The organism is Arthrobacter sp. YA7-1 (assembly GCF_025960325.1).
GTDB lineage: Bacteria > Actinomycetota > Actinomycetes > Actinomycetales > Micrococcaceae > Arthrobacter > Arthrobacter bambusae_A.
The window spans coordinates 1-57,187 of sequence record NZ_CP110116.1 but is presented as its reverse complement, the minus strand read 5'-3'; the positions used below and the strand labels follow the sequence as shown (position 1 = coordinate 57,187).

The window sequence follows — 57,187 nt, the reverse complement described above, 5'->3', positions numbered from 1 at the left end:
CTTTTCCCGTGCCGCCGTCCACGCGCAGCGCGGCCTCGATCCGGCCCAGGCTCAGGGTCGGGCGGGCGTCGTTGAGGCTGTTGTACCGCCAGGCCAGGTTCAGGTCCTGGCCGATCCCGCGGATGTTCAGGAGCCGGCCCGTGAGGCTGGCGTTGCCGGTGGTAGGGTTCCACGCGAGCTTTGAGGCGTCTGTGAGCTGATGGGTGACCATCGAGGCGGCCCCGCGGCTGCCGGACGCGGCGCCGTTGGTTCCGGTCGCCGGTGGCAGCAGGTGGGCGTTGGTGAACCAGCCCTGGGCATCGATCACCACGTCCACGGGATACGTCCCCATGTTTTTGACGTTGATTTTGCCGTCGACGGTGCCGGGTCTGACCACGATGACGTTGGAGACGATGTCCGGGCCCACGGTGTAGTTGACCATGCTTTGCGCCGGTTCGGGCTCGTCCGACGGCCAGACCCGCAGGTACCCGGAGGGTGGGTTGTAGTTGATCGGGGTGACGTTCATGACCACCCCGGCCAGATCCGAAGACGGCGCGGGCAGCCCGTTGACTCCGGCCACGGCAACCGGCAAGGTTCCGCCGGCCGGGATCCTGGCGGTGGTGCGCGTGTCCAGCAGGCGGGTGGCCAGGGAGTGGTAGGTACTGTCGCCGACCTGCCCGTCAAAATAGCCTTCAACGTCAATGACGACATCGACCGGATAGGTGTTCCACGCGACCCGGAAGCTGACCTGCCCGGCGGCGTTCAGGTCAAGGGTCGCCCCGACCCCGGTGGTCTGCTTGCCCCGGTAGTGCAGCGGGGTCCCCGGGTCGGTGCCTCCCGCCGGGTACGGGTACAGGGTGGGGGTGCCGGTTTCCGGGTCGGTGCTGATCAGGATGACATTGGCAAACACGGCCCCCGCTGTGTCTGGGATCCCCGCGACGTTCTTCAACGTCACGGTCTTCACGTCCCCGGTGGACCAGGTGCCTGCGGCGATGCCTGTGCCATTGCGGGTATCCACGACCCTGGATGTGGTGATCGGCACGTAGCCGCCCGGCGCGGGGGTTGAGCCCGAGGTGAAATAGCCTTGTACATCGATCACGTACTGCTGGGAGACAGAGGAACGCAAAGCGATCATCCCGTCCGTCCCGACCGGCACGATCGAAGTGTTCGAGAGCGTATCACCGGCACCGGCGAACAGGTTCGTGGTCTGCGTGTCCGGACGCGCGGTGTTCGAGGCCAACTGGGACCAGCTATCCGCCGGGGCCGAAACGACCGTCAGGGACACCACCACCGAACCCACCCCCGTGTTGGGAAGACCCACCCTGCCCGTGACCTGGATCGCGGTCCAGGTGTTCACCGGCAAGGGACCGGTCACCCCGCCCGTACCGTCCCGGGTATCCACCAGTCGCCCCTGCACCGGAACGAAAACCCCGGACTGGGCCGGACCCGGATCGGTCATCGGCACCGATGCCGGCGCCGCCGCAACGGCCTTGGCAGGTACGGCGGCCGCAGCGGCTGAGGAGGGTGCGGCGAATGCAGGGGCACTGAGCCCGTACACGGAAACAGCGGCCGCGACAATTATCCCGATAAGGATCCTGAAGGCTAGGAAAACGGCGGAAACAGGCTGGAAAAAGGCAGGCTCGCGCCGGCTCCGAACAATAGTCATCCCCACAAGACTTTCTACGAAACAGACGCAAGGCGTTTCATCAACGAAAGCCCGGAGCCACTAGACCAATGATGGGACCAGGCTAGGATCCCTATAGATAAGAAGCAAGCTTTTCATCCATAGCAAAAATGTAAAGTTGCCCGACAAAACTTGTTTCAATCCTGCAGTCGTCCAACTTAGCGACCCACAACGACTCTAGGAGCACCAACCCATCCGGTCGTACGGCAACAGCGCTTCGCTCAGGGTCGTTGGTCAAGTCACCGATTGGACACGGTACCCCCAGTCTCATGTGAGCCGGCTTGACCTTAGTTCCCGGCTCTAGCGGCTCATGCCCTTCTGCAGAAGCTTCGTCTGGCCGTTGGATCCGCGCGTCTTGCGGGCCTTCGGGCTACACCCTGCGGCCTTGGCCACTGCCGCGCTGGGCGGCCGGTGCACCTATGATCGGGTAATGGCTCCAAAACTGAGGATGAGTGCTGCCGAACTGGCCGATCACATCGGCACAGCAATTTCAGTTCAGGCATCATTTGAGGTGATGCCTGTTGCATCCGAAGAGGACCTCTCAGAACTGCGTTCTTCCGTAGCAGCTTGGGACGCGCGGAATGCACTCCTCCTCGAACAGGCCTTTACGCGTGTCGGATTTGGACAGAGTAGCCCCCGCACAGATTACGTATCAGCCATGGGTCTTAAGATCCCCTTTCCTGCCATTGCGACAGGAGAGGAGTCCATCGCAGATCTCATTGCTGATTCCCGGACCAAGGCAGACCGCCTTCGCCGCCTCCTGGCAAATCTTGATCTTTACGAAGCTGAGGACCGAGTAATGGGTGCTGAAACGCCGAACGAAACCAGTTCTCCTGTCAAGCAGAACGTTTTTATTGTGCACGGCCATGACATGGCCGCCGTCAATCAAGTGAATCTTTTAATTCGCCAGACCTCTGATCTGGACGTCACGATTCTCGGGGACCAATCCAGTCGGGGCCAGACCGTGATCGAGAAGCTCGAAGTCCATCTGGGCGACCGTTCTTCCTTCGCAGTCGTGCTCATGACAGCGGACGACCTAGGACGAGCGCTGCACGAGGCGGAAGATAAGCCTCGCGCACGTCAAAACGTGATTTTTGAGCTGGGATACGCCCTCGCGGCTCTCGGCCGGAGCAATGTGGCTGCCCTTTACCAGCCCGGCGTTGAGATGCCGTCGGACTTTTCGGGTGTGGTCTATATAGCTTTCGATGAGAACGGCATATGGAAGCACCTCCTCCTGAAAGAGCTCAGGGAAGCTGGTCTGCCGGTCGACGCAAACAGGCTTTGAGTCAGTACCGAACGGCACCGATCAACAATCACAACTGTCAGCAATTGTCACTACTCCGGGCGCGATGGAACTGGAGACCAGCAACCCAGGCACTTTCGCTCAGCGGCTCATGCCCTTTTGCAGGAGCTTCGTCTGCCCTGGTTGTGTCAAGTATTTCTTGCCCCAGGGGGCATTTTTAATTGGCCCACCCCAAGGCGCTTGTGGGTCGAAAATCTGTGCGCCTGTGACAAGCCGCGGACCAATGTAGGTTGACGTTCTCGGTGTAGCCAGCCTGTTCGTGTCGGCGATCTACTGCCCGCTGAGGAATGGCTGCGGCGAGGGTGCGGAGATGATTCTCCGCCAACGTGGATATGGCCGATCCCTGGCAGCCTCTGTGGTGTCGAACCGGATTACCGGGGCATGAGCCCTAACGATAGGAGATAGGCAAAGAGGGACACGTAGCCGACCGTATAGACCAAGCTATGCGGCCATGTCGACGTAAGCCTAAGAGCGCTCTCTTGGTCCACATGGCTGCCTCGTCCGAGAGCTCCGGCCAAGCGAGGATCCTTCTTTTTGGTGAAATAGAGGGGGATTGAAGCGATCAATAATCCACCGGCCGCGAATGCAAAAGCGGGGATCCCGGCCATGTTCGTTGAGAACACAAGAGCAAAGGCAACTAGACCTTGGGCTGCAACGCAGATCAGGTTGAGCTGGCCCAGTCTCTCATCGAGCCGTGAACCGCGGCGAAGTGCCGGGAACCGGTAGCGGCCCCAGTATCCGGCAGACAACCCCAAAAATATTCCGAAGATTACAACCACGACGTTCATGGGCAGTCGTTCCTGCAGTAGTTAAGGGCATCCGCCGTAGCGCTAAACCGCTGACTCCTAAATCCGTACATGGCGCGGTAACGCTCGATGCCTATGCCATCCCCCGGGGCCGTGTCCATGTGGTTGACCCTATAGAACGCACTGCTTGCTTGGAAAGGAACGCAGCCGCGCCAAACGCTAGACACGAGCGAGCGCGTTCTCCGCCGTCATTGTCTGATTGCGTCGTACGATGTGCATACGTCGGGCCGTTACAGGCACTCCCCAGCAGGGGTTGAAAGTTGGGTCGAGGAGGACCGAGTGGCACGTTCATCGTTCGTAAGTTTCCACTATCAACGCGATCACTGGAGGGTCCAGCAGATCCTGAACATGGGCGCTCTAGACCGGCAAACGGAGCTTCCCGCGCAGACCTGGGAAGAGGTCAAGAGGCGGGGCGACGCGGCCGTTGAGGCGTGGATCGATGAGCAGATGAATTACAAGCAAGCCGTCATCGTTTTGATCGGCAATGAGACCGCTTCGCGAAAATTCGTTAAGTACGAAATCTCTCGCGCATGGTCGATCAAGAAACCTCTGCTGGGCATTCGTATTCACGGGTTGAAGGACTCCCAGCAGAGCACCGATCAGCCAGGCGCAAATCCGTTCGCATCATTCGGCTTCTCCGACAGCACGAAAACTTTTGCCGACTATGTACCGGTGTACGATCCTTCCGATTACACGGGAAAATACGCGCCGACCAGCTCCGACATCTACGCTGCGATCCGGACCAACATGGCCACCTGGGCGACAAACGGGTATAAACGACCGTGACTTCTTCCCCTTCGGGCGAAGAGGGCTGCGCGTTCTGCGCGATCGTGCAGGGTCATGCGCCTGCCCGTGTGGTGTGGCGCAGCGAGGACGTTATCGCCTTCCTGCCAGATGCACCCGCCGTAGCTGGCCATACCCTTGTCGTCCCCACGTGGCACGTTCGCGACATCTGGGACGTCGACTCTTCGCTGGGACGAAAACTTGCGCACGCCACCAGTCGGGTCGCGGAGGGAGTCGCAAGCGCCGCGGGCACCCGGCAGATTAACATCATTCAGTCGAACGGGCCCGCAGCCGGCCAGACGGTTTTCCACCTGCACGTGCACGTTGTTCCGCGCGAACCCGGCGACCGAATGCCAGAGATGTGGCCACCGGACGCCGACTGGTCACCTAACAACCTCGATCAGATGGCAGCCGACCTCCGCGCCGCCTTCGCCGGATCCAAAGGCAACTGACCCAACGGTGGAGTCCGACTCCCACCCACGACAGCCGCCGACTGCAGGAGGTGTTTTCGCCGGTTGGACACATAGTGGTGTACACGCACCGTTCTTGTCTGTTGCCGTCGCCGTGGTGAGTCCGAGCGTTGCCCAGACAAGGACGCTTACAACGATGATCGATCCATAGAACCCTGAGAGGCTGATCGACCATGCTATTCTCCAACGCTGATTTTTCGCGTACGGCGTTGGCCTGATCTCAAATCCTGGGATCCTTTTCGCCGCAATGTCGTCGAACATCGCTCGAAACGCACGTTCTTGACGAAGGAAATACGTGTCCTGTACCCAAAAAGCCAAGGCCGGCATTGCGGCGACCAGCGCCAGCAACGGTTTATTCTGTGAAACGGCTAGTCCCAGCAGGGCCGAGGACACTGTCAGTGCCCAGCCCTTCATAAGAAAGGAATTTCCAGCAAGCCGGTTGATCACCGCTTGGACATAATCCATGTGCTTGTGATGATCCGACCGGTCTACCACGGGCTTCTGCTCGCTCGCCTCGGCGCTCATGGGGTCACCAGGTTAACGAACCGCCCCTGACCTCGAGTGAAGGAGTCCAACGATTCAGCCTGACGTCCTGAAGGACGCACCGCATATGGGTGGATCACGTCCTTTACGCGGACTTTCCCAATTACCTTGTACAGCCCCAGGTACTCCTGCCCGTCGAACTCGTTCCCTGCGCGATCCTCGACAGGCATGATCGATATGCGCGATTCTCCCCAAATCCCATCGAAGTACCCCAATTCCCAAGGCATCCAACGTGACCTGCTCGCAGCGCGGGAGGTCGCGTACACCAACGAATTGGACTGTTTCATCCTCTCTCGTAGACGTACAGCAGTCGAAGAAGAAACACGCGACCGGTCCAGCTCTGGATCATCGATCCAGTCAACGTATACACGTAGACCTTGGTCAATGAACAGGTTCCGCAGGCCCATAATCACTTGAGCGTCCCGGAAGCTATGGCTGAGAAACATGTCGAACGATCCGGCCGCGGACTTGGTAATTCGCCTTAGCTGATCTTCAGCCGCTGACGCGGTTAGTCCTCCCGACCGGTCCCGCAGTTCATCCGCAGTGTAATAAATCGGCACGTTGTTCCCTTCTCTCTGCCCCCGATTCAACCAAGGGAGCCGGTTCACCAGATCTTGATGCCGAATCGCCGCGCGACGGTCAGCAGCGCGGGATTGTCGGCGGGGATCTCAGCTCCTGGGTCGGTGGTCATGTTGTCTCCGTCGAGGCCGTCGTCCCGGCGACGCAGCCAGTATGCCCAGCAGTCTCCCCCGCCGTGTTTGCTGGCGAAACGGATGCCCAATGGTCGGCTGCCATCGTCCAGGACCTGCTCGCGGAGCCAGATGGCGATCATTGTCGTCGCCGCACGGTTCTCTCCGTGGAGTGTTCCGAGGGTCAGCTGGGTAATCCCGAGCTCATGGTTGAGCCTCTTCCCGATTCCAGCGCCGATGGTTGCGATGGAGTCCGGATGCTCGACGTCGACCCACCACCCGGCCCTGGCGAGGGTCAGCCCGTAGCTGTTGCGACGGTCGCGCCAGTGTGCCGGCAGGCAGCCTCGCTTGAGTTGGTTGCCCCAATCGTCATCCACGCCTTTGATGTATTCCTCCAGGGTCAACCCCATGAAGTCCGCGTCTTTTTGCATGGGGTGATTGGATCCGAGCTTCAAGGCGTACCCGGAGAGTACCTCGGCGAAGGCAATCTCGTCCGTGTCTGAGAGGTAGACCGTGGAGCCGGGCGTGTCGTAGCGGTTCCAGCCCGCTGGGTCATCCCCGCTCAGACGTTCGGGCGGGTCCAAGGGACCCCGGTGGGTGGTAGCGACCCTGCGCCCGGACCGGAAGTCGTCGAGGATCCACAGACCTGTTTCGCTGCACCGCCGCCGGCTCAAACGTCCTGCCTGTCCTCAAGAAACGCAGTCAGCGCTAGTAGGACGTCTTTGTGCCGGTCTTCCCGGATCGCCGTGACCGGGGTGTCTTCGCTCAGGAAAGGATTGCCGCCGATGAACCAAGCACGGGCAATCGCCTCGCTCTCGGCATCGGCAATGGAAATCCACAGCCGGTGCGCCAACTGCAGACGTTTCTGGAACGCTGGGCCCGGCGTCGGACCGTCCGGCTTCGCCCACTTGTGCGGGAGCTTCCGGTCCTTCGCGCCCGCCAGCGCGGCAACCAACAGCGGCCCAAGATGGCTGTTGAGGCGCCGGACCAACTCGTGGATATCCAGGCGGGCGGTTTCGTTGTGTCCCGCGATGATCGTTGTCGGGATGCTCATGCCCCCAGAATAACACCCAAATGACACCTAAGCCTACAGTTACGTGCTCTGTCGACCGAACAGGACGACTTTATTGAGCTTTCAAAAGACTGCCTCAAAGAACAGCTCTCACAGAAAGCGCGAAACTAGGTCCCGTCCCCGGCCCAGCCTAGGCTCCCCCGTCCTACCCTGCGCAGGGAACGCACTGCATTCAAGTGATCGCCATATACGCGGCAACCCACAACGCCGGCAAAGACCGGCAATTTCTCGGGCGCCTGAGGGCAGATAACGCGCGATTCGGCCGGCCCTTATAGGGTGCTAATCATGACCCTTAAAGTTCGCCTCGCCAGTATGGTTTCTAACGCCGGCGACAAGGTTGAGTTTTCCTCAAGCGGCGTCACATGTCTGGTTGGCGGCAACAATGCAGGAAAATCTCGGACACTCAGCGATATTGCGGCACTCATAGTTAGCTCCGATTCGAGCTCCGTTGTCCTCACCGAACTGACACTTGAGAAACCTGACGTGGTCAATGAGCTCGACGCCGAGAAGTTCTTGAAGGCCACGGCGGTGGAGCAGCCACTACCAGGAACATTTCCTACGCAGTACCTCCCCTTAGGCACCAGCGGGAGTGCTCTCTCAGCACCACACCTCGCCAGCAGCTTGACTCACGGTGACGGCACCCTCAGAGGAGCCGCTCCCTTTTTCTTTCAGCACTGGACCGCAGGATCCTTGAGCACCCACGCGATCATGACCTTGGGCCATCCTCACGGTTCGAGTCCGTCCACTCCACTGCACCAGATGTTTATCGACGGTGACTTGGAAGAAGAACTCTCGAACCTCTCTTACGAAGCATTTGAAGAGCACCTAACCCTGGACCGGGCCAATATGGACGTTGCCTCAGAGTCGGCAAAGTGGAGGATGTCGAGATTCCCCTACTCAGCCATCCCACCAGGGCCTACGCCGAGGCGGTAGCAGCGTTGCCAACTCTCGCGGATCAGGGAGACGGCGTACGAAGTTTCATTGGACTCGCGATGACGATAATGGTGGGTCGGGCCCAGATCCTCCTCATCGACGAACCAGAAGCTTTTCTTCACCCAGGGCAAGCACGGGCACTAGGTCGATGGCTAAGCATTCAAGCGAAGAAACGAGACATCCAAGTTATCGTATCGACGCATGATCGCGACTTCGTTCTTGGACTCTTGGAAGGAAATGATGACAGCGTCAGATTCGTCCGGATCGTCCGTTCCGGCAAGACAAAGAACCGCTTCCACGAGCTTCGACCAGAGGAAGTAAGCGCAACCTGGGCAGACCCGGTATTACGTTACTCAAACGTCCTTCAAGGGTTATTCCACCGCCGAGTTGTAATTTGCGAAGCAGATGCTGATTGCCGTTTTTACGGAGCCGCTCTTGACGCCCTCGCGGACGAAACGCAGCGCCGTTCTCAGGTAGATGACCTACTACTGGTCCCAGCAGCAGGCAAACACGGAATCCCGGCACTTGCAAGGGCTTTGATCAAGCTCGGCGTCGAAACACACGTGTTCGTGGACTTTGATGTCCTCCGCGAACGCAAGGATGTGCAGGCAATCGTTGAGGCCCTGGGTGAGGAATGGTCGGACGAGATGGATCACCTTCGCCGCACCGTCGACAACGCCACGAAGAATGAAAACCGGTGGGACGACGTCAAGAAGAACGGCCTGCAGTTAGTACCTAACGGAGCGCCGACCATAGCGGCGAAACAGTTGGTCGCTCTCCTACGGAGGATCCACACCCATGTTGTCCCCGTGGGCGAGATGGAAGGCTTTGACACCGACGTCGCTGTTAAGGGATCAGAATGGGTTTCTGCCGCCCTAGCCAAGGAGCTCCATAGGACTTCACAGCCTGCAAAGGACTACGTCGGGCAAATCCTGACAAACGGATGAATACAGCTGCTGGAGGGGCAAAGCTCCGGTCAAACAGCGGTTGACCGGAGCAATCATGGGCACATTCGCCGTAAAGCTTGCCGGAAAATCGCTGGCAGCAGGACGCATCGATGGAGGTCCATCCCAATCCGCTCAACATCTCGTGGCACACCGCCATTCACTACGTGGGCGGCCTACCGACTGACTTGACGCTCCGGGTGCTACGGAGCTCGAAACCAGTAGCCTATGGCTCTCTCGATCAGCGGCTCATGCCCTTTTGCAGAAGCTTCGTGTGGCCGTTGGATCCTCGTGTTTTGCGGGCTTTCGGGCTACGCCCTGCAGCCTTGGCCACGGCCGCGCTGGGCGGGGTGCCCTGATCTTGGTCGGCACTGAGCCGTGCCTGCACGGCCTCACGGTCGGCGATGCCTTCGAGGCTGGCGGCGAGTTCCTGGCGGCGCTCGGCTGAGTCGTATTTGGTGCCGGCTTCTTCTCGCAGCGATTCGGGGCGCTGGTTTTCTTCGGCGGCGTCCTGTTCGCGGTCCTGGTCTTCCCGGGTGGCCTCAGCCAGCAGCTGCGTGGCCTGGGCGTTCTCGTCGCGGCCGGCGCCTCGCTCCTGCTCTGCCTGTTCGCGGTCCCGTTCGGCCTTCGCCAGGGCAGCAGCCACTGGCGATTCGTCGGCGCCCAGGTTGTCCACGTCCAGGCCGTAGCGGCGTTGCACCTGGTCACGGATCGCCTCGGCCGCGCTGCGGGCGGCCGGGTCGTGGTCCTTCCATGCGGTGGCCGCCTCGTGCACCCTTTCGATGTCGCGGCCGCTGGCCGTGTCCCACCAGCGGTTGTCCATCACCGGGGCGAGCTGTGCACGGGCCGCTGCCCGCTCCGCGTCGAACCGGGCCTGCAACTCACGGGCCTGCTGTTCCTCGGCCGCCTGCGCGCGGCGCAGGGCCTGCTCACGTGCCCTGGCCAGCTGCTCACCAAGCCGGCCGGCGACAGTCAGCCCGACGCGTGACATGCCCTCGATAGCCTCTTCGATGCCGTCAGATTCACTCATCGTTCCTTACCCCCTGTTGGTGTTATCTCTCAGTGTCCGGGCGTGTGGTCCCGCCTCGGGTGCTTGCGTGGGTGTGTGCCTGCTCGTACTTCGGCGGCAGCACCGAGCCGGGGGAACGTGGCGGAGTTTGGCCGGCCGTGCTCGCGCGCACGGCTTCGGTCGCTTCGCTGTCTACCGCCGGCACCGTCGCTGGGACGCTCGGCAGCGCGGCGGCCACTTGGCTCAGCTGGTTCTTCACCAGGTCACTGAGCTGGCGTGCCCTGCGCAGGTCGTTGGACGCCTTGTGCATGTCGTGGACGGCCTTGGCCACGTTCAGCAGCTGGCGCAGCATGATCGCTTGGGACACCGTTCCGGTACCTCCCATGGTGGCCGCCATGAGAACCAGGGATGCGCCCCGGGCAGACGGGCCGACGCTCTTGATCGGACGCACCGGGTATCGCCGCAGCTGTGCCGTCTTGGACAATTCGTCGGCCGCCGCCGCCAGCGGTCCCGGTGTCGATTCCGTGGCTGTTGACCAGGCTGCGAACGCACCGGACGTCTCCCGGGCGACGTACGCCCACGTGGCATGATCGTCCATCGGAACGCTGCGCAGGCTCTCCCGCAGCCGGGCAACCTCGTCGCTATACTGCTCCCACATCCGGGGATCTGGTTCGTGCGCCTCACGGCCGACATTGACGGGCCGCCGCCCACGCGCGGCCGCTCCCCACTCGGCTACAGCTCCGTCCGACAGTTCGGGACTGTCGGCCCACGCTCCACGTAGTCGCGGAAGGGTCAAGTCCTTGGCCAGGTGGCCACCGCCGAACCATACAGGCCGCCCGCCCTTGGACGGACGCTCGGCAACAGAGTAGCCAACCACGACGTCATCACGGCCAGCTGCATAACGCGGTTTGATCATGGCACCCGTGCGCCGGAAACGACGCACAAACTCGGCCTCATCCTGAGCGGCAGTAGCGCAAGCACGGACCTTCCGGGCAAGAGAACGGCGTTCCGGTTCCTCCACGCCGCGACGCTCAGACGCTTCGCGCTCACCAGGCCGAAGTCCACGCATCGCGTAGACGGGAGACAGCTCTTCCAGACCGTGCTTCTTCTCAAGCGCCCGGGCCGCGTCCTGGGCACGCTTGTAGTCCAGGTGACTGCTCCATTTAGTGCCGTCCTCGCGCACCATGGAAGCAGCAATGTGAATGTGGTCATTGCCGGCCTTGCTGTGCCCGTGGCGGATCGCCACCCATGACACAGGGGCCTTACCGCTAGCCTCGGTGAAGCCCATTTCCTCCATGAACTCATTGGCGATCTCAGCCCACCTCTGGTCCGTAAGATCGCCTTCTTCCGCGCGCAAACTCAGCGAGCAATGCCAGACATGTCCGCCCCTGACGTCCACACCGAGAACGTCCTTCGCCTGGTCGAGCTGGTGCGCAATCGACAGGGCTGCGTCACGATTCAGCTGATCGTCGTTGTGCCACGCCATGATGGGCGCGGAACCGGTCACCAGGTGCGGGTCGGTGTGTTCGTTGGACCGGCCAGGACCAGCCAGGTATACCAACAGACCGGCCATGCGGTCGCCCTTGGTGATATTCGGAATCATCAACCGGCCAGTCCGTCGATGATGCCATTCATGCGATCGGCAATCGCACGCACACGTCCCAGGGCTACGCGGGCTTCCTCGGGAATCTCATCCGTGGCATTAGCATGCTTCGCCAGCTGGTTCACGTTGTTGGAGAGCGCAGCCAGGTAGCGGCGTGCCGCCATGAACTCAGTAGCCAGGGCGCGACGCTCCGCCAGTGAATCGGAGGACTGGGAGTAAAGCGCAGCACTGACCAGGATCTCCGAGGGGCTGCGCCCGGTCTGTTCTTCCAGTACGTAAAGACGGGTCCGCTCCAGCTCCGACATGGAGACACGCACGTACTGGGTTTCCCCGTCGATGTTCGCACGACGACGACGGTTCAAGCGGCGGCTGGAACTCTGTTCCTCAGCCATAACAGTACCCGCCCTTCCATGCCCAGCGCAGCGCCCCGGAACCTCCGGGATCACACATCCAGTGTGACGCATCCTCGGCACGAAGTCGAGGATCAAGCCCACTTATGGCACATAAGTGTATAGCTTGCTCCGGAGGATAGAAGAATGCGTGAAAACTAACCCCTGCTGAAGGTGAGGGAACGGCTTTTGTCGTAGTGCTGCTCTCGGCTGCCCTGGCGGGCTGAAAAACTGCTCCGCTAGACTGTGTGCCATGGCTATCCACATTGATGCAGAGAAGATCGAAAACGAATTGCAGCAGCGGCTTAGCAACCGCATGGACTCCGTGCGCGAGCTGGTCAAGTCACGGCAAAAAGTTGCCGACGCACGCGACGCACTCGGCGCGGCCGAGGATGAGGACGCGCGCCGCTACCAGGCAGCACTTACGGCAGGCTGGACCGCCGACGAACTGCGCTCCGCCGGCCTCAACGAACCTGAAAAGAAACTGCGTGTACGCAAGCGCGCAACGCGCCAAAGTCGGCCGACTCCGGCGGCGCCGGAGCAGACTGAACAGCCGCAGCACCACGGGTAGCCTCTCGCCCACCTGTGCACGGCAAAAGCAATATCCCTTCGGGCTTTTCCCGCACACACCTGGACGACAGGAACCACCTGACCGCCTGCACACAACCACCAGGTCACCAACTGCTGCACGTCACCACCAGGAACCGGTGGCCGTGCACAGCCTCGTCAGACAGCCACTCACCAAACGGCACAGTTCCCCATCTACCAAGGCCACCGTCGCCGACTCCCCCCGCCGTCGTGGCCGGGTTCTTTCAGCCGGGACGACACACAGTCGGTGTGCGGGCCAGGCAATGCAGGGAACGTCACCCAGGGCGGAGGCCGGCTCCTCAAGCGCTAGGGGGTTCTGTGGTTACGGGCGGGGATTACCACAGCCGGCTACGGGGACAACCACCACCCCGTTTACCCCACCTCTTCCCCAGTCCTGGCGTCCTCCGTCACCCAGCTCATGCCGCGGCTGATCCGGTCCATCCGGTCGGTCCATGCGTCCTCTTCTTGCTGGAGCAGGGTCGGGCCCGGGTCGCCGTTCTTGAACCAGGTGAGGGCGATGTTCAGCGCGGCGCCCGATGTGCTATCGGCATACTCTCGGATGCTGTTTAGTGTCGTCTCGTCGAGCGGAAGGCCATGGTTGACGGCGTTCCGAACGCGTCGATGTCGGGCACGGAGCAGCCCCATATCGCGCAACAGTTCTTCAAGGAACTGACGCTCCCGGTTGGGATCAGTGCAGATCGCAAGGGCATCCTCAAGGTCGGCTCGCTGGAGTTCGGACAGCGGAAGTGCGCGGATTTCGTCTTGGAGGGAAACAGCCTTCGCAAAGGACACCAGGCGGACTCCACCTGAGCTGTAGTTACAGATTTTGCGTTCGAGCTCGCGCCGACCCTCATGGTATTCGCTCGACCATGCTTCGTTCAATGGTGCACTCAGTTGCTCAGCGATGCGACGGCCTGCCTGGTTGAGGGCTTCTCGGCGCTGAAGGGTTATGGCCAGAGTTCGCGAATGTACTTTTAACACCGATGCGAAGAGTTCCATCGCGTGGTCCTCGAGCGCTGTGGCTACGCGGGGCGTGACGCGACGTGCGCCGTGAAAGAGAACGTCGCGATGATCAGTCATCCGTGCCTCACGAAGCGAAGTCAGGGCTTCGACGAGGTGCTCGGGCATCGGTCCCTTCATCAGGGCATCGCCGAGCTGATCCACGACGATACTGAGGATTTCGCCCGTGGCGCTCATCCCGTAACTGTCATCTTCCAGAACCGGAGCCCCGCTGATACTTAGGCCGAGTGAAGAGCTACGAACCTTTCCGTCAAGAAGGACTGTGTCCACGCCCGCGGTTTGCCAAGAGACGCCTCCTGCCTTGACGGCAACGCTTAGGACCGCTTCAATTCGGCGCCGCGCTTCCTCCACCGCCCCGGCGAGCCGCCTTTCCCCGAGGTCGACACGAACGAGGGCGAGCCGGTTCTCCGGTTTCAGCGATTCGATATGGGCCTGGTCCAGCCAAGACACTTCCTCACGGATCTCGCGTAACTCGGCCCGTTCCGGGAAGTCCTGCCCTTCGATGTCAAAAGCGTTCGGAAGCGCCCAATCTGCGGGGAGGAACGTCATCTGGCCTGCAACCTCGCGCATCCGCGAAGGAACCGCGCGGTAATACACCGTCCACACAACAATCCGACCTGCGGGTGGGGCAACCAGGACGCCCGTGGCAAGCTTTAGCCGATCTGCTTCCGTCAGTGACTCTGGAAGAGTGCCGAGCCAACGAGCCAAATCCTCCTCAGTGTTGACGAGCCTGTCGGCCGCGTGCCTGAGCAATGAGAAGGAACTGTGTGCGGCGGGGCCGACTTGCGAGGCGATGATCGCTGACAGTTTCCGCAATGCACGACTGGTTGTCCCGAAGACCTTCGCTGCGTCGCAAAGATCAAGGAAGGCATCACTGACCGCTGGCTCTGAGTGCCATACCTCACCGAAGCTAGTGGCCGCTGCAACGACGGCCTCCTGGCCACCGTCATCGCGAAGGTCATCTAGCAGAGGCGCGATTAGCGCACCAAGCCGTTCCCCGATGGCTTCAGACTGTGCCTGGATTTCAGTTCGCAGGGAAGCGCGGTTGTTCTTTGCGGAGTTCAAATTCCACTCCGAGGCATCGACCGCTTGAGCGTACTCGCCGAGTTCGGCGACCGCTTCACCCAGAGTGTATGGGGGAACAGCCTGATGCTGAAGCGGAAGAACTTCCGCCACCGACAAAAGCCATTCGCTTACGGTTGCCGTCGGCTGGACCCGCACCAATTCATCTCCGATCTTTGATTGGGTACATCTTGGCACCGACCGGATCCTCAAACCAATGGAAACTCAGCCTTGCCGCCCGATAGGGGACCTTTACCGGCGGCGCTCCGCGGAGGGGTTGACCTTTGCGCCCGTCCAGTGAGGGAGGGATCCAATCCTATGCGCGCCCACAATCATGCGCTGGGTGAATACTTTCAGAGAACCGCAACATGATTCCTATGCAGTGCACACTTATTTAGGGGAAGTGCATCCTCAGTGAGGTCAGCAGCTCGACCATCTGCATCACATCCAATGTCTTGAAAAGCTACAGCTTTACGAGACACCATCCGGCCAGCCGACCGTAGCGATCAACCGTACGTAACCAAACGGAGAACACCAGACAGCGTGTCTCTCGCAAAGGCGTCTTACTGCTCGTCATGTCTCGCGGCGTGTTTTGGGTATTTCTGAGACTGGATGGTGCACAAAGTCGCATTTGGAGGAGACGAGAACGGCGCTGCGGGGGGCGTCTAGCGGCGTATTGCAGCCCTCCCGGAAAGCTGACCTGCCGTGCCTTGCGCGCTGGGGAATTATGTCTGGACGCCGTACGTTGCAGCTCCGACAATCCCTATTAAGGAAGGCGATGGATCCTAGTGGCAACTGATTACGACGAGCTGCGCTCCGAGGTCAAGGAATCGCAGAACGACTCCCTCGAAGCCCTCAAGTCAGCGAACGCACCCGACGCTCAAAGTGTGGTCCGTGAACTGGACACAGCGGATGACATGGAAAGCGTCGGGATCCCCGGCGGAGAATTCATCGATCAGGAACTGATCGTCCAGGTCGTCCCGCAACGCGAGGACGAGTTCACCTGCTATTCCTGCTTCCTGGTCCGCCACCGCTCCCAGATAGCACGGGAGAAAAACGGCCACGCCTACTGCATCGAGTGCGAGGGCTGATCTCAGCATCCTCGATAAACGGTGCAGCTGACACAGAAGCCGACGGGACCGACCGCTTTCCACTTGGACGCCTCTCCGTACTGTTCTTCCCGAGGGTGAAGAGGGGACTGTGGAACTCAAGGCTCGCGTGCCTCAGAACCCTTGGGATACGAGACGTCTCACCGACCCGTCGACCCCGCAAGGTCAGTGCTTCCAATTTTCGCGGAGACGTGCGGATTCGTCCGCGACCGGCGATTCTTGCAACTATGTCTCGAAAGCTCCTGGTTGAATCGGTGTATCCACCGTTAGTTACGAGACACCGGAGCAGCCCATGACGAAACTGATCGGCTACGCCCGCGTAACGGGGGCACGCGCAGCGTGTCAGGGCGAGCTCTGCGAGACCTGACAGCAAGCCGGCGTGGGCCGAAGGTCCACCATCGTGGCCCGACCAGGGCCACGCAGCGCGCCTGACCTCAAGTATTTGTTCGGCTGTTGCACACGTCAAGAACGGGAAAGTCAGGTGGGTGTGCCGTGGGCAGAGACGGAAGGAGGCCGGGACCTTTGGATCCCGGCCTCCTTCCGTCTCTGCCCAGTCAGTCTTGGCTTAAGCCCTCAGCTAGCTTGGACAAGCCAAGCCCCGTGGGCGACTACTCGCTCATGTCGCTGCGCAGGTAAACCAATTGCTGACGGATCCCGGTGAGTTCCTCCAGTTGTTCCGCCAGGGAAGCTAGCAGCGCGTCCTGCTCTTTGGGGAAGACCTTTTCCATCGACGCTTTGATGTCCCACAAGCTGTACTTCTTATGGATCTCAAGGACGCTCAATTCCTCATCGAATAGCTCGACCTTGGCATCCAAAACTTTGTCGCCTTCTCCTCCAAAGTGCTTGGAGTGAGGACGGCAAATGAGCATCTTCGTAGCCCTAATGAGTTGAGGTGCATCGTATTGGCCCAAGCGTTCTGGGCGCTTTGCAACAACCTCCGGAAGCACCGAAAGACGGTGCTGTTCGAATTCCGTCCTGTATCGATCATGGTATTCAGATAGATGGCGTTGCTTAGGTGCCGGGTTCTCAGCTTCCCAACGGGTTCTCCATTTCGTCATGATGTCGTCCATGTCCCGGTCGATTTCATCGGAGCGGAACTTGGCATACGCATCGCAGACCTGAACCACGATTTCGTCGGGCACGGTAACGCTAGACCAAAAATTTATGCAATGTTCCGCCGTAGCCGAGGGAGCCGGGTGGAAGAACGAACCGTCGGTTCGGTCGAAAAGTCGGATGGGGGCCTCCTAAAACGTAGTGGTCAGTAAGCCCCTTGAATTCTCATAGCGCAACGCGAGGTGCTCGGCATCGATGCTACTGGACACTGAGTATCAGGACTCTGGGATCTCCAACTGACACGCCGTGTCTGCTGTTAGGAGCTTGTTGCGGCCTACGTTGGTCCTCTGTTCCGGTGGGCACTGCCAGGATCTGGTCACGCTCGGCAGCTGTGAGCAAGGAACGCAGAGCCATTTCAGAAGTCCTTATCTACTCAACGGCCGTGTCTACCCAACGGCCGTGCCTCCCGGACATGCCGTCGTTCTGCTTTGGCGAGCAGGGCCCACCGTTCATGGTTTCGCGAGGTGCCGGTAGATTGTGGGCCGGGTGACGCCAAATTCATGGGCGATGTGTTCAACCGTGTGGGCACGTTTCCCGTCGGGGCCTTTTTCTTCATACATTTCGCGGGCAAGCTTGACCTGTCGGGGGCCGAGTTTTGGTTTCTGACCGCCGGTCCGGCCCCGGGCGCGGGCGGCAGCGAGGCCGTCGCGGGTCCGTTCGGACATCAGTGCGTGTTCAAACTCGGCGATCGAGCCGAGGATCTGAAAGAACATCCGGCCGATGGCGGTGGACGTGTCGATGCCCTGGTCAAGGACCACCAGGTCAACGCCGCGCTTCTGCAGCGTGTTGGACAGCTCGATGAGGTGTTCCAGCGATCGCCCGAGCCGGTCGAGTTTGGTGACGACAAGCTGATCACCGCCTCGGTTGGCCGAGAGGAGCGCTTTGTCGAGTTCGGGCCTGCGTGCGAGCTTCCCGGATGCCGTGTCGAGGAAGATCTGCTCGCAGCCGGCCGCACGCAGGGCGTCGTGTTGGGCTTCGGGGTGCTGATCGCGTGTTGAGACACGCCCGTATCCGATTCGCATCCCCGAAACGTATCACCACCCGGGTTGGACGTTACGTAGGCGCGTACGCGGGAAGCGTTACAAAACTGGCCGCGTGATTACGCCACTCTGCGATGACGCCTTGAAGTGTCTTGCGAAGGATCGTTACCGGACACCCGAATCCGTTGCAAAGCCTCATCCGGAATTCCAGATGTGTTGGGCTCATGCTGCGGAGGTTAGCCTCGGCGATTCTCCAGAACCCACCTGTCAAATGCCTCTGTACGGGCGAGGACACTCCAAGGCATGCGAATACCGATCGGCAGCCCGTAGCGCCGTCTAATCACCGTAAGAGCCTTGTGTAGGGGGCGGATTGTGAAGAAGGCTAGCGGTAGGACGGCCAGAAGAACGAGACCGTAGGCTGCGTAGGCCAGCGGAAATGCGCGCGCCACCATTGCGATCGCACCCAGGCCTGCGAGCGTCAACATGGTCCATCCCGTCAACGACGCGAAGACTCGGAAGTCGTAGGCGAAACCGGCTGCTTCCTCACCCATCCGCGACTTCCATGTGGTGATGTAGTTTTGGCGTTTCTTGCTAGGCAACGCATTGATCCTTTCCAACAGGTGCGCTCGATACTTCTCCCCTGGCATGCTTGACCAGCCCAAAGAGATCGAGGCCGGATCCGCCAGCGCCGAGCTCGGCGCCAAAGATTCCTAGTCCTCCGGCCAAAGTCTCGGATCCTGCCGCCGCTGCCAAGAACGACCCCCACCGAATATAGAGCTTGCACGCCGAGAGCGAAGCCGGCACATGCAAGCATTTCCCCTTTTCCGAAGCACGCGGGGCCGTCGAGGAATGCAGCGCCGACCCCAAGTGCAAAGGCGCCTGCGGCCAAGCCGATGGCGATTTCTGGCGCCGCCACCACCAAAGCCGCGACGCCTGCGGCAACACCTAGCCCGCCAAGCACGACCCCAAACACGGATTGGGTGTCGCTGTCGTCCCATAGGCCAAGGGGGTCAAGGAGGTTCAGCGGGTTGTGGCTTGCGTAGGAGTAGATAGCATTCGTGAGTGAGCTGGCGGGGTCAATGCTGATGAATTGGGTCGTCTGTGGGTCGTAGTAGCGGGCTCGGAGGTAGTAGAGACCGGTGTCCGTGTCTTGGTTCTGGCCATTCCAGCGCAGGACGGTGTCCGCTGCTCCGGTTTTACTGGTGAGGTTGCCGTAGGCGTCGTAGGTGTAGGCCGCCGCGACGACGCCGGTGGCATCGGTGAGGAGCCGGGTGGAGCCGTATTGGTCGTGCTGGTAGTAGAGGGCGGCCCCTGTCGCGTCGATGTGCTCGACGGGGTTCCCGGCATTCGGGGTTGGGCAGCATGTCCCTGGCGGCGCGGATGATGTCCGGTGTGGCGACGCTGGGGGCGTCCACCGACGCGTCCGCGCGCCCTCGCTGCGGCAAGGCCTTCATGGGTTCCGGCGACGATCAGTTCCCGGATGAATTCGGCCAAGGCAGCGAAGACGTGGCGGCCGTCCCCGCCGGATCACGGACAGCCAGATCCGAAGCACTCTTCACCTAGTCGAAAGCGGCGAGCCAGCCGCCCAGGTTGCCCGCGATCTCGGAATGTCCCGGGCAACGTTTTATCGACGGTCCCGGGCACTCACCGCCTAATTCACGTTCCGAGACCGCATCCTCTGCTACTTCCCCACGCCGTTTCCCCGGGTCGTGTGTCCTTGGATCCAACGCTGTTCGGCCGCAGCTAGGGTTCAAGCATGGAAAGGGACGCGTCCGGGGAACTGGAAGGGCAGAGCTCGATCAACGAGCTGCTCGACGAGCCCGTTGGGAGCGCCCCCGTCCAATTGGTGTTACCCCTCCTGATCCAGGTCAAGCCCGGTCACTTCCGGCGCGTGTCCTGACCCACATCGGCTCCCGGCCGAACCAGTCCAAGGACCAGAACCCGGACCGCACCGCACCGCGGGTCCCGGGCATGCCGGTCCCGGACCGGCTTTCAGTTGATCCGTACCTGGCATGGACCCGCTGTGTCTGCCGGAATCGGGAGGTTTGCGCTTGCGGTAGCTGCTTATGGCCGCCTGGAACGCGGCTGGCGCCGCCGCTCCCCCGTTGTGCTGCGCACTGGTCGCTCCGGTCCTGTCCACGATTGGGGGCAATTCGGGTTATCCACGGCTGGATTTCCGGGAGCCATAGGGCAAGCTCCCCTCGGCAGTCGTAGCGGTGGATAACCTGTGCAGAATTGTCCCCGGTTGTGGACAGCGTCCCTCTCCCCCGGGTCCACCGGAAACCCTGGGACCTCGGGCCGCACGAGCGGGCCCGGCGGGGTCTGACAAAAGGCTGGCACCTTCGGGGAGCCGAACAGAACGCATACGCCTTTCCCAGGCTTTCCCGCGTGGGGTAACATCGATGTTGCAAGGGGCAGTAGCCCTGAGAAGTGGGCCTGGCAGTCTTCCGGATGGTATGACGAGCCGGGCCTGCGTTGTTTAACGAGAGCGGTCGGCTCTAACGGGAGCAGTCGACGATTTCCTGAACCAGCGGAGCAGCCTTGCGGATCCAATCTCCGCCTTTCTGATGGCACCACGCTACGGCGTCACTGACCCACAGGAGAGGCTCCTCATGGGGCTTGCAGTGAATGTATTGCAAACCCTCACCATCGTGGGATTTCAGGTGCTGCGCGATGATCCGCCGGTCTGCCTGCTCCAGAGATTCGTCGCTTTCGAGCACGAGCTTTGTTGCCCCGGCTGCCACCAGATCATCGAGCAGACGCTCCAAGCACAGAGGCCTGGCCACCTTGTCAGGCAGGTTCCTGGCAACATACAGCCTGGTAAGGAGACCGGATTGGATGGCTCCGTTAAGGAACGCGTTCCTGGAACTGTCGCTTTCGCTTTTGAAATGCACCCGACGTTGCCCTGCCCGACGCAGGAGGGCGATCGCACGCCTAGCACTTGCGACATCACCGGGCGCAACCACTGAGGCGGCCACGTAGTAGGCCTTCGACTTCGATTCATCGACGAAGACATGCGCACCGGACGGGATCAGCGAATTCACCCACTGAACTCTAATCGAGGACCTGAAGAACCTGCGCCGTCGAGGTGCTCTTCCCGTGCCGGGGCGGATAACTGTCCGGTCGTAAAAAGAAACCGCCTGGCTGTGACAGGTTTGAATGGCCCCGGTAGGACGGTCATTTCTGGCCCCACTTCGTGACTCGCCGGGCACTTGTGACGGTTATATGTGGCCCCGCCTTCAACGTTGGATTCATCACTGGATGGATACGGCGGAAGGCTGGTCTGGATGGAGTCGAGAGTGGAGTTGTTCGCACGGATCCGCAGAGATGCCCGGGTCGAGGACTTGTCGGTTCGTGCGCTGGCGGCCCGACACGGGGTTCACCGGAGGACGGTAAGACAGGCTCTGGAATCAGCTGCACCGCCGGAACGTAAACCGAGACTAGGGGTGTCCTGGCGGTTAGAGCCGTTCAAACAGGCGATTGATGCCATGTTGGTTGAGGACACGACGGCGCCGCGGAAGCAACGCCATACTGCCCGAAGGATCCTGGCCCGGCTCATCGAGGAGCACGGTGCGGAGGAGCTGTCGTATTCGACGGTGCGGGACTACGTGCGGGTCCGCCGGGCCCAGATCGATGTGGAGGCCGGCCGCCGCGTTGAGGTGTTCGTCCCGCAAGAGCACGCCCCGGGCGCGGAGGCGGAAGTGGACTTCGGAGAAGTCTGGATCGTGTTGGACGGTGTGAAGACGAAGTGCCACATGTTCATCTTCCGGTTGTCCCATTCCGGCAAGGCCATCCACCGGATTTACCCCACCCAGGCCCAGGAAGCATTTCTGGAAGGCCACGTCGAGGCGTTCAACGAGATCGGTGGCGTGCCGGTCAAACACATCCGCTATGACAACCTCACCAGTGCCGTCAGGTCCGTGGTGTTCGGGCAGGGCCGGAACCGCCTGGAGAACGACCGGTGGGTGTTGTTCCGCTCGTTCTAACCGTTTGATGCCTTTTATTGCCAGCCCGGTATTGCCGGGGCTCACGAGAAAGGCAGGGTCGAAGGTGAGGTGGGCTGGTTCCGCCGCAACAGGCTTTCCCCGATGCCTGTCGCGAAGTCCCTCGAGGAGCTCAACGACCGGATCCGGGAGTGGGAGGTTCAAGACGATCGGCGGCGGATCAATGACCGGATCCGCACCATCGGTCAGGACTTCGCCGCCGAGCGCCCGTTCCTGGCACCGTTGCCGGTGGAAGAGTTCGATCCCGGTCTGGTGCTGAACCCGAGAGTGGACCGGTCCTCGATGATTACGGTGCGGATGGTGAAGTACTCCGTGCCGGCACGGTTCATCGGCAGACGTGTCCGTGTGTCCTTGCGGGCGTCGGAGCTTGTGGTGTTCGACGGCCGTGCGGTGGTGGCCAGGCATCAGCGGATCGTTGCCAAGGGCGCGCAGTCGGTCCAGCTGGACCATTACCTGGAGGTCCTCAAGACCAAGCCCGGCGCTTTGCCTGGTTCCACGGCCTTGGCCAGGGCGCGGGAGTCCGGGGCGTTCACCAGCGCCCATAAAGCCTTCTGGTCTGCCTCGCGCAGGGTCAACGGCGACGCCGAGGGGACCCGTGAACTGATCGATGTCCTGCTGCTCCACCGGTCCATGGACGCAGCAGACATCGAGGCAGGGATCACCGCGGCACTGGGCGTGGGCGCGGTCAGCGCCGATGTCGTCGCTGTCGAGGCACGCAGACACGCCAGCGATTCGGCGGTGGGTGGGTCCGGTTCGGACCGTCATCACGGTGCTCATGCCGAGACGAAAGTGCAACGAGTTGTCAGCCTGACCCAGCGCCGGCTGATGGATCCGGCAGCGGTCATCGCCGGGCTGCCCTGGGATACCCGGCCCTTGCCGTCCGTCAGGGCCTATGACGAGTTGCTGGCCAAACGCACCGAACACCCCGCAGGAACCGAGCCGAAGGAGAACATCTCATGAGCCCCACCGCACCGGCCACGACCATTACCCCGACCCTGCGCCGGCGGCGCGGCCTGACCGAGCAGGCCGCCGTCGCGGCCGTGGACCAGGCATGCCGCCGGCTGCGCCTGCCCACGGTCAGGGCGGTTCTCGACGAAGCCCTGACCGTCGCCGGGAAAGAACAACTGAGCTACCAGGGCTTCCTCGCCGAGCTGCTGCTGGCGGAGTGCGATGACCGGGACCGGCGCTCTTCGATCCGCCGGGTCAAAGCCGCCAACTTTCCAAGAAACAAAAAGCCGCCAACTTTCCAAGAAACAAGTGGCTCGGGGATTTCGATTTCGACGCGAACCCGAACATCAACCCCGCCACCATCCACACCCTGGCCACCGGGGACTGGATCCGCAAAAGCGCACCCCTGTGTCTGATGGGAGACTCCGGCACGGGCAAATCCCACCTACTCATCGGGCTAGGAACCGCGGCCGCGGAACAGGGCTACCGTGTCAAATGCACCCTCGCCACCCGGCTCGTGAACGAACTAGTCGAAGCCGCCGATGAGAAGGTCCTGGCCAAGACCATCGCCAGATACGGGCGGGTCGATCTGCTGTGCATCGACGAGAGGTGGGCTATATGGAACTGGACAGGCGTGGAGCGGAACTCCTCTTCCAGGTCCTCACCGAGCGTGAGGAGAAGAACTCCATCGCCATCGCCTCCAACGAATCCTTCTCCGGCTGGACCAAAACCTTCACCGACCCCAGGCTCTGTGCCGCCATTGTTGACCGGCTCACCTTCAACGGCGCCATCATCGAAACCGGCACCGACTCCTACCGTCTCGCCCACACCAAGCAACGCCTCACGTGACGAGTGTCGGCTTCACGATATTCTCTTCCACAATGCGCACTCATGGCGCACTGGCCGCCGTTCAACCAAACACAATGGTGCGTCCGTTCCACGACGCCTGTAACCTCTCGAGAAATTACCGCCCGTGAATAGAATCCTGATATATGTTTTTGTTGCGTTTGTCGGCTTGGCTGGGTCTTATTGGGGACGGTACAGGTTTCCCGTGAAGAGGGGGTCGCGGATGGACAGAAACCTCGGCGTGTTCAACCTCTTCTGCAACGCAGGCCTCTGTCTCCTGGCGATCGTTCTTCCCCTGACGACCAATTTCATCGGAATACCCGCGCTGGCCTTCATCGCGGCAGCGCTCCTTTTATCGTCGCTATTCCTATATCGCATCAAAGTCATGGACCTGCGGACCAGGCTCGCCAGCAACGACGGACGCAGGGCTCTTCCTCCCGATGCCCAAGGCAAAACGAGGTGGCCCTATACGCTGATCTACGTTCTCGGATACGTTTTCATGGCCATCTACATCGCGACCATCAACGGGACCGTCCCCCTGGAACCAACTCTTCGCTAGGGCGGACCAGCTCCACACCCCGACGGATCCACGTTGCGGGCAGCGACCCAACAGGACGGCGAAAAAACTTCGACTCCGGTCAGCCACATAGTGGGGCCGTTTATAGCCGTCCAGCCGGGGCCAGAAATAGTTGACAGAATCACCGCCCGATACACCGTTTTTCTTACAGTCCCGATCGGCCCTTTCCGTGCTGAGGGTGCGGTCGTTTATTGGTCCGGCTGAATTCCGGGGCCGGGAAGGATGGCGGGGAGGGCTTCGTTCACGGCTACTAGGTCATGGTCGATGCGGTGCCTGAGCTTTCGTGCCCGCTCGATGCGTCCGGCGCGGAGAGCGGCTTCGATCAGTCGCACGTCGTGTTCGAGCTGTCGGGCGCCGGTCTTGGCTGCCTCGGCTGCCAGGGTGACAGCGGCTTCCCGGGCCAGGACGAGATCCTCGCGGTCCAGGGCCTGGCCGAAGTCCCTGGACTGGGCGTGGAGAGAGTCCAGCAAGCAGACGATGAAGTCCATAACGTCCTCTTGGGAGCCGAACTCGTCGGCAAGATCGTCGACACGGCTCTTGTCCAGAATGGTTGCCCGGTTTCGTAGTGCAGGGTTGAACCGGCCGGGGTCGCTTGTCGTGGGCACGGGCGGCGATTCCTTCCCTTGCTTCGATCCTAAAATGCCTGGGTGTCTGTTACGGGTGCGGGTGAACGGACCGGCAGGGTGCTTGCGCTGCGGGACGCGTCGCCGTGGGCGACCACCGGGCTGACGGCGGTTCGTTGAGTGCGTGGGAGAGGAACTCCGTGATGGCTGTTGCGAGGATATCGATGGTATCCGGGAGGACACGGGCATTGTGGGCTGCGGCCGCCATGTCGTTGTTAAGGATGTTTCGTTCAAGTCCGGCACAGATGCTCTCCATCGAGAGGGCTCCGACCATGTGGGAACTGACTTTGAGGCTGAGCACGGCGTCCATGGCGTCCATGGCGTCATTGTTGCCGATGGTGGCGAGGATGCGGTTGATGCGCGTCTGGAGCATTTCCAGAAAGGTCAGCGCATACTGCCGGGGAACGGTGGGGCCGTCCATATGATCTGCGATGTCGAGCAGGGCGCCGGGGTGGAAGATGATCCCGGAGGTCGGGACTGCCATGTTCTCCTCCTGTTTGGAGTTCGTGCCCTTTGATGAGGCTGCGGAGTTCAGATATCGCGGAGTTATCCGCCGGTGGTCGTCGCGTCCCGGACCTGGGTGCTGTCCACAGTAATGCCGATCGTAAGCGTCGATGTGGATGACTTAGGGACGTTGCCGCTGGTTGAGACCCGTGCCCGGAGCCGGATCTGGGCGCCGGGGCTCGCCGGGACCGTCGTGGTGGTCACAGTGGAAGAGGAGGATCCCGGAGCAGGTGCCAGGATCTGCGTCGGTGTCCCGGGGCAGGTGTCTGTGGGTTCATTCCAGGCGGTACTGCAGGATTCGACAATGAACTGCACGGTGGACGGGGCCGAAGCCGTTCCCGTGTAGTTTGCCGCGGTGATGGTTAGGGTGCCGGTGTTGGCGATGGTGAAGTACCGGGACGTGAACGAGGGGTGTGCTGGGTTGCCGTTGTTGTTGAACGTAAGGGTCAGCGGGCCGTACGGGGCGGTGGTGTTCACGGTTGCGACGGCTCCCCAGCTGCCGCTGCCAACGGTCTGCTGGGCCGCGGTGGATGCGGTGGCTGTGGTGGCGGCCTGGGCAGGTGTGGACGTGCACGCCAGCAGGACCGCGGCCGCGATGGCGGCTGCGGTCCTGCCGGGGTAGTGGTGCACGTTCACCTGTTGTTAGCTTCCGGTGGTCGTGGACGTCCGCTGGTTTTCGCCGAAGGTCCAGGTCAGTGACGAGGACAGGCCCTGGATTGTGCTGGCGGGGGGCGTTCCGTTGGTGGTGGTTTCGAGCTGGTCAGGCAGGGTGAGGGAGACCTGGAGGTTAAGGGTGGACCCGGCGGTGACGGCACCGGAAACCAGTGTCGAGGGCGTGGTCAGGAGGGTGTTTAGCGGCACGTTTGTCGCCAGGACGGTGGTGGTCGCTCCGGTACCTGTGCAGGCTCCGGCCCCGGTGGTGGTCCAGGTGCCCGAGCACTGGGTGACGGTGACGTGCAGTCCCTTGGTGGCGTCGGTGGTGAGCTTGCTCGGGGTGGCTTCGGCAACCGCCAGTGTCAGGGCCTTGCCGTCCATGGTGGCGCCCTGGGTGAGGTTGACGTAGCGGTTCACGATGTCGCCGGGGGCCAGGTTGGAGACCGACTGGCCGAACCCGACTCCATTGTTTGCCATGGTCAGGCTCAGGGTGCCGGAGGTGGCATTCTGGGCGGTGGCGTTCGAGGCGGTGGCGTTCAGGGCGGCGAACACGCCGCCTCCGGTGATTGCCAGGCCGGCTGCAGCTACGGCGCAGGCGGCGAACACGGCAGGGGTGGGGCGGCGGGTGGAGCGGGCGGCACGGCGGGCTGTGGCTGCAGACATGACGGATCCTTTGGAGGAGGGTGGTGCGGGATGGGTTTAGTGGTTCTAGTGCGCCGGGATGGCGCTGCGTCGGCCGGAGGTGCCGGATTTGCGGCGTGTCGATGAGGCCGGGGTGCTTCGGAGGATCCACCAGACAGCTGACCCGGTGACGGTCAGGCCGAACAAGGCCGTCAGGAGGGCCCTCTGCAGGGGGTTCTCGATCCACAGCAGGACGCTTCCCACGGAGGGAACGACGGCGACGACGACCGGTACCTGGGACTGGTCCAGAACGGCCTTCCAATTGTCCGGGGCCGGGTTGGCGTCACCCTTGGTGGTGAGGACCGGCTTCGACGGCGTGCCGGAGATCGCGGTGATGCGGTGGGCGAACGGGGTGCTTTCACCCGGGGGTGTGAAAACGGCGATCTGGCCCGGGCGAAGACTGCTCACGTCGGCAGGTGCCGTGATGAGCAGATCACCGGGTGCATAGGCGGGGCGCATGCTGCCGGTCAGGACGGGAGAGAACCCGATGTGCAGCAGCGGGGCAACGATACCGACGGCAAGGAAGGCCAGCGTCGCGAGCGTCGAGACGGTCGTCATGATCAGGCGGAGCATGCGGCGTGCAGAAGAGCGTTGGCGGGTCCTCGCCCCCAGGCGGGAACCGATGCCAGAGCTGAGTGAGCTGTCCATCGGGGCGTTTCCGTTTCGTTTGAGACCGTATAGCGGAACAAGATCCACTTTGCCGGGCCCACATCAAGAAAGCTTAAAGATTCAACTAAGGTTTGTTTTGGATTCTTCCTCAAGACTTAAGCCAATCTTGAGCAAAACTTAAGACGCCGCATTTTTGGCTGGAAGAACTCGAGCGGTCAGTGTGCGGCAGCAAGTAATGCGGGTCAAGTTCATGCCTGGGAATCCCCTGGTACGTTGCTTGAATCGGGGAATGTCTACGGTCGGAATATCGAACTCCACCCGGATTCCCGCAGATCCTCCACCCTTTAACAAAGCGCCCGCGCACTATGTATGGGAGTCATGGCTCCGGAACCGCAGCTTGAACGGCAACCGAACCACCCATGTCCCGGAATTGTTTTAAGCATCGAGGACCTCCCGGTTCCTTAGCGCGGATTGAAGCGTCCAAAGTCGTTGTGATGCGTGAGCATCGACGGTATCTCCTCCTTGAGCCACCTCCGGCGTCACCGCTTTCGTGCTGCTAACCGTCTTCGCGCAGGCCGGGACCATTCTCCGCTCGAGTCTTCAGTGATATCCGGCCAAGGTGCACGCTCGACCGGATACGTCCTAATCAACCAGCGACAAAACGCGGTCGGGCAGTCCTTAGAGTTCCAGGCTTCCCGGGTGGTTAGAGTGGTGGCATGACTGCGGGGGGCGCGGCTGTTGAGCCGTTGGTGCATATCAAAGATTTCAGGATGGACTTCGGGGACACGAAGGTCATCAAGGACCTGTCCTTCGATGTGAGGGCCGGGGAGACCTTCGGGTTCCTGGGGAGCAATGGCTCGGGCAAAACGACCACACTGCGTGCTCTCCTGGGCATCTACCAGCCCACGGCCGGGACGCTGCATATCGGCGGGAAGTCGTTCGAGCCCCGCGATGGGATCCGGCTCGGGTACCTTCCGGAAGAGCGCGGCCTGTACAAGAAGGAACAGGTCCTGGATGTCATGGTCTATTTCGGCCGGCTCAAAGGACTCGGCAAAGCCCGGGCCCGTGCATGGTCGCTGGAGTATCTGGAGCGGGTGGGGCTGGCGGACAAGGCCGGGACCAGGCTGGACAGGCTCTCCGGCGGGGAGCAGCAGAAGATCCAGCTGGGCGTGACCATCATGAACGAGCCCGAACTGCTGATTTTGGACGAGCCCACCAAGGGTTTTGATCCGGTGAACCGGCGGCTGCTGATGGACATCATCGAGGAGCAGAAACTCGCCGGTTCCACCGTCATCATGGTCACCCACCAGATGGAGGAAGTGGAACGGCTCTGCGACCGGGTGATCCTGCTCAAGGACGGAACCTCCCGCGCCTACGGCACTGTTTCCGAGGTTCAGGAACAATTCGGCGGCACCATCTACCGGATTACCTTCACCGGTGTCCTCCCGGCCTCGGAGCTGTACGAGATCACGGCCGGCGGTGAGGGCAGCGCGGACCTGGCCCCGCGGCACGGCGCGGATGAGACTGCGGTGCTGCGGGAGCTGATCAACGCCGGCGTGGGCGTCCGCAGCTTCACCACCGCGCGGGTCTCCCTGGAGGAAATCTTCATCCGCGTCTATGGCGCCAAAGAGACGGCGGGAGCCTGAATGACCACAACATCACCCAAGACGTCTCTGCTGGGCCGGCACAACCTCGGGACCGTCGTCAGCTTCGAGTTCATCCGCACGATCAAGAAACGGCGGTTCTGGATCGCCACCCTCGCGATCCCCGTTGTCATGGCCATCATCTTCGGCCTGGTCTTCGCCAGCAACTCCTCCACCCGCGCCACCGCCGAAGCGCAGAAAAACACTGCCCTGACCTTCACCTACACCGACGCATCAGGGATCATCCCCGAAGCGGCCGCCACAGCGATGGGCGGCAGGAAAGCCACCGACCCGGGCACTGCCCTGGACGAGGTCAAAGCCGGCCGGATCGACGCCTACTTCGCCTACCCGGCGAACCCCGCCAAGGAACCCGTGAAGGTCTACGGCGCCGACAAGGGCATCTTCGCCAACAACACCTACGAAGCCGTCGCCAAGCAGCTCCTCACCCTCGCCGCGGCATACAAAATCGGGTCACCGGAACTGAGCGCCGCCGTCGGCGGGAACGTCACCGTCAACACCGAAACGTTCCGCAACGGCCAGGTCTCCGGCGGTCTCGGCACGGTCATCCCGCCCTTAATGTTTCTGCTCGTCTTCTACGTCAGCCTCATCCTGCTCTCCAGCCAGATGCTCAACAGCACCCTGGAGGAGAAGGAAAACCGGGTCACCGAGATGATCCTCACGACCCTGAACCCGACGACCCTGATCGTCGGGAAGATCATCTCGCTGTTCCTCGTAGGGCTCGTCCAGATCGCGGTGTTCCTTACCCCCATTGTTATCGGCTACGCGTTCTTCCGGGACCGGCTCGCCCTGCCTGACGTTGACCTGAGCTCCCTGGTTTTCGAACCCGGGCCGCTGATTACCGGAGCCCTGCTTCTGCTGGGCGGCTTCACCCTGTTCACGGCCGTCCTCGTCGCAATCGGCGCGGTCATGCCCACCGCCAAGGAAGCCGGGGTCGTTTTCGGCCCGCTCATGGCCCTGATCTTCGTCCCGTTCTACGCGATCAGCCTGATCCTGTCCGACCCGCACTCCGCCGCCGTCCAGGCCTTCACCTACTTCCCGCTCTCGGCCCCGGTGACAGCCATGCTCCGCAACGGCTTCGGAACACTCTCCACCGCGGAAGCGATCATCGTCATCGCCGAACTGTTCATCCTCGGCATCCTCGTCCTTCGCCTGGCCGTCCACCTCTTCCGGTACGGATCCATCCAGTACTCCAGCAAACTCTCCATCACCAAAACCCTCCGCCACCGCCCACCGGAACTCGGGGAAAGGAACACCTAGGTCCTTCCCTGCCGCCCGTGCCGAGAGCCCGAAACGTTCATTTCCGTCTCGCGTTGGCCAGGATCTGCTGGATGCGCTGGTAAGAAACACCGAACACCTCGGCGATTTCCGGAGGGGTCATGCCTTCGTTCATGAGCCCCTGGATCGCTTCCAGACGCAGTCTCCCGGCTTCATTCAACAGCGCGTCGGCGCGGACCTTCAGAGACTCAGCCTCTGCCCACGAGAGCACGTCAGGGCGATCGGCTTCGTAAACGACGTCGAACTGTATGCGGTCCCGGCCGAGAGCCTGGGCGAGCCGGGCCGCCAGGTAGCGTTGGGCGCCCATCAAACGCGGGCGCGTGACACTCGCACCGCTCTCCCCGTCCCGGACCGTCCACTGCGCACCGTCCCAGGAAGCCGTGATCTGCACCGCATCAGCGTCCGGGGATTCCTGGGGGGCTTCCCGGTCCTTGAGCCATCGGCGGAGCCGTTCCGGGTCATAGCGGGCTGCACCACGGTTTCCCGGGAGGCGAAGATCCCCCTCCCCGCCGTTGAGATCGTCGGCCAAGGCCTTGAATACCCGTACGTCCTGTCCTGCCCGCTGGGCAGCCTGCCGCAAGGTCAACGGCGCCTCCCATGGCGGCGCTCCAGCGTCCATCCCGACTCCCTTTCTGGCATCACGGTGCTTCAAGAGCTAATATCCCACGGTCGGGCTTGGCAAGGGAGCCTGAAAACGCCGGGGACGGAAGACTTTGGCAACAGCCTGAAAAATCGATCGACTGGTGAACCAGGGCTTTATGCGGCGGCATGAGCGGGTGTCAGCCCGTTCAAAGGTCCGGTGTTACAAGACGGGAAATGAGAGGCCCGCAATTGTGGATTCGGCAGGACGATGAGCGGTCGGCCTGGGAGCCCATGAAAGGTTGCCGCGCTTGCGCAGCTCTCGGATTCCCGGACGTCCGGCACGCTGTTCTGCACTCCGCGAGAGAGGGGAGTCGAACTCTGGAGCGTCCCGGCACAGCAGTCAAATCCCTCTTTCGCCCACCCCTGCCCCCCTGCGGTACCGCGTTCAGGACAGGACCGCGCACCTGCACACTGATCCCGGCAGCATAAATCACGTCCAGGGCACCTGATTCTTAAAGAATTTTCCCGGGCGCCCTCGCAACAAGGCGATCTGAGGCCCGCCGCACCACTCAGGATGTACTTGGGTTACTTGGGCTGCCACGGACTGTGCAAGCTGTTCTGCGAGGGTCTGATGGGTTTTTTGGTGAGCAGATGATCACGGTGCTGATGTTGCGCCCCGAAATTCCCGGAATTGAGCCACCGTAAGCCGCATGGCTGCGCAATTTCCGGCCCCCGCCGGCCCTGAGCCCGTTCCTGCCCGATGCGCGAGGCCCGGGCGTTCCCCGGGGTTCCTCTTGTTCCCCATCGACCATCGAACGCCTCCCCCTAGGTAGTGGCTAATCAAAGGAAGCAAGTACTGCCCGCTGGCCTTTCGAGTAGTCGTCCCCCTCCTTGACGAAAAAGACGAGTACCGTTTCGCGTTGCCAGTTAACTATCGCGTGGGCAATTCTTGTCCTATCGAAATCCGATCCGCTAAACGGGATATGCGAGCGGCAGGATTCCGTAACCTAAATTCACCTATCTGGGAAGGTTTTTCCAATGTCATCTCTCATGATCCACACCCTCGCATTCATCGCCGGCATCAAAGACAAGCTCAATTCCGAAAAGGGTGCAACAGCCGTTGAATACGGCCTCCTTGTCGCCCTGATTGCCGCTGTGATCGTGGGCACCGTCGTCACCCTCGGCACCCAGATCCACACGGCGTTCACCACCGTTTCAAACAGCCTCTGACCGCCAGCGGCAGTATTGAAATATCAAGGCAATAGTCGCAACCACAATTCCATCAGCAGATGTAAAACACGGCAAAATCCATAGAGGAATGCCACTGCAGTTTGGAAATGGCGGTTTGGTGGCCCTCGTAGCCACACCGGTTATTGTCCGGATGGTGACCACTCGTGATGGTCGGATGAAAACAGCGTTTACAACTACCAAACCGGCCCTACCGAGGGTCGAAGAAATGCCCGGGAGCGGTGCTGAGGATCGGAGCCACAGGTCCGCCAACGCAGACAACGCTCCTGGGCATTTCCATTATCGAGTCAATGCCATAACAGGGCTTTCAGGTCGCAACCCCCGCCAACATCCACCAAGGGGTCCACGGGCCCGGGAAGCTCCCGGCAACGTTTGACCGCTGACGACCGGCCCCGCCGGCCGAGCCCCAAAGCCTGCTCACCAATGATCACGGGACACCACAGGGGCAACCACTACTCAACGTCCCATACGGGACACATATAAGGGGAACAAGTGAAAACTCGCCTACTGGGAGGCATTGTTGCTCTTGTGCTGGCCATTGTCGGCACATTGCTGCTGGTCTCATATGTTCAAGGGTCCGAAGCCCGGGCCCAACAAGATCTTCAACCCGTCGACGTGTTGGTGGTGCAAAACCAGATCCCATCCGGTGCAGCCTTTGACACGATCAAAGCATCCGTGAAGCTGGTCACACTGCCCCAGTCCTCGGTCCCCAACGGGGCACTGAAGAGCCTGGACGGTCTGCAAGGCAAAGTCGCAGCAACAGACTTGCTTCCGGGTGAGGCGTTGCTCGGAGCCCGTCTGGTGGATCCGACCGCCCTGGCAGCCCCGGGCTCAGTTCCCGTTCCGCCGGGAATGCAGGAAATCTCCGTGCAACTGGACGCACAGCGGGTCATCGGAGGCCGGATACAACCCGGCGACACTGTGGGTGTGATCATGCTTTTCTCGGACGGGGCAAGCAACACCGCCGGAGGCACAGCCCAACAGGTCTTCCACAAAGTGCTAGTCACCAGCGTTCAACGCGCGGAATCCAAAACTTCGACCACTACCCAGGACCCCCAGGCGCAAGCCAACACCCAGGTTCCTTCGGGGTCGTTACTCGTGACCCTCGCCCGCAACGACGTGGATTCAGCCAAAGTAGCCCTGGCCGCGCAATTCGGGACGATCTGGCTGACCAAGGAGCCGGCCTCCACAAAAGAAAGCGCGCCCACAGTCGTCAAAATGGCAGATGTATTCCGATGAGCCGCTTCCTGCTGATCACACCAAACCAGGATTTCGAACACCGTACCCGGCAGGCTGCGAAGGGACTCCACGGCACCATCCACGTCATCGCCGCCGACTACCTGCCTCCGGGCCCTGACGATATTCTGCGAATGCTGACAGGCGAACCCGTTGAAGTCATCCTTCTGGGCCCTGGCCTTCCCCTGGAGGACTCCATCCGGCTTGCGAGCCTCTTCGATCTCCAATATCCCGAAATCAGCATCGTGGTTGTCACCGAGAAGGAAGCGGACGTTGCGTTGCCTGCAATGCGGGCCGGCGTCCGTGATCTCCTGGCCCCCCTTGCTCACCCGGACGAAATCCGGGCCATGCTGGAACGCTCCAGTTTGGCAGCGGCAAGCCGGCGCAGAGGGCTGAGCACCAGCGTTGATACGCGCCCGGGCGCTGGCCGGATCATCTCGGTCATGTCCCCCAAGGGAGGGGTAGGAAAGACAACCGTCACAACGAACCTCGCGGTGGGGCTCGGAAAAATCGCTCCCATGGGAGTTGTGGTCCTGGATCTCGACCTGCAGTTTGGCGACGTTGCTTCAGGACTGATGTTGGAACCGGAACGGACGCTGGCCGATGCGGTCCAAGGTGCGGCAGTTCAAGACAGCATGGTTCTGAAGTCTTACCTTTCGGTCCATCCGGCCGGAATATACGCCCTTTGTGCGCCCCTGAATCCAGTGGACTCTGACAAGATTTCCGGACCCCAGGTGGCCCATTTGATCCAACAGCTCTCCACCGAATTTCAGTTTGTGGTGGTCGACACCGCTCCCGGCCTGGGGGAACACGTCCTGGCCACCCTCGAAGTCGCCACGGATTCCGTCTGGGTATGCGGTATGGACATCCCCAGCATCAGGGGCCTCCGGACCGGTTTCAGCATCCTCAATGAAATCGGGCTGCTAAGCGAGAACCGGCACGTCGTCCTAAATTTTGCCGACCGTCGCACCGGACTCTCACTCAAAGATGTCGAAGCCACCATCGGCTGCCCCGTTGACATCGTCCTTCCCCGGTCCCGGACCCTACCCTATTCGACCAACAAGGGAGTGCCGCTCCTTCAAGACGGAGCCCGCGATCCGGCGAGCAAAGGCCTGATGCAACTGGTCGATCGGTTCAAACCGGACTGGGAAGAACGCTCTCACAAAAAACTTCACAGAAGGGCAGTAGTCCAATGAACCTGAGCAAACGCCTGCAGGCCGCCCAAGGACTCGAAACTGCCGCAGAGGTTCCCCCCGTCACCAGCGGGGCGGGTCCTTGGGGCACCCCGCTGACCGCCGGACTGGCGCAGCCCCCTAGCCCATCCAGTGCCAGAGACGCGTCGGATTCGAACGAGGCACTTAACGCGGTCAAGGACCGCGTCGGCACCGCGCTCTACGAGCGAATGGGAAGCAGAATCACCGACGCCTCCCTGGACGAAGCCGAACTGCACCAATACGTCAAGGATGAGCTCCGCGTCATTATCGAACAGGATGACATTCCGCTGACTCTCCTTGAACGCCAGCGACTCGTGCAGGAAATCATCGACGACGTCCTGGGCCTGGGCCCGCTGCAGAAATTCCTGGACGAGGAATCCGTCACGGAAATCATGGTCAACGGACCGGACAAAATCTACGTGGAGCGGGCCGGTAAGCTGCATCTCACCGGCGGGAAATTCAGCGACGAAGAGCACCTGCGACGCATCATCGAACGCATCGTGACCAAGGTCGGGCGGCGTATCGACGAGTCATCTCCCTTGGTCGATGCGCGCCTTTCCGACGGCTCCCGTGTCAATGCCATCATCCCCCCTCTTGCCGTCAACGGATCGGCGCTCACCATCCGCAAATTCGGCCACGTGCCCCTCGGTGTGGAGAAGCTGATCTCGTTCGGCACGATGTCCCCGGAAATGGCAGAGTTGCTTCACGCCTGTGTTCAGGCCCGGCTCAACATCATCGTTTCCGGCGGTACAGGTACCGGCAAGACCACTTTGTTGAATGTCCTCTCAAGCTTTCTTCCTGCGGATGAAAGGATCGTCACCATTGAAGATGCAGTTGAGCTTCAACTGCAGCAAGACCACGTTGTCCGCTTGGAAAGCCGGCCCCGCAATATCGAGGGGAAAGGCGAAATCAGCATCAGGGACCTTGTACGGAATTCCCTTCGTATGCGCCCGGACCGGATCGTCATCGGTGAAGTACGTGGCGGGGAATCCCTGGATATGCTCCAGGCGATGAATACCGGTCATGACGGTTCCATCTCCACGGTGCACGCCAACTCCCCGCGCGACGCGATCGCCCGCTTGGAAACCCTGGTGCTCATGGCAGGCATGGATCTTCCGCTGCGCGCCATCCGCGAACAAATCGCTTCCGCAATCAACCTGATTGTTCACATTTCCCGGCTGCGGGACGGGACCAGGCGAGTCACGCATGTGACAGAGGTTCAGGGTATGGAAGGAGACATCGTCACGCTCCAGGACGCGTTTGTCTTCGACTACGCCGCCGGGGTCGATGACAGCGGCCGCTTCCTTGGACAGCCCGTCCCTACAGGAGTGCGTCCCCGGTTCGCGGATCATTTTGCCGAGCTCGGCATCGCCCTCTCTCCATCAGTTTTCGCCCCGGCCCCCACCAGGGGTGCGTCATGGTGACAAGCACCAGCCCGGTCTTTCTGGCACTGGGCATAGGACTGTGCTTCGTCGCGCTCAGCATCCTGCTGATCGTTACGTTCGGATCCGGTCGCGGGCAAATCGCCCTGTCCCGCAGACGGCCGGGAGTCCGCGACAAACGGTCCCTGCTGACCAAGGCCACCGACGAGGCAACATCGTTCGTCGAACGCCGGCTCGGCCGCAGCGCCGCGTTCGGCAGCCGCGCCTCCCTGGATCAGGCCGGTGTGAAGATGAGCCAGGCAGACTTCATCCTGCTGGTGGGATGCACTGCCGCTACCGCGGGTTTCATCGGATTCTTCATCAATGGGATCGCCTTCGGGATCGTGTTCTTTTTGGCCACGCCAATAGGCGCAATCATCTTCCTGAAGTTCCTGACCGGCCGGCGTAGGGCGAAATTCGACGCCCAGCTGGGCGACACGCTGCAAATGCTCGCCGGTGGGCTGCGGGCCGGTCACAGTCTTCTGCGATCGGTAGATGCCGTTTCCAAGGAAACAGAGGCCCCAACCTCCGAAGAGCTGACAAGAATCGTCAACGAAACCAGGCTGGGCCGCGATCTTCGGGACTCCATGCAGGATGCCGCGCGCCGTCTTGACAGCGATGACTTCGACTGGACAGGACAGGCAGTAGAAATCCACCGTGAAGTCGGCGGGGATTTGGCCGAAGTCCTGGACCACGTGGGCGAGACCATCCGGGAGAGGTCCCAAATCAAGGGACAGGTGAAGTCCCTGAGCGCCGAGGGCCGCCTATCGGCATACATCCTCATCGGCCTGCCCATCTCAGTGTTCCTTTGGTTGAGTGTGGCAAATCCCGACTACGTCGGAACGCTGTACACAACCGGGTTGGGCTGGATCATGCTCATCGTCGGGACGCTGCTGCTCATCACCGGCAGTTTCTGGCTCAGCCGAGTCATCAAGATCAAGTTCTAGGGGAGACCATGACGGCAATGGCATGGGTGATCGTGGCACTCATCATCGTTCCCACGACGTACATTGTGTGGTCCGTAGTATCCGTGGACCGGAGGGGATACGCGGCAATCCGTTCCAACCTCAGCCGGGGCCGGAGCGTCCTGGGCGACCTTGGCGCGGGAATAGTTCCAACGAGCGAGATCAAGCAGTCCGTACCCCTGGGTCTGCGGGTTACCCCGAAAGGTTACGCCGCCTGGCTCGATAAGCTTCTGGCCAAAGCCGGCCGGCCTACCAGTCTTCCCCTTGACCGGCTCCTGATGGCAAAACCGGCCCTCGCACTTATTGCAGCGGCCCTGACGATCATGATCCTGCTGAAAACACCCAGCGGAGCGACCTTGCTCCTTACGATTTTCGTCACGGCCCTGGCATATTTCGTCCCTGACATCCTGATCCACGGCCGCGGGGCCGAGCGTCAAAAGGCCATTGAACTTGAACTGCCCAACACCCTGGATCAGATGCTCATCTCCGTCGAGGCGGGCCTGGGCTTCGAAGCGGCGATGGCGCGGGCATGCCACAACGGCAAGGGAGCCCTTGCCGCGGAACTGGCCCGGACCCTGCAGGACATGCAGGTCGGACGAACACGCAAAGACGCCTACATCTCGATGGCCGAGCGCACTGGTGTACCGGATCTTCGGAGTTTCGTCTCGGCCATCGTGCAAGCCGACATCTATGGCATAGCCATTGCAAACGTCCTCCGGTCCCAAGCCAAACAGATGCGGATCAAGCGGCGGCAACGCGCAGAAGAAAAAGCGATGAAGCTACCCGTGAAGGTCCTTTTCCCCCTGATGTTCTGCATACTTCCAGCGCTTTTCATCGTGATCATCGGCCCCGCGATCATCAAAGTGATGAGCAGCATATCCGGAGCCTTCTAGGTCCCGAGACGAACTGCAGCGGAAGCCCTCAACTATCCACAACACCGTTTTGAAGGAGCAACTGATGTCTAGATTCCGGACACGACGTGCAGCGAATCAGGATGTTCGGCAACGCGGGGCGGCAGCCGTTGAATTTGCCCTCGTCCTGCCGCTGCTCCTCTCCATGGTCCTTGGAACAATCGACTTCGGCATGGCCCTGGGGCAAAGCATCAGCCTGCAGGGGGCGGCGCGCGAGAGTGCCCGGCAGGGGGTAACGCAAGGCGACGTCATCGCCTCGGCCAACCAGGCCAAAGGACTGATGGACAGCACAAAACTCCAGGTGAAGTTCGTGGTGGACACCTCCGGGGGCGCCCCAGGGGTGATGGTTGTCTGTCTGCGCTACCCACAATCGTCCCTGTCCGGATTCTACTCATGGGCACTCAACGGCTACTTCGAGGCCAAATCAGTCATGAAAATGGAAGGTACAGCGGCTGTGACCTCAGGATCACAGGGCTGGAACGGAGGAACATGCACACGCTAAGAAAGACCCGACGCGATGCTCAGCGTGGCACCGGGGAACGCCGGAACGGTGCGCCTCCGAAGACGAAACAGGCCGAACGATGCACGGAGCCGGCGAACCGGGAGCGCGGAGCGTCACTTCTCATCTTTGCCCTGCTGATTCCCGTGCTCTTTGGCTCGATAGCGTTGGCCATCGATTTCGGCCACCTACTCTACGAGCGCCAGCAGATCAGCAACGCCCTGGACGCCGCAGCCCTGGCAGGGGTGACCTCCCTCCCGGACAATCCCACGACGGCCCAGGCTGATGCTCTTACCTACGCCCAGTCGAACAATCTCGGAACCACCCCCACCGTCACCTTCTGGTGCGTCGTCGGCTCCACAGGAGCCACCAAAACCGTGGCCAGCGGCCAGGTGCCGGCCGTCTGTAACCCGGGAACGACCGCCGGCGCAAAATGCAACACCACGATCTGCGCAATACCCTGCACGCCGGCAAGCGGAAACACCTGCAACACCATAACCGTCACGGCCAACAAGACCGTTCCCTTCGCGTTCGCGCCCGTAATCGGCATCAACACCGGGAACACCGGCTCGCTTTCCTCGAACGCCTGCAAAGGATCCTGCGGCGCCCAGAGCCCCAACCCCATGAATGTTGCGATTGTCGCCGACCGCACCGGCAGCATGAGCGACACCGATCTGTCCTCACTCAAATCAGGCATCCAGAGCACTTTGCAGACCATGACGACAAGCCAGCAATACGTGACGTTGGGCACCATCGGTCGAAGTTCGCCGACGTCGGGTTGCATCACCAACCCCGCCAGCTCGCAAACAAGCGGTCCCTGGCTCCCGGTTCCTTTTTCCAACGACTACACGACCTCGGCCACACCACCGGCACTCAACAGCAGCAGCAATCTCGTCAAAGGACTGCAATGCCTGACCCACTCGGGAACGGGCACCAGCCTTGCATCGCCGATGAAGGCAGCCGCCAGATACCTGCTGGGCTTCGACCCCAACAACCTCGGAAGCCTGCCAGCCCGGTCAGGAACGCCACGCAACGCCATCATTCTGGAAACCGACGGCCAACCCAACGAACCCAACGTCGGCGGGTCAACGTCGATCGCGACCCCCGGAGACATCGGAAGTTCCAACGGCATCACGGCCTGCAACAATCTCCTGGCAGTGGCGGCCGACGCCAAGGCCCGTGGAATCCTGATCATCACCGTCGGGTACAACATGGCCACAGAACGATGCGGCGGTACGGGAGCGTATGTGCGCGATGTCCTCGCCGCTGCGGCATCGCCGGACTCCCACGGAAATCCGAGCACGGCGAACAGCTGCACCACAGCAGCCGACATCGCCGCCGAGAACTCCGATGGAGACTACTTCTTCTGCGCAGGGAGCGGAACGGCCCTCGGCCCGATCTTCCTCTCGGCGATCAACGCCATCAGCGGCAACTCCCACCTGATCCAAATCCCGAGCTGAGGTTCGTCCATGCGACAGCTCAGTTCCCCGAAAGACCGGTCCTCCTCGACACCCAGAGTCGAGGAGGACCCTTTCAGACCAGTCTCGGCATTCCGGACCGCACCCCCGGGCCGGTACGGTTCCCCCCACCAGCACCACGAGGGCGCGACCGCCTCCGTGTCGGCTCCCGACACCAGCTCCGTTCCCGAGGAAGGGATCGTTGTTTCCCTGGGGCGCTCATGCGCAATGCTCGAATATTTGACAAATCTTAATGGAATCCTTGCAGGATCCCTGACCGTGATATTTAGGATCGCCGCATGACACGCAGCTCTGGGGGCTTGGCGCTCGAAATAATCGTCCCCGTTTTCAACGAGTCCGCCATACTCGAAAGAAGCATCCACCGGCTCGCCGGCTACCTGTCGCGGGAACTGATGTACAGCTGGAAAATCACGATCGCCGATAACGCCAGCACCGACGCAACGGCTTCGATTTCACGGAAGCTCGCAGATGAGATTCCAAACGTCAGCTACCGGCGCCTGGAGACCAAGGGCCGCGGCTTCGCGCTCCGCGATGCCTGGACGGCGTCTGAAGCGAAGGTTCTCGCGTATGTAGACGTTGACCTCTCCACAGACTTGGCAGCGCTCCCCCCGCTCATCGCTCCCCTGCTTTCCGGACACTCCGACGTCAGCATCGGCACCCGGCTTGGCCGGAGCTCCCGGGTAGTCAGGGGTCCCAAACGGGAATTCATCTCCCGCAGCTATAACTTGCTTCTCAAAGGGACCATGCAGGTACGGTTTTCCGATGCCCAGTGCGGCTTCAAAGCCGTCAGGGCGGACGTCGCGCATCGGCTGCTTCCTTATGTAAAGGACAACTGCTGGTTCTTCGACACTGAGCTGCTGATCTTGGCGGAGCGGGCAGGACTTCGAATCCACGAGATTCCAGTCGACTGGATCGACGATCCGGACAGCAGGGTGGACATCCGCCAGACCGCCATCGACGACATCAAAGGTCTCCTGCGCGTCGCTGCCTCGATTATGAGGGGGAAGATTCCCCTGCAAGCGATTTACGCGGAGCTGGGGCGCGGACCCATCTCAACTCCATCGCGTCCTAGCTTCTTCGGTCAGGTGGTGCGTTTCGGAATCGTCGGCGCGTTCTCCACGATTGCCTTTGCATTGCTCTATCTGCTGTTCCAGGGCCCGTTTGGCGCTCAGCAGGGGAATTTCCTGGCCCTGTTACTCACGGCCGTCGCCAACACGGCTGCCAACCGTCGCTTTACCTTCAGGATCCACGGACCCGATCGGTTGTTCACACAACAGATTCAAGGCCTCGTAGTCTTCCTAGTCGCCTGGGGCATCACCTCGTCTTCCCTGCTGATCTTGCATGCCGTTCACGCGGACGCGGCGCCCAGAGCCGAACTGATCGTCCTGACCTCAGCGAACGTACTCGCCACGCTGATCCGCTTTGTCCTGCTCCGGATCTGGGTCTTCCGGACCCGCCGGTCAGATGAACGCCGACGTACGGCCTCCGCGCTGCAGGCGACATGAGCAACAACACCAGCCGGCTTCGCGGCCAAGCACCCCAAAGCGCCCTCATCCAAGGCCGTTCCCAGGTCATTCGGAAGTGGATTCGTGGTAAGCCCCTGGATCCGACCTGGCAGCGGCCAGCTCTATTGGCCCTTCTTGCTTCAGCGTCGGTTCTTTACCTGTGGGGGCTCGACCGCAACGGCTGGGCCAACTCCTACTACTCAGCTGCCGCCATGGCCGGCTCGGAAGACTGGACCGCGTTCTTCTACGGGTCCTCAGACCCGGGCAATGCAATAACCGTTGACAAGCCGCCGATGTCCCTGTGGATCATGTCCCTCTCCGTGCGTGTTTTCGGACTCAACCCGTGGAGCATCCTCCTCCCGCAAGCCCTGATGGGAGTGCTCAGCGTCTATCTGCTCTATCGCATGGTGACGAAGCGCACCGACCCTGCGACCGGCCTGCTCGCCGGACTCTTCTTCGCGGTTACCCCTGTCGTCACCGTGATGTTCCGCTACAACAATCCCGATGCCTTGCTGACTCTCTTGATGATCGGGGCAGCGTACGCCACGCTCGAAGCAATCGACAAAGGTAAACTCCGCTGGCTGCTCGGAGCGGGCGCCCTGGTCGGTGCCGGGTTCCTCACCAAGCAGCTCCAAGTTGCCCTCGTTCTGCCGGCGATCGCCTTGACGTACGCTCTCTTCGCTAAGAAACCTGTCTATGTCCGACTACTTCACCTGGGCACGGGACTGCTCGCAGCCGTTGTAGCCTCCGGATGGTGGTTCCTGATTGCCCAGACGGTCAATCCCGCCAACAGGCCTTTCATCGGCGGTTCCCGGTCCAATAGCATCTGGGAACTGACGTTGGGATACAACGGCTTGGATCGCCTGACCGGAGAGGATGCCACCCGGACGATGTCGGGGGCAAGCGCCGCCGTCGTGGACCCGAAGCTTGACCCTGGGCTAACCCGGTTCCTTCAGCCCCAGTTTTCAGGCCAGTTTGGGTGGTTTCTGCCGCTCGCGATTGCGGGACTAGGCATCGCCGTGGTGTTGGTGATCCGCCGCCGCGGTACCCCTGGCCAGCGCTCTTTAATGGTGCTCTGTGCCACGTGGTTTGTTTGTTCAGCCACGGTGCTGGCCATGATGTCAGGCATCGTGCACCCCTACTACGCGATCTCAACAGTACCGTCACTGAGTTGCCTGGCCGCGCTTGCTGCGGTCTACCTCGTGCGCCGGTTCACCACCGGACTGATCCGCCTCCTATCGGGTCTTGTTCTTGTCCTCAGCTTGGTGCTGGCGTACGTTTCAGCGTCCAGGTCCGTGTTGGATTTCCCCGGGCTCCCCCCGGTTCTGGTGGTCGTCGGCGCCCTCGCGGCAACCGTGGCATTGCTTCCACCGGTCAACAATCGCCTTCGAGCGGCCGCCGTTCTCCTGGTCGGGGTCTCAATTCTCCTGGGTCCAACGATCTGGTCCGTCAACACCGTGCTGAGTCCGCACGTTGGAGCGGGAGTAGTGGCCGGTCCAAGCATCCTCGGCATACGAACAGATAGTCCGGATCGAACCCAGCTGGCCCCGGGGGTGCCGCCCGCGTTCACTGCTGTCATGTTCGGCGACATACCGGCCCCAGGCGTCCTTGAAAGGATAAGGGCCACCCCTGGCTCCGTGACGTGGCCGGCCGCCGTTATCGGATCGGAATCCGCCGCCAACTACCAGCTGGACAGCTCCAAAGCCATTCTGCCGGTCGGAGGATTCGACGGCACCGACCCCTTCCCGACCCTTGAGCAATTCCAGAACATGGTCCACAGCGGAAAAGTCGGATCGCTCGTGGTCCAGAATCTTCCACCCCTGACCTCTGAAGGGAAGGGAGAATCGGCGCGCATTCTGCAATGGGTCAAAAACAACTTCCCCCCCGAAAACATCGACGGAGCGTCCTTCTACCCCCTCACCCCATGACGCCCGACGCCCCCGAGGCCCCGCCGCTTTGCTCAGGCAGGCCGACGAAACGGGTCACTCTCAAAACCGTTCGCTGGCATCTCCGGCTACACGGACTCCCCCTGGCCGCTGAGATCATCTTCAACCTCGGCAGCGACACCAGGAACGCCCCGGCGCGAAAACCTACAGGCTGAGCTTCACAATCTCCGCACCAAGATCCGGCCCCCCGGTGGGGAGGTTGGCGAGCGTGACGAATTTGACGAATTTCCCGATGATTCCCTTGCAGGAGCCTTTGCAGGCGGGTGTTCCGGTGTTGTTCCAGGACTGGCCCGGGAAGTTGAATCCGAGGATCTGGAACGCGGCGAAGCCCTTGATATGGAAATTTCCGCTGGCATCGATACTGTCAAAGACCGGCAGAAGGACCGTCTGGCCTTCCAATGCCGTGAACGCCGGCTTGCACAGCTGCTGGTTCGGCATGCTGTCGCCGTTCTTCGACGAAACCGCGGGGTTGGCGATGGTCACTGTAGCTCCGCAGACGGTCGCGTTGTCCGGTGTCAGCCAGCCGAAGCCGCCGGGAATGATCTGCCCGGACGGGCTGTCACTGACACAGCTCGTAGTGCCGTGCAGGGGCAGCAGCTGCACCGCTCCGGAGAGGTCGAACTGGCATTCGGAGAAGGTCACCGGCAGGGCGGTGGTCAGTCCCGACGGGGAACCCCACGTCGCGGTGGAGGAGGCCGGGACATCGGCACGGGGAAACCCGAAAATCCTGGCAAAAAAGAGCGTTACCCCGCTGCCGTTCGCGTCCCTGGCGGCCGTCGTCACGGCCACAGTTCCCGGCGAAGGAAATGTCGGCGCCGGTGCGTCGGCCATGCCGTTGTTGCTGTTGGCTTTGGCGAGCTGCAGGGCGGTCCCCGCTGCTGCCGGGACGCACAGTGCGGTGCCGCGTTTGGCGCAGTCCTGGGCGATGGCCAATGCGGCGGCGTCCGCGCCGTTCTGCATTTGTGCCTTTTGGGCATAAAGCATGCCCTCGTCGACGGCAACCGCTGCGAAGCCAAGAAGCACGACCATGAGCAGCGCCACGAGAACCGCGACCGCGCCGCGTTCCTTCTCTCTTATCAACAGAAAGCCCCCCCATGAAGTCCGCAGAAACGGTGCCTGAACCATCTTGGCCCGCCCGCGGCCGCCACAGGGCCGGATTCCATCAAGGCGGCAAAGTACTATGGAAATCTTTGGCCAGTCCTGCGCAAACCCGGAGCAAATCCAGGGTTTTTGTCCTTCTCTCGTCGGGGCCCCGCTTCATCTGTGTTGCGGGGGCGCCTCGCACACAGTGACACGAGGTCATCGGCGAAGGTGCCGTAGACGTCGTCCGTCACCATGATGGGATCGGGGTGCCGGGTGGCCACCAAGTCGGCGATTTGGTCGAGAACGGCAGTGGAAAGCTTGATGACGCAGGGGTGCTCGGGTTGACCCCGCAGAACACCTTGATGGCGGGGAGGGCGAGGCAATCTCACTCGCGAGCCGGTGGATGCCGGACGTCGAGGACCGGACGATCGGCTGGGGATCCCATCGTCCGGTCCTCGATCCGGTATAGGCGGTGGTTGCGTCCTCCACCTGCCTCGGCAGCGCCCGTGCAGCCCGGCCGGTTCTTGGGGGGCAATAACCGGCTCGCACATCTGGCACCGCTTGCACCCATTGAACGACATTTTTCCCCCCGTGCACACGAGTACCGGTACCTGTTTTTACGGGGAAGATTTTTTACGGGACTGATCCGTCGTGTCCTGCGCACAGACATTTATCCTGGCCAGTCATCCAGGTCCCGCACCGACCGGGTCTTAGCCTTGCTCCACTCGTCAATAGTCAGGGTTTCCTGGACGGCATGCCGATGTGGCCGCCTGCGGGCTGTGAGGGCAGTCGTTTTTGGCGTGCTTGTGTTCCGCCAGCGGTAAATGACGGGGTGCCGGTCCGTGACTGCCTACTTGAGCATTAGGAGACGAGCGTCAGGAGCGTTCCGGACCCTCACGAACCCCAAACGCCCGTCCCTGGTCCTCGCGACCACCACTTCTTCGATTTGGCAGATTCAAACCGGTCCTACCAGGGCGGCCGTGCCTGGTGCTCCGCGGCTAGCCGAGAGGAAATGAGAGCAGGTGTTTCGGATTCTCGGGGACCCGATAAATGTAACGGGTGCTGCGCAGGTGTGCATCCGCCGCCCCGGCATGGAGGGAGCGCCCCTTTGCTGGGAAGACCGGGTTATCGAGCCCTCGGCCCTACATGAGTGGTCCTGCTTGGCAAGACAAGTGGTCTTCACTCGTTTCGCCCGGCCGTGCGGCAATTTACGGTGGTTCTCGTTGCGTTGCGGCTTCACCCCGACCACGGGACCGGCCGCGGTGGCTGCCATGCCCCGGGCTTGGTGGCGCGTGGCAGGTACCGAACCGTCAGGAGCGGGTTCCCCGCCGTCCAGAATCGAGCCAGGTGTCATGAGATTTTCCGCCCGAACCGTTCGGACGTCCCGCCGGCGGATGCCGGTCCGCACGGCAGCCGGCCGATGGGTCACCGCGGGGGCCACGGTCCTGCTGGCCCTGTCCGGCGCCGGGATCAGCGCCGCCCTTGCAGCCCCGCCCGCACAGGCTGCCAACCCCACCGTGGTGACCCTGACTTTCGATGACGGTAACGCCGACCAGCTCAATGCAGCCCAGATCATGAACAACTACGGGCTCAAAGGAACGTTCTTCACCCCCTCGGGCTACATCGACAACCCCGGGTACCTGTCGCTGTCAGACCTGCAGGGACTCGCCGCGGCCGGCCACGAGATCGGCGGCCACACCGTGACCCACCCGGACCTGGCCACCCTGCCCGTGGATGAGGCCACCCGGCAGATCTGCAATGACAGGGTGAACCTGACCAACTGGGGATTCAAGGTGACGAGTTTCGCCTACCCGTTCGCTTCCGAGACAGCAGCCACCGAAGCCATCGTGAAGAACTGCGGATACAACAGTGCCCGCGGACTAGGTGACATTCAGACCCGGTTCGGCTGCGCCGGCTGCGCCCTGGCCGAGACGATGCCACCAGCGGATGCGTACAACACCGCGGCCGCGGACGAAGTCGACAACACCTGGACCCTGGCAGACCTACAGAACACCGTCACCCAGGCTGAACCCGCCGGCGGATGGATCCAGTTCACCTTCCACCATATCTCGAGCACCAGCACAGACCCGCTGACCATCACGCCGGCCTTGTTTGACCAGTTCGCCGCGTGGCTGAAGGCCCGGCCCGCGACCACCACCGTCCAGACAGTCGACCAGGTCATCGGCGGCACGGTCAAATCCACAGTGTCCGGTCCCGCGGTGCCCCCGCAGCCAGCCAGCGGGAACCTCGTGACGAATCCGGGCCTTGAAACCCTCACCAACGGCATGCCGCAGTGCTGGTACGCAGGCGGTTACGGCACCAACACGGCGGCGTATTCAGTCATCAGTCCCGGCCACACCGGAACGAACGCCGAACAACTCGTGATGAGCGGATACGTCGACGGAGACGCGAAACTGCTCCCGGCACTGGACCTGGGCGGCTGCTCACCTTCGGCCACTGCAGGACACACCTACAACCTGGGTGCCTGGTACAAATCGACCACGAACACCCAGTTCACCCTGTACTACCGGATCGGGCTCGGGTCGTGGAAGTACTGGACCTCCAGCCCCTGGTACGCGCCGGCAACTTCCTACCAGAAGGCCACCTGGACCACTCCGCCCCTTCCGGCCGGCGCGAACGGCATCAGCTTCGGGCTGAACCTGTTCAGCAACGGCACCCTCACCACCGACGATTACGAGATGTTCGACGCCGCGAACGTGACGCCTCCGCCACCGCCAGCCCCCGGAACAAACCTGGTCCAGAACCCCGGTCTGGAAACGGCAGGCGCCGGTACCGAACCGCAGTGTTGGCAGACCGGCGGTTACGGCACCAATACCGCCGCGTTCAGCACTGCGGCCACCGCCCACACCGGAACTGCGGCCGAAAGCCTCACAGTCTCCGGATATATCGACGGCGATGCCAAACTCATCCAAACACTCGACAGCGGCAGCTGCGCGCCTCCTGCTATCGAAGGGCACAGCTACTCCCTCCGCGCCTGGTACACCGCCAGTACCGTCACCCAGTTCGCTGTGTACTACCGCGACGCCTCCGGCGTCTGGGTGTACTGGACCTCCAGCCCCTGGCTTGGCGCCTCATCCTCCTACACCCAGGCCAGCTTCACCACCCCGGCCCTGCCAACCGGGGCCACAGCCATCAGCTTCGGATTGAGCCTGTTCAGCAACGGCACACTCACCACGGATGACTACGCGATGTACGACACCGTCGGAGCGCCGCCCCTTTGACAACAGAGGGCGCCAGGGCGTGAGCCCCGGCCCAGTTCACCGCTTGTCAGCCCAACCCGGATACGCCGTTTATGCCAGTGTCACTACGTCGAAATAGTCACGATCAAGGCTAGGACAGACATATGAAGGGTTGCCGGTGCCGGCCGAAGAATCTGTGAGGTCCAGTGGCGGGGACCGCTTCGCAGGGCGGCACGCGGTTTTCCGGCTATTCATGACGCAGGCGCACTAGCTCTGCTCGGGCAGGGTTTCGTCCGTCGTTATCGATCCTGTCTCGCCCCAGCGGGCAGATCCGAGCCAGCGGATAACGGCTGTCAGCTGGTCGCGCAGTTCCTCGACGCCGATTTCAACCCCGGGAGTCAGACTCCGATCGATCCGTCGAGCCTGGATAAGGGCCGTTTTGCCCATCTCGGAGACAGCCACCCGCTGCGAGCGTCCGTCCAGGCGACTTCGTTCCCGGGTAATGTGCCCGTGCGCTTCCAGCCTCGAAAGTGTCTGTCCCATGGTCTGCGCCTGCACCCGGACTTTGGCTGAAAGCTGGGCCTGCGTCATGGCCCCTTCCGCATCGAGGACTTCCAGCGCTATGGCCCCCGAATGGGTCAGGCCCAGGACGGCAAGCTCCTCATTCCAAGCATGCTCGACCAAACGGGCTGCCGTTGAGAGCAACCGCGGAGTCGTCCAGTCGTTTAAGTCCGGCATCTTCCCACCATAGTAAGCCTACTTCCTAAGTATGGGTCGCCGTAGCATACGCGGACGGTGGTCTATCGAGAACTCCAACGACGCTCACGCCGGCGGCCACGCGGACCGTCGACACGGCGGGCCGGACCAGCTGTCGCCCGAGGGGTATGGCCGCGGGAACTAGGGGTTGGCGCGGCTGGCCCTAAGGTGCTTCAGGTCGGGAATGTCAAGGAATCTCCACCCAGGCTTCGTGGTCTGCCTTCATTTTGAGCAAAGACTCACCCGTCTAATCCTGCGGAACTTTGTCAATGACAGTGTGGTCTGTGGGGCAGAGCAGAATCAGATTGCTGTAGTCGTCACGTTGCGCCGGAGTCAATGGGGAATCGCCGCGCGGTCCACCCCGTTACCTCTCGCGACAATATGTGCTTCCTCGCCGATAATTACTGCGCCATCGGCGTTCTCGAGATCCTGGCTGAGCGGTCGATGACAAGTTGGCCAGGAACACTGGTCTGCGGCTCTTCCCCAAAATAGCTTCCGCGAAAGCGTTGATATAGACACTCAAATGCTTCCTGATCCAGCCGCAGGCTAGGTTCAATACTGTCAATGCAAGTAATGCGGGTAATGCTACGGTGAGAGCGTCCGTCCAGGCGACAGATTCCGTGTGCCCCCCGGGAATGCGTCCCCTTCGTTGTATATGCGTTCCCTGCGATAGACCTCATTCATCACGGCGCGAGTGACGAACTCCGACCAGCTAGCGTCCTCCTCCTGGCCCCGGGTTGCGTTGAATGCGGCTTTGGCCCGTTTCCTGGCATCTCCAGGCATGTAGAAGGTGACTTGCTCCGTGGTCGACGTCCCGGCAGGCTTTGGTGCGGCCGCTGCCTGAGGAGCCTCGGTTGCGGGTGCCCTGTTGGCCTTGACCAAGTTCTGGACACCAGCCGCAGGTCGGCGTGGCGGCGGGCCGATGGGTTCACGGTTTTGGCTCATGATGCGTTCCTTTGTTCTGCGGCTTCCAGTCGGGCGACCAATTCTTGCGCGACGCGGTGAAGGTCTTCTGCCACGTTGCCTGCGGACCGAGGTTGGCTCGGTCCGCCCTTGGCCGTACCCCGCAGGACTTCATACCACTTGGGGCCGGAGTTAACCTGTTCTTCCAGTTCGTGGACGAGGACTCCCCGCTCCCTGACTGCCTGTGCAGGTGATTCTGCGTGGCGAACCATGTTTTCAAAGAGCACATCCTGGCTGCCGAAAGCCTCGGTGATCGCTTCCCTGACGGTGCGCTGTACGGACCTGGCAGAGGACGACGTTGCGGCGATGATTACACCCAGGAGATCGATGCCAGGGTTGACGTCGATGACGGAGTCAAGACGCTTGGCCACACCTAGCAAACCCTCCCGTCCGCCCCGATCTGTTTTGGTCGGCACGATAATTTGTGCCGCTGCGCCGAGGGCGGCCAGCTGGAGGGGTTCATTTCCGGGTGGGCAGTCGATGAAGATGATGTCGTATTGGTCGGCCAAAGGCGATAAAGCAGCGGCGAGGGCTAGCTTGGCTTTGCGCCCGTCTTTGCCTGCTAGCGAAACGAGGCCGGCAGCTGCTTGGTCGAGGTTCGATCCCCCGGGTACGACGTCCAAGTTCGGCCGAACGGCCTTTACCGGAGTCAGCGGAGCGCCGAACATGAGACTTTGTGCCATACCCATGCCATCATCATCTGACCCCGTGTGGCGGTATCCGAGATCCAAGCCCAGGTTTCCCTGCGGGTCAAAATCGACGAGGAGCACGCGCCACCCGGAAACCGCCAAAAGGCCGCCAATGTTGGCCGTCAAAGTAGTTTTCAGCACGCCGCCTTTGCCGTTGACGAACGCGCAGACTCTATCCAAGCCGGTCCGATCGAATGGCTGATTCATAGTCATAAACTCCACCCTACTGTCTTTGCTGTCGTTGCCCGCGTTGCCGTCAATCGTGTCTTTACTGTCGCTGGGTTCTTTACTGTCAAAAACAGTATTGCACGCTTTAGAAGCTGTGACAGTAATGCCGTCATTACATGCATTACCTTCTTTGCGGGTATTGCGGTCATTTCGCCCCTCTCCATTGTTTCGTTCTCTCGCCTATCAGGGACGGGCCGACCGCCCATTGCTCTTGTCAAGGTTTCCTGCGACCCTTGCTGTCAAGGAATCTTGACAAGAGAGGGTGTGGCTTGTGGGTTGGGATCTTGGTGATGGGGTTCATGAGGGGTGGGCTGCCCAAGTGGTACCTGACGGTCGGATATCGGGCAGCTCGTCGGGGGAGGGTGTGCTGGTCCAGGGCCTGACGGGCCGATACAGGCGGGACGAGTGGATGCGTGACTACGAAATCGTTCCTGATGCTGAGGTGATCGGCTGGCGCGGGGCGTGTACCTGCGGCTGGCGCGGCATGATGTGGATACGAGTCGGGTCGGCGGTCGAAGAGGATCTACCCAGGCGCCGGGCCTACATTCCCAGCTCCGGGTTCTCTGATCCTTCCGCTAGCGTCGAAGAAGCAATCGAGGGGGAGTGGCGGGCCCACGTGATGCCACTGAAGCTGGTGGACGAGGTAAGGGCGGCTGCACGGGAGTACGCAAGTGCGGGGGAGCGGCTGACGGATTCCGTGGCGGAAGCAAAGGCCGGGGGTGCCACTTGGGCGGAAATCGGCGCGGCTGTAGGGATCACCAGGCAGGCCGCGCAGGAACGATGGAAAAACGCCCGGTATCCACTCCGCTGATATCGAGCGGGGCTTCATGGGGTGGCTTGTGAAGAAGTGGAATATCCGACGCTAAGGATATTTCGTTTCCGCCGGCCAGATCCTGAGTAGAGTTTTGGAATGGCTTCACATCCTGACTCGCAGGCGCGGGCATCCACCATTAGTACCGGCCGTTGGATTGCTGCCGCAAGAGCTCTTGAGACTTCCCGTTCGGACCGGCTCTTCAACGATCCGTGGGCCGGAGACTTGGCAGGAGATAGCGGCAAGGCCATGTTGGATGCTGCAGACTACAATCCGTTCCTTCCGGTCCGCACACGATACTTTGACGAGCAAATCATCGATACCACCGGGCAAGACTGCCAGATCGTCCTCCTCGGTGCTGGCCTGGACACCAGGGCCTTCCGGCTTCCACTGGCCGCCTCCTGTACCGTGTTCGAGATCGACTATGCGGAAGCCTTCGCCCAGAAGGAATCCGTTCTACGCACGATATCGCCGGCATGTGAACGACGGTGTGTTCCGGCGGACTTGTCCGGTCCCTGGATGCCTGCCCTTCTGGAGGCAGGCTTTGATCGCAGTACCCCAACAGTCTGGGTTGCTGAGGGCCTCTTCTTTTACCTGGCGGACTCCGCCGTCGAGTCCCTACTCCGCGATACTGCTTCTTTGTCTGCTGGAGGGTCTATCTTCTTGGCGGATGTCTTTGGAACAGGCCTGTTGGCCTTGGAAAGCATGGCTCCGTTGGTGAAAGCACGCACGGAATCCGGCCGTGCACTGCCGTTTTGCACAGACACTCCCGATGCCTTGTTTCGGGCTGGCGGTTGGACCAACACCAAGCTGGTACAGCCTGGCCATCCCACAGCCAACTTCGGACGTCTAAGCTGGGCCCCCGGAGTAAGCGGCGCGGAAGAACAGACCAATCTGCGCACCTATCTGGTGACAGCCGGCCTTTGACGGTCGTTCGCTGTCCGATGTCCGCTAACGATCGTTACCGGACACCCGAATCCGTTGCGTTTCCATAACCCACGCCCCCCGTCCTACCGGGGCCATCCAAACCTGTCATATTCAGTTGTCGAGTGTCACGATGTGCGAGCGACAATAGCGACCACGGACGCAGCAACAAACAAAGCGCCTCCGACCATGAAGCAAATGCCGAACACACGAATGAATACGCCCATCAATGACCTACCCCCAGCTACAGGCCATCGTCCCGCAAAAGCTGAAGCGGAGCCTCGATAGTTCGTCGCCAAGATCATGCCCAGGACGAACGTCGCGACCCCAAGTATCCCGAAGGCATAAGGGATCACAGCCGACTGGCTTGGAGATGAGATCAAACTGATGAACATGATCAGTAAGACGCCCAGAAAGGTTAGGACAGCCGCACGCAGGGGCGTTGGAAGCGTCCCGAAGGTTTTCGTCGTGTTCCTCATGCCTTACTTCTCCATCTATAAACTAAGGACCGGTGCATCGCATTTTGGAAGAGTGCCTCAAGTGTGACGTCGGGCCACATGATGGACGCGGCGAGGATTCCGAGGCCCGGCGTAGCGTGATGCCCGCAAGCACGGCTGCGGCGATCGTGGTCATGATGAACTCACCCCGGTACAGGCAACCTGGATGACGACAAGGACCCATGCCGTTGCAACCATGAAAACCGAAACAGAAGCAATAATCCTGCGCGTCGACATCATGGAACCACTGCCGCGTGATCAAAGCGCGCCGTCGTCGGATCGGATCGTCGTGCCGGACCGGGTAGCCGAGCTGTTCCGCGGCTCCCAGGACGCCCTCCGGCCATTCCGCGAGAAACACCCCCGGCATACGGCGATGAAGTTGATCCTCGCCCACAGGAAGACTGGGTGCGTGCCGCCCGGATAGACGGCGCGGACAGCGGAACGCTCGAGCCGCCAAGGTCCGAAGAACAAGCGAGCCACCAAAGCCTCATCCGGAATTCCAGATGTGTTGGGCTCATGCTGCGGAGGTTAGCCTCGGCGATTCTCCAGAACCCACCTGTCAAATGCCTCTGTACGGGCGAGGACACTCCAAGGCATGCGAATACCGATCGGCAGCCCGTAGCGCCGTCTAATCACCGTAAGAGCCTTGTGTAGGGGGCGGATTGTGAAGAAGGCTAGCGGTAGGACGGCCAGAAGAACGAGACCGTAGGCTGCGTAGGCCAGCGGAAATGCGCGCGCCACCATTGCGATCGCACCCAGGCCTGCGAGCGTCAACATGGTCCATCCCGTCAACGACGCGAAGACTCGGAAGTCGTAGGCGAAACCGGCTGCTTCCTCACCCATCCGCGACTTCCATGTGGTGATGTAGTTTTGGCGTTTCTTGCTAGGCAACGCATTGATCCTTTCCAACAGGTGCGCTCGATACTTCTCCCCTGGCATGCTTGACCAGCCCAAAGAGATCGAGGCCGGATCCGCCAGCGCCGAGCTCGGCGCCAAAGATTCCTAGTCCTCCGGCCAAAGTCTCGGATCCTGCCGCCGCTGCCAAGAACGACCCCCACCGAATATAGAGCTTGCACGCCGAGAGCGAAGCCGGCACATGCAAGCATTTCCCCTTTTCCGAAGCACGCGGGGCCGTCGAGGAATGCAGCGCCGACCCCAAGTGCAAAGGCGCCTGCGGCCAAGCCGATGGCGATTTCTGGCGCCGCCACCACCAAAGCCGCGACGCCTGCGGCAACACCTAGCCCGCCAAGCACGACCCCAAACACGGATTGGGTGTCGCTGTCGTCCCATAGGCCAAGGGGGTCAAGGAGGTTCAGCGGGTTGTGGCTTGCGTAGGAGTAGATAGCATTCGTGAGTGAGCTGGCGGGGTCAATGCTGATGAATTGGGTCGTCTGTGGGTCGTAGTAGCGGGCTCGGAGGTAGTAGAGACCGGTGTCCGTGTCTTGGTTCTGGCCATTCCACTCGAACGGATTCCAACTGGTGGTTGTGTGCAGGCGGTCAGGTGTTCCTGTCGTGCAGGTGTGTGCGGGAAAGCCCGAAGGAAATTGCTTTTGCTGTGCCCATGTGGGCGAGAGGCTACCCATCCTGGGGACTCTGCCGGCTCGACTGCTCGGCCGAGTGATAGCGGGCGGAACGCCGCCGTTTGTTTGCATCAAACACCGCGCGGATCTGAGCGAGGGCGGTGACTTTGGCGGGGGAGTCGCCGGCGTCCAGCCGGGCCGCGCGCTCGGCTTGGCGCTCCAGGGTTCGTCGGCGCTCGGCTTCCTGCTCGCGGCGGAGGTTGGCAATGCGGGCGGATTCTTGCTGGTCGCGGGAACGCAGCGGTTCGCCGGCTTCGGTGCGCCAGGCGCTGAGGCGGTGTCTTAGCCAGCCGCGCATCCGCCATGGGTCTTTTGTGTCGGGTGCGCCGCTGTGCGGCCATTGGGCGCCGTCAGGGCGCCAATCCAGCGCGTGCAGGATGTCCGCGACGGTCCAACCGGCCAGGAAGAAGTCCCGGCACGAGCTGGCGACGTCCTTGGGCGTCATGGAACGAAGGGGAAAGCTCCGGTAGCGGATCTCGGACGCGGCGGCCACACGCTGGTCTCGGCGTTTTGGCGTCCGGTGAGCTGGCCACAGCAGTTCTGGGCGCCATGCCACTTGGGCGGAAGGTGCGCCGCTTGCGGCGCCTGTGGGAATGAGTCGTGGCGGAGCCACGTCGGTTTGGGAGCTTTTTCCTCGCGCGCGCGTATGGGTTAACTCTTTCTCTATAAGGTGAGAACCGCCTAGGGCGGGAGGGGTGCCAACTTTGTTCACAAGTGCCAGTGGCGACGGCGTGCAGAGAACGTAGACAGCTGCTTCGTTGATACGTTCGCCGTCCGGACCTGTAGCGGCGTACTTGGCCTGCCTGCCGGACGCCACGCGGCCGACAACGCCCCAGGCAATCAAAAGCCTCAAGACGCGCGCCACTGTCGTCCTGGACGTTCCTGTGGCCTCGATAAGGGCTTCCCAGCCTGGGCGGGACGTCATGGTCTCGTAGTCGGCACGATCGATAAGGGCGCGCAATACGGCCACGATCGTGGCCTGGCCGTTGCGGTTGCGCACGGCGAAATTCTCGTGCCGAAGCAGGGCTGCCATGGTTTGCCGTCCATGTGCGGCCCGCACGCTGCCCTTGGGCACGGCCGACAAAACGACATCCGAGGACGTTTCCCGTGCGCGGTTGACACGCCGCTGCCGCGGATGAATCCGCGATTCGCTGTCGTTTAAAGCGCGCGCATGTACACTAGAGCCCATGCAGTACCTTTCTGAAAAGAGGGTGTGACTGTGGGAGCCTTTCACCGGGACCCGCCAAGATCTGATGGTGAAAAGCTTGAATAACTTGATACGAAGGCCCGCCCTCAGGCGGGCCTTCCTCGTTTAAGAAGCCAGACGGCCGATAGGCAGCGTCTCCTGTCCTTTAAGTGCTTCGACATCGATATTCGCCAAGGACTGGCTCACGATGGTCTCAAGGAGATCCTGATAAGACAGATCTTGCAGGTCCGCTATTTGGCGGAGCCTCTCCCCGTCGCCCAAGGTGAGCTTGACGGTGAAGACGTCACGCGGGCCACGGCTGGGCCTACCCATTCGCTTCTTCATCGGTGCCATAGCTTGATCCTTGCTTAAGTTTCGTAAGATCAAAGTTTTATCTGGAGCGTGTCGTCTAAAATCCTTTGGCGACAGCGGCTGCTGCGGCTAGCCAGGCCCGCTGGGTGGCGGGTTGGAGGGCGTCGTAGCGGATGGGTCCGTTGACCAGGGCGGGGTCGTAGGGGATGCGGACGACGGCGCGAACGTGCGGGGCGAATCCGTCAGCGATCCTGCGGGCTTCGTCCTGGGCGCGCTTGAGCGCGTCGCCGCTCATGCTGCGTTTGGCGTCGGTGGATTCGGAGACGATCACCACGGCGTTACGTGCCAGTTCGGCGTCGTGTCCGCCTCGGGATTCGAGAGTTTGGAGGGTCAGGCGTGCGGCTTCGGCGCGGTCTTCGATGGCTGTCACGGGGACGACGAGCTGGTTGGTGTGGGTGATCATCTGCCGCCAGTTCGCGGAGCGGGCGGTGTTTCCGGAGTCCATGACGATCAGCCGGTAGTAGCGGGTGAGCACCTGGTGGGCAATGTCCACCTCCTCGGCGGTTACTTCGTGGTCGCCTTCGTCGTTTTCGTCCGAGCGCAGGACGTCGAACTTGTCCAAGGTTTGGTGGTGAACGAACCGGGCGATCTCGGCTGCGTTCGTGCCGGGGGAGAGCAGTGTCTGGGATGAGTCGATGAGGTCCAGGACGCTGTTGTTGTGCCCTCCTTGCTCGGTGCGCCAGCCCAGGGTTCCCTGGCTTTCGTTGTTGTCCCAGGCGACGGTTGCTGCGCCGCTGTAGCGGGCCAGGATTGCGCTGAGCATGACAACGGTGGGCGTCTTGTTCGCCCCGCCCTTGCGGTTGACGACGGCCACGGTGCGCGGCCCCGGCCAGTGCTGGCTCACCGTGCGGATGTCTTCGCGCTCAGTCAGCTCCTCGGGGGACGGTTCCATGCGGAAGCCCAGTCGGGTGAGAGCGCCGCGCCAGCCGCGCATAGCCGGCTCCAGCACGGGCGCGCTGACCAGGAACGATGTCTCCTTGAGGCTGCGGCGCGTGAGAGGCTCCGCGGCCGCTGGCGCGGGTTCCTGGACGTGGGACACTGCGGCGCCGAACGTGACACGCGCGGCAGGGGGATCACCTTCCTCGGCCGCCGGCTCGACGGGAGCATGGACGGGCGCGGGGGCGGACAGGGCCGGCTCCGGGTTCTTCTGGCGGCGAGGGCTGGGTTTGGCTAGGGCGGTTTCGCTGACAAGGCCCTCGGGGGAGACGACGATGAGGCCCTGGCCGTCCGGGTCGGTGGTGCTGACTTTGACGGGTCGGCCGAGCTGGGCGGCGGTGTCGGTGATGAGGCGCAACGCCTCGCGGAGGACGGAGGCCTCGTCGTCGGCCTGGATCGCGTGGGAGGTGCCGTTGATCGTGACCTCACCGGTTCCGTTGGCGCGCAGAACGGCGTCGATCTTGGGGAAGTCGAGTGCTTGGGTTTCCATCAT

51 protein-coding genes and 4 pseudogenes (1 of these 55 cut by a window edge) are annotated in these 57,187 nt (G+C 61.7%); 28 read left to right on the top strand and 27 right to left on the bottom strand.

The genetic code is table 11. The features are described from left to right. Positions 1-1,645: the 5' portion of a hypothetical protein gene (locus tag OIT41_RS20665; protein ID WP_264638097.1), read on the bottom strand. It extends 1,826 nt beyond the left edge of the window; only the first 1,645 of its 3,471 coding nucleotides appear in the window; the start codon lies at positions 1,643-1,645; its stop codon lies beyond the left edge, outside the window. Between the two features lie 448 nt (positions 1,646-2,093). Between OIT41_RS20665 and OIT41_RS20660 the strand changes: the two genes are divergently transcribed. From OIT41_RS20660 to OIT41_RS20650, 3 genes are all read left to right on the top strand, one after another. Then, positions 2,094-2,948: a nucleotide-binding protein gene (locus OIT41_RS20660; protein ID WP_264638096.1), complete on the top strand. Its 855-nt coding sequence runs from the start codon at positions 2,094-2,096 to the stop codon at positions 2,946-2,948. A gap of 1,103 nt (positions 2,949-4,051) precedes the next feature. After that, positions 4,052-4,558, top strand: coding sequence for a TIR domain-containing protein (locus tag OIT41_RS20655; protein ID WP_264638095.1), 507 nt, complete (start codon positions 4,052-4,054; stop codon positions 4,556-4,558). After that, on the top strand, positions 4,555-5,007 hold the full coding sequence (locus OIT41_RS20650) for an HIT family protein (RefSeq protein ID WP_264638094.1): 453 nt from the start codon (positions 4,555-4,557) through the stop codon (positions 5,005-5,007). The genes OIT41_RS20655 and OIT41_RS20650 overlap by 4 nt, the downstream gene beginning before the upstream one ends. Here the strand turns inward: OIT41_RS20650 and OIT41_RS20645 are convergent. The 3 genes from OIT41_RS20645 to OIT41_RS20635 form a co-directional block, all read right to left on the bottom strand. Beyond that, on the bottom strand, positions 4,939-5,550 hold the full coding sequence (locus OIT41_RS20645) for a hypothetical protein (protein WP_264638093.1): 612 nt from the start codon (positions 5,548-5,550) through the stop codon (positions 4,939-4,941). The two genes, OIT41_RS20650 and OIT41_RS20645, sit on opposite strands and share 69 nt — an antisense overlap. 622 nt (positions 5,551-6,172) lie before the next feature. Next, positions 6,173-6,931, bottom strand: coding sequence for a hypothetical protein (locus OIT41_RS20640; RefSeq protein ID WP_264638092.1), 759 nt, complete (start codon positions 6,929-6,931; stop codon positions 6,173-6,175). After that, complete coding sequence (locus OIT41_RS20635; protein WP_264638091.1) at positions 6,928-7,311, bottom strand: hypothetical protein; 384 nt, start codon at positions 7,309-7,311, stop codon at positions 6,928-6,930. Before OIT41_RS20635 ends, OIT41_RS20640 begins: the two co-directional genes overlap by 4 nt. A 303-nt stretch (positions 7,312-7,614) precedes the next feature. Between OIT41_RS20635 and OIT41_RS20630 the strand changes: the two genes are divergently transcribed. Beyond that, positions 7,615-8,262, top strand: coding sequence for a hypothetical protein (locus OIT41_RS20630; RefSeq protein WP_264638090.1), 648 nt, complete (start codon positions 7,615-7,617; stop codon positions 8,260-8,262). Beyond that, positions 8,202-9,209: an ATP-dependent nuclease gene (locus OIT41_RS20625; protein ID WP_264638089.1), complete on the top strand. Its 1,008-nt coding sequence runs from the start codon at positions 8,202-8,204 to the stop codon at positions 9,207-9,209. The genes OIT41_RS20630 and OIT41_RS20625 overlap by 61 nt, the downstream gene beginning before the upstream one ends. 238 nt (positions 9,210-9,447) lie before the next feature. Here OIT41_RS20625 and OIT41_RS20620 read toward each other — a convergent pair whose 3' ends face one another. The 3 genes from OIT41_RS20620 to OIT41_RS20610 are packed head-to-tail and all read right to left on the bottom strand — an operon-like array spanning position 9,448 to position 12,210. Continuing rightward, entirely contained in the window at positions 9,448-10,236 is a 789-nt protein-coding gene (locus OIT41_RS20620) for a hypothetical protein (RefSeq protein WP_264638088.1), read from the bottom strand. Positions 10,237-10,258: 22 nt separating this feature from the next. After that, the gene (locus OIT41_RS20615; protein ID WP_264638087.1) at positions 10,259-11,818 is read right to left on the bottom strand and encodes a relaxase/mobilization nuclease domain-containing protein; all 1,560 of its coding nucleotides are present in this window, start codon (positions 11,816-11,818) and stop codon (positions 10,259-10,261) included. Beyond that, positions 11,818-12,210, bottom strand: a complete 393-nt coding sequence (locus tag OIT41_RS20610; RefSeq protein ID WP_264638086.1) for a MobC family plasmid mobilization relaxosome protein — start codon at positions 12,208-12,210, stop codon at positions 11,818-11,820. Before OIT41_RS20610 ends, OIT41_RS20615 begins: the two co-directional genes overlap by 1 nt. 250 nt (positions 12,211-12,460) lie before the next feature. On the opposite strand from OIT41_RS20610, the gene OIT41_RS20605 reads away from it, so the two are divergent. Continuing rightward, entirely contained in the window at positions 12,461-12,778 is a 318-nt protein-coding gene (locus tag OIT41_RS20605; RefSeq protein ID WP_264638162.1) for a hypothetical protein, read from the top strand. A gap of 389 nt (positions 12,779-13,167) precedes the next feature. Here OIT41_RS20605 and OIT41_RS20600 read toward each other — a convergent pair whose 3' ends face one another. Continuing rightward, positions 13,168-15,039: a hypothetical protein gene (locus OIT41_RS20600; RefSeq protein WP_264638161.1), complete on the bottom strand. Its 1,872-nt coding sequence runs from the start codon at positions 15,037-15,039 to the stop codon at positions 13,168-13,170. A gap of 626 nt (positions 15,040-15,665) precedes the next feature. On the opposite strand from OIT41_RS20600, the gene OIT41_RS20595 reads away from it, so the two are divergent. Then, the gene (locus OIT41_RS20595; RefSeq protein WP_264638160.1) at positions 15,666-15,968 is read left to right on the top strand and encodes a DUF4193 domain-containing protein; all 303 of its coding nucleotides are present in this window, start codon (positions 15,666-15,668) and stop codon (positions 15,966-15,968) included. 626 nt (positions 15,969-16,594) lie between these two features. Here OIT41_RS20595 and OIT41_RS20590 read toward each other — a convergent pair. The 4 genes and pseudogenes from OIT41_RS20590 to OIT41_RS21050 form a co-directional block, all read right to left on the bottom strand. Next, positions 16,595-17,128: a hypothetical protein gene (locus tag OIT41_RS20590; RefSeq protein WP_264638159.1), complete on the bottom strand. Its 534-nt coding sequence runs from the start codon at positions 17,126-17,128 to the stop codon at positions 16,595-16,597. A gap of 420 nt (positions 17,129-17,548) precedes the next feature. Then, positions 17,549-18,121 (bottom strand): recombinase family protein, encoded by a 573-nt coding sequence (locus tag OIT41_RS20585; protein ID WP_264638158.1) that lies wholly within the window; start codon positions 18,119-18,121, stop codon positions 17,549-17,551. Between the two features lie 454 nt (positions 18,122-18,575). Then, positions 18,576-19,403 (bottom strand): RHS repeat-associated core domain-containing protein, encoded by an 828-nt coding sequence (locus OIT41_RS21055; protein ID WP_413542344.1) that lies wholly within the window; start codon positions 19,401-19,403, stop codon positions 18,576-18,578. A 22-nt stretch (positions 19,404-19,425) separates the two neighbouring features. Beyond that, positions 19,426-19,588: pseudogene (locus tag OIT41_RS21050) on the bottom strand (recombinase family protein); the annotation flags it as partial. On the opposite strand from OIT41_RS21050, the pseudogene OIT41_RS20575 reads away from it, so the two are divergent. Then, positions 19,588-19,734 (top strand): annotated as a pseudogene (locus OIT41_RS20575) (helix-turn-helix domain-containing protein); the annotation flags it as partial. The pseudogenes OIT41_RS21050 and OIT41_RS20575 sit on opposite strands and share 1 nt — an antisense overlap. A gap of 101 nt (positions 19,735-19,835) precedes the next feature. Continuing rightward, on the top strand, positions 19,836-19,979 hold the full coding sequence (locus OIT41_RS20570; RefSeq protein ID WP_264638157.1) for a hypothetical protein: 144 nt from the start codon (positions 19,836-19,838) through the stop codon (positions 19,977-19,979). Between the two features lie 598 nt (positions 19,980-20,577). Here OIT41_RS20570 and OIT41_RS20565 read toward each other — a convergent pair. After that, positions 20,578-21,123, bottom strand: a complete 546-nt coding sequence (locus tag OIT41_RS20565; RefSeq protein ID WP_264638156.1) for a DUF3800 domain-containing protein — start codon at positions 21,121-21,123, stop codon at positions 20,578-20,580. A 243-nt stretch (positions 21,124-21,366) separates the two neighbouring features. Between OIT41_RS20565 and istA the strand changes: the two are divergent. The 3 genes and pseudogenes from istA to OIT41_RS20550 all read left to right on the top strand — a co-directional run bounded on the left by istA (position 21,367) and on the right by OIT41_RS20550 (position 24,436). Then, positions 21,367-23,043, top strand: a pseudogene (gene istA / locus OIT41_RS20560) (IS21 family transposase). Next, positions 23,040-23,880: pseudogene (gene istB, locus OIT41_RS20555) on the top strand (IS21-like element helper ATPase IstB). The pseudogenes istA and istB overlap by 4 nt, the downstream one beginning before the upstream one ends. A 220-nt stretch (positions 23,881-24,100) precedes the next feature. Further along, positions 24,101-24,436, top strand: coding sequence for a hypothetical protein (locus OIT41_RS20550; RefSeq protein ID WP_264638155.1), 336 nt, complete (start codon positions 24,101-24,103; stop codon positions 24,434-24,436). Between the two features lie 206 nt (positions 24,437-24,642). Here OIT41_RS20550 and OIT41_RS20545 read toward each other — a convergent pair whose 3' ends face one another. The 5 genes from OIT41_RS20545 to OIT41_RS20525 form a co-directional block, all read right to left on the bottom strand. Next, entirely contained in the window at positions 24,643-25,059 is a 417-nt protein-coding gene (locus OIT41_RS20545; protein ID WP_264638154.1) for a hypothetical protein, read from the bottom strand. Positions 25,060-25,108: 49 nt separating this feature from the next. Further along, the gene (locus OIT41_RS20540) at positions 25,109-25,561 is read right to left on the bottom strand and encodes an Hpt domain-containing protein (protein WP_264638153.1); all 453 of its coding nucleotides are present in this window, start codon (positions 25,559-25,561) and stop codon (positions 25,109-25,111) included. 62 nt (positions 25,562-25,623) lie between these two features. Continuing rightward, a complete protein-coding gene (locus tag OIT41_RS20535) occupies positions 25,624-26,217 on the bottom strand; it encodes a hypothetical protein (RefSeq protein WP_264638152.1) in 594 nt (197 codons plus the stop codon). Positions 26,218-26,223: 6 nt separating this feature from the next. Continuing rightward, positions 26,224-26,898, bottom strand: a complete 675-nt coding sequence (locus OIT41_RS20530) for a CalY family protein (protein ID WP_264638151.1) — start codon at positions 26,896-26,898, stop codon at positions 26,224-26,226. A gap of 45 nt (positions 26,899-26,943) precedes the next feature. Continuing rightward, positions 26,944-27,564, bottom strand: a complete 621-nt coding sequence (locus OIT41_RS20525; RefSeq protein WP_264638150.1) for a signal peptidase I — start codon at positions 27,562-27,564, stop codon at positions 26,944-26,946. A 677-nt stretch (positions 27,565-28,241) separates the two neighbouring features. Between OIT41_RS20525 and OIT41_RS20520 the strand changes: the two genes are divergently transcribed. Both OIT41_RS20520 and OIT41_RS20515 read left to right on the top strand, forming a co-directional pair. Continuing rightward, positions 28,242-29,171: an ABC transporter ATP-binding protein gene (locus tag OIT41_RS20520; protein WP_264638149.1), complete on the top strand. Its 930-nt coding sequence runs from the start codon at positions 28,242-28,244 to the stop codon at positions 29,169-29,171. Continuing rightward, positions 29,172-30,446 carry an ABC transporter permease gene (locus tag OIT41_RS20515; RefSeq protein ID WP_264638148.1) on the top strand — a complete coding sequence of 425 codons (1,275 nt, stop codon included), beginning with the start codon at positions 29,172-29,174 and terminating at the stop codon, positions 30,444-30,446. Between the two features lie 37 nt (positions 30,447-30,483). Here OIT41_RS20515 and OIT41_RS20510 read toward each other — a convergent pair whose 3' ends face one another. Next, positions 30,484-31,083, bottom strand: coding sequence for a helix-turn-helix domain-containing protein (locus OIT41_RS20510; RefSeq protein ID WP_264638147.1), 600 nt, complete (start codon positions 31,081-31,083; stop codon positions 30,484-30,486). A gap of 1,001 nt (positions 31,084-32,084) precedes the next feature. Here OIT41_RS20510 and OIT41_RS20505 point away from each other — a divergent pair. From OIT41_RS20505 to OIT41_RS20460, 10 genes are all read left to right on the top strand, one after another. Further along, positions 32,085-32,276 (top strand): Flp family type IVb pilin, encoded by a 192-nt coding sequence (locus tag OIT41_RS20505; RefSeq protein ID WP_264638146.1) that lies wholly within the window; start codon positions 32,085-32,087, stop codon positions 32,274-32,276. Between the two features lie 510 nt (positions 32,277-32,786). After that, positions 32,787-33,533, top strand: a complete 747-nt coding sequence (gene cpaB / locus OIT41_RS20500) for a Flp pilus assembly protein CpaB (RefSeq protein ID WP_264638145.1) — start codon at positions 32,787-32,789, stop codon at positions 33,531-33,533. Further along, positions 33,530-34,726 (top strand): AAA family ATPase, encoded by a 1,197-nt coding sequence (locus OIT41_RS20495; RefSeq protein WP_264638144.1) that lies wholly within the window; start codon positions 33,530-33,532, stop codon positions 34,724-34,726. Before cpaB ends, OIT41_RS20495 begins: the two co-directional genes overlap by 4 nt. Continuing rightward, a complete protein-coding gene (locus OIT41_RS20490) occupies positions 34,723-36,168 on the top strand; it encodes a CpaF family protein (protein ID WP_264638143.1) in 1,446 nt (481 codons plus the stop codon). Before OIT41_RS20495 ends, OIT41_RS20490 begins: the two co-directional genes overlap by 4 nt. Continuing rightward, on the top strand, positions 36,162-37,112 hold the full coding sequence (locus OIT41_RS20485; RefSeq protein ID WP_264638142.1) for a type II secretion system F family protein: 951 nt from the start codon (positions 36,162-36,164) through the stop codon (positions 37,110-37,112). The genes OIT41_RS20490 and OIT41_RS20485 overlap by 7 nt, the downstream gene beginning before the upstream one ends. A gap of 8 nt (positions 37,113-37,120) precedes the next feature. Next, complete coding sequence (locus OIT41_RS20480; protein ID WP_264638141.1) at positions 37,121-38,023, top strand: type II secretion system F family protein; 903 nt, start codon at positions 37,121-37,123, stop codon at positions 38,021-38,023. A 64-nt stretch (positions 38,024-38,087) separates the two neighbouring features. Beyond that, positions 38,088-38,543, top strand: a complete 456-nt coding sequence (locus tag OIT41_RS20475; protein WP_264638140.1) for a TadE/TadG family type IV pilus assembly protein — start codon at positions 38,088-38,090, stop codon at positions 38,541-38,543. Further along, complete coding sequence (locus OIT41_RS20470; RefSeq protein ID WP_264638138.1) at positions 38,531-40,000, top strand: pilus assembly protein; 1,470 nt, start codon at positions 38,531-38,533, stop codon at positions 39,998-40,000. The genes OIT41_RS20475 and OIT41_RS20470 overlap by 13 nt, the downstream gene beginning before the upstream one ends. A gap of 296 nt (positions 40,001-40,296) precedes the next feature. After that, on the top strand, positions 40,297-41,523 hold the full coding sequence (locus tag OIT41_RS20465) for a bifunctional glycosyltransferase family 2/GtrA family protein (RefSeq protein ID WP_264638137.1): 1,227 nt from the start codon (positions 40,297-40,299) through the stop codon (positions 41,521-41,523). After that, positions 41,520-43,451 (top strand): ArnT family glycosyltransferase, encoded by a 1,932-nt coding sequence (locus OIT41_RS20460; RefSeq protein ID WP_264638136.1) that lies wholly within the window; start codon positions 41,520-41,522, stop codon positions 43,449-43,451. The genes OIT41_RS20465 and OIT41_RS20460 overlap by 4 nt, the downstream gene beginning before the upstream one ends. Before the next feature lie 162 nt (positions 43,452-43,613). Here the strand turns inward: OIT41_RS20460 and OIT41_RS20455 are convergent, their stop codons facing one another. Continuing rightward, positions 43,614-44,549: a pilus assembly protein TadG-related protein gene (locus OIT41_RS20455; RefSeq protein ID WP_264638135.1), complete on the bottom strand. Its 936-nt coding sequence runs from the start codon at positions 44,547-44,549 to the stop codon at positions 43,614-43,616. A 1,355-nt stretch (positions 44,550-45,904) separates the two neighbouring features. Between OIT41_RS20455 and OIT41_RS20450 the strand changes: the two genes are divergently transcribed. Beyond that, positions 45,905-47,794 (top strand): polysaccharide deacetylase family protein, encoded by a 1,890-nt coding sequence (locus OIT41_RS20450; RefSeq protein ID WP_264638134.1) that lies wholly within the window; start codon positions 45,905-45,907, stop codon positions 47,792-47,794. Between the two features lie 225 nt (positions 47,795-48,019). On the opposite strand, the gene OIT41_RS20445 is transcribed toward OIT41_RS20450, so the two are convergent. The 3 genes from OIT41_RS20445 to OIT41_RS20435 all read right to left on the bottom strand — a co-directional run bounded on the left by OIT41_RS20445 (position 48,020) and on the right by OIT41_RS20435 (position 50,373). Then, complete coding sequence (locus tag OIT41_RS20445; protein WP_264638133.1) at positions 48,020-48,490, bottom strand: MarR family winged helix-turn-helix transcriptional regulator; 471 nt, start codon at positions 48,488-48,490, stop codon at positions 48,020-48,022. A 603-nt stretch (positions 48,491-49,093) separates the two neighbouring features. Continuing rightward, complete coding sequence (locus tag OIT41_RS20440; RefSeq protein ID WP_264638132.1) at positions 49,094-49,453, bottom strand: ParB family protein; 360 nt, start codon at positions 49,451-49,453, stop codon at positions 49,094-49,096. After that, positions 49,450-50,373, bottom strand: a complete 924-nt coding sequence (locus OIT41_RS20435) for a ParA family protein (protein ID WP_264638131.1) — start codon at positions 50,371-50,373, stop codon at positions 49,450-49,452. Before OIT41_RS20435 ends, OIT41_RS20440 begins: the two co-directional genes overlap by 4 nt. A gap of 424 nt (positions 50,374-50,797) precedes the next feature. On the opposite strand from OIT41_RS20435, the gene OIT41_RS20430 reads away from it, so the two are divergent. The 3 genes from OIT41_RS20430 (at position 50,798) to OIT41_RS20420 (ending at position 53,044) form a co-directional block, all read left to right on the top strand. Beyond that, on the top strand, positions 50,798-51,199 hold the full coding sequence (locus OIT41_RS20430; protein ID WP_264638130.1) for a hypothetical protein: 402 nt from the start codon (positions 50,798-50,800) through the stop codon (positions 51,197-51,199). A 99-nt stretch (positions 51,200-51,298) separates the two neighbouring features. Then, positions 51,299-52,126: a class I SAM-dependent methyltransferase gene (locus tag OIT41_RS20425; RefSeq protein ID WP_264638129.1), complete on the top strand. Its 828-nt coding sequence runs from the start codon at positions 51,299-51,301 to the stop codon at positions 52,124-52,126. Between the two features lie 690 nt (positions 52,127-52,816). Continuing rightward, positions 52,817-53,044, top strand: coding sequence for a hypothetical protein (locus OIT41_RS20420; protein WP_264638128.1), 228 nt, complete (start codon positions 52,817-52,819; stop codon positions 53,042-53,044). Positions 53,045-53,408: 364 nt separating this feature from the next. On the opposite strand, the gene OIT41_RS21045 is transcribed toward OIT41_RS20420, so the two are convergent. The 4 genes from OIT41_RS21045 to OIT41_RS20405 all read right to left on the bottom strand — a co-directional run bounded on the left by OIT41_RS21045 (position 53,409) and on the right by OIT41_RS20405 (position 57,187). Beyond that, the gene (locus OIT41_RS21045; protein ID WP_413542343.1) at positions 53,409-54,203 is read right to left on the bottom strand and encodes an RHS repeat-associated core domain-containing protein; all 795 of its coding nucleotides are present in this window, start codon (positions 54,201-54,203) and stop codon (positions 53,409-53,411) included. Further along, entirely contained in the window at positions 54,196-55,233 is a 1,038-nt protein-coding gene (locus OIT41_RS20415; protein ID WP_264638127.1) for a GntR family transcriptional regulator, read from the bottom strand. The genes OIT41_RS21045 and OIT41_RS20415 overlap by 8 nt, the downstream gene beginning before the upstream one ends. A gap of 279 nt (positions 55,234-55,512) precedes the next feature. Beyond that, the gene (locus OIT41_RS20410) at positions 55,513-55,740 is read right to left on the bottom strand and encodes a hypothetical protein (RefSeq protein WP_264638126.1); all 228 of its coding nucleotides are present in this window, start codon (positions 55,738-55,740) and stop codon (positions 55,513-55,515) included. Between the two features lie 55 nt (positions 55,741-55,795). Continuing rightward, complete coding sequence (locus tag OIT41_RS20405; RefSeq protein ID WP_264638125.1) at positions 55,796-57,187, bottom strand: MinD/ParA family protein; 1,392 nt, start codon at positions 57,185-57,187, stop codon at positions 55,796-55,798.

What these genes read in the sequence shown, in the direction of transcription:
- OIT41_RS20660 (WP_264638096.1), top strand. Translation starts at nt 2,094, where the DNA reads ATGGCTCCAAAACTGAGGATGAGTGCTGCCGAACTGGCCGATCACATC.
- OIT41_RS20645 (WP_264638093.1), bottom strand. Translation starts at nt 5,550, where the DNA reads ATGAGCGCCGAGGCGAGCGAGCAGAAGCCCGTGGTAGACCGGTCGGAT.
- OIT41_RS20635 (WP_264638091.1), bottom strand. Translation starts at nt 7,311, where the DNA reads ATGAGCATCCCGACAACGATCATCGCGGGACACAACGAAACCGCCCGC.
- OIT41_RS20630 (WP_264638090.1), top strand. Translation starts at nt 7,615, where the DNA reads ATGACCCTTAAAGTTCGCCTCGCCAGTATGGTTTCTAACGCCGGCGAC.
- OIT41_RS20620 (WP_264638088.1), bottom strand. Translation starts at nt 10,236, where the DNA reads ATGAGTGAATCTGACGGCATCGAAGAGGCTATCGAGGGCATGTCACGC.
- OIT41_RS20615 (WP_264638087.1), bottom strand. Translation starts at nt 11,818, where the DNA reads ATGATTCCGAATATCACCAAGGGCGACCGCATGGCCGGTCTGTTGGTA.
- OIT41_RS20610 (WP_264638086.1), bottom strand. Translation starts at nt 12,210, where the DNA reads ATGGCTGAGGAACAGAGTTCCAGCCGCCGCTTGAACCGTCGTCGTCGT.
- OIT41_RS20605 (WP_264638162.1), top strand. Translation starts at nt 12,461, where the DNA reads ATGGCTATCCACATTGATGCAGAGAAGATCGAAAACGAATTGCAGCAG.
- OIT41_RS20585 (WP_264638158.1), bottom strand. Translation starts at nt 18,121, where the DNA reads ATGCGAATCGGATACGGGCGTGTCTCAACACGCGATCAGCACCCCGAA.
- OIT41_RS20570 (WP_264638157.1), top strand. Translation starts at nt 19,836, where the DNA reads ATGGAAAGGGACGCGTCCGGGGAACTGGAAGGGCAGAGCTCGATCAAC.
- OIT41_RS20550 (WP_264638155.1), top strand. Translation starts at nt 24,101, where the DNA reads ATGGACAGAAACCTCGGCGTGTTCAACCTCTTCTGCAACGCAGGCCTC.
- OIT41_RS20540 (WP_264638153.1), bottom strand. Translation starts at nt 25,561, where the DNA reads ATGGCAGTCCCGACCTCCGGGATCATCTTCCACCCCGGCGCCCTGCTC.
- OIT41_RS20530 (WP_264638151.1), bottom strand. Translation starts at nt 26,898, where the DNA reads ATGTCTGCAGCCACAGCCCGCCGTGCCGCCCGCTCCACCCGCCGCCCC.
- OIT41_RS20525 (WP_264638150.1), bottom strand. Translation starts at nt 27,564, where the DNA reads ATGGACAGCTCACTCAGCTCTGGCATCGGTTCCCGCCTGGGGGCGAGG.
- OIT41_RS20520 (WP_264638149.1), top strand. Translation starts at nt 28,242, where the DNA reads ATGACTGCGGGGGGCGCGGCTGTTGAGCCGTTGGTGCATATCAAAGAT.
- OIT41_RS20515 (WP_264638148.1), top strand. Translation starts at nt 29,172, where the DNA reads ATGACCACAACATCACCCAAGACGTCTCTGCTGGGCCGGCACAACCTC.
- OIT41_RS20510 (WP_264638147.1), bottom strand. Translation starts at nt 31,083, where the DNA reads ATGGACGCTGGAGCGCCGCCATGGGAGGCGCCGTTGACCTTGCGGCAG.
- OIT41_RS20505 (WP_264638146.1), top strand. Translation starts at nt 32,085, where the DNA reads ATGTCATCTCTCATGATCCACACCCTCGCATTCATCGCCGGCATCAAA.
- OIT41_RS20495 (WP_264638144.1), top strand. Translation starts at nt 33,530, where the DNA reads ATGAGCCGCTTCCTGCTGATCACACCAAACCAGGATTTCGAACACCGT.
- OIT41_RS20490 (WP_264638143.1), top strand. Translation starts at nt 34,723, where the DNA reads ATGAACCTGAGCAAACGCCTGCAGGCCGCCCAAGGACTCGAAACTGCC.
- OIT41_RS20485 (WP_264638142.1), top strand. Translation starts at nt 36,162, where the DNA reads ATGGTGACAAGCACCAGCCCGGTCTTTCTGGCACTGGGCATAGGACTG.
- OIT41_RS20480 (WP_264638141.1), top strand. Translation starts at nt 37,121, where the DNA reads ATGACGGCAATGGCATGGGTGATCGTGGCACTCATCATCGTTCCCACG.
- OIT41_RS20475 (WP_264638140.1), top strand. Translation starts at nt 38,088, where the DNA reads ATGTCTAGATTCCGGACACGACGTGCAGCGAATCAGGATGTTCGGCAA.
- OIT41_RS20470 (WP_264638138.1), top strand. Translation starts at nt 38,531, where the DNA reads ATGCACACGCTAAGAAAGACCCGACGCGATGCTCAGCGTGGCACCGGG.
- OIT41_RS20465 (WP_264638137.1), top strand. Translation starts at nt 40,297, where the DNA reads ATGACACGCAGCTCTGGGGGCTTGGCGCTCGAAATAATCGTCCCCGTT.
- OIT41_RS20460 (WP_264638136.1), top strand. Translation starts at nt 41,520, where the DNA reads ATGAGCAACAACACCAGCCGGCTTCGCGGCCAAGCACCCCAAAGCGCC.
- OIT41_RS20450 (WP_264638134.1), top strand. Translation starts at nt 45,905, where the DNA reads ATGAGATTTTCCGCCCGAACCGTTCGGACGTCCCGCCGGCGGATGCCG.
- OIT41_RS20445 (WP_264638133.1), bottom strand. Translation starts at nt 48,490, where the DNA reads ATGCCGGACTTAAACGACTGGACGACTCCGCGGTTGCTCTCAACGGCA.
- OIT41_RS20440 (WP_264638132.1), bottom strand. Translation starts at nt 49,453, where the DNA reads ATGAGCCAAAACCGTGAACCCATCGGCCCGCCGCCACGCCGACCTGCG.
- OIT41_RS20435 (WP_264638131.1), bottom strand. Translation starts at nt 50,373, where the DNA reads ATGACTATGAATCAGCCATTCGATCGGACCGGCTTGGATAGAGTCTGC.
- OIT41_RS20430 (WP_264638130.1), top strand. Translation starts at nt 50,798, where the DNA reads ATGCGTGACTACGAAATCGTTCCTGATGCTGAGGTGATCGGCTGGCGC.
- OIT41_RS20425 (WP_264638129.1), top strand. Translation starts at nt 51,299, where the DNA reads ATGGCTTCACATCCTGACTCGCAGGCGCGGGCATCCACCATTAGTACC.
- OIT41_RS20420 (WP_264638128.1), top strand. Translation starts at nt 52,817, where the DNA reads ATGAAAACCGAAACAGAAGCAATAATCCTGCGCGTCGACATCATGGAA.
- OIT41_RS21045 (WP_413542343.1), bottom strand. Translation starts at nt 54,203, where the DNA reads ATGGGTAGCCTCTCGCCCACATGGGCACAGCAAAAGCAATTTCCTTCG.
- OIT41_RS20415 (WP_264638127.1), bottom strand. Translation starts at nt 55,233, where the DNA reads ATGGCAGCCCTGCTTCGGCACGAGAATTTCGCCGTGCGCAACCGCAAC.
- OIT41_RS20410 (WP_264638126.1), bottom strand. Translation starts at nt 55,740, where the DNA reads ATGGCACCGATGAAGAAGCGAATGGGTAGGCCCAGCCGTGGCCCGCGT.
- OIT41_RS20405 (WP_264638125.1), bottom strand. Translation starts at nt 57,187, where the DNA reads ATGATGGAAACCCAAGCACTCGACTTCCCCAAGATCGACGCCGTTCTG.